Here is a 54,136-nt window from a genome sequence, read left to right on the forward strand (position 1 = left end):
CCTCGCGTGCGATGCGCATCGTGTTGTCGACATCGGCAAAAATTGTCGGCTTGACGAAATAGCCCGTCTCGAAGCCTTCGGGCTTGCCGACACCGCCGACGAGCAATTTGGCGCCTTCGGCAATGCCTGCCTCGATTAGCACCTGCACGTGGCCATACTGGATGTGGCTGACGAGCGGACCGATGTGCGAGCCCTCTTTCGTCGGATCGCCGACTTTGGCCTCGGCGCCCACGCGCCTCGCAATCTGCACGACCTTGTCGTAGACCTCGCGCTCCACCAGCATGCGTGTCGGCGCATCGCAGGACTGGCCGGAATTGTTGAAGCATTCGAGAATGCTGCCGGTGACGCGCTCCTCGAGATCGGCGTCGGCAAAGACGATGTTCGGCGATTTGCCGCCAAGTTCCAGCGTGACGCGCTTGACCGTCTCGGCCGCTTCCTTGCTGACGGCGATACCGGCGCGGGTCGAACCGGTGAACGACATCATGTCGATGTCCTTGTGCCTCGACAGCGCGGCGCCGGCGTTGATACCATCGCCGTTGACGAGATTGAAAACACCCGCCGGGAAGCCAGCCTCGTGGATCATCTCCGCGTAGAGCATGGCGTTGAGCGGCGTAAATTCGCTGGGCTTCAGGACGCAGGTGCAGCCCGTCGCAAGCGCCGGCACGACTTTCAGGGCGATCTGGTTGATCGGCCAATTCCAGGGCGTGATCAGCCCGCAAACACCGATCGGCTCGCGCAGCATGACATCACCGTTCGGAAGCCGGTCGCGCGTCTTCAAGCGTTTCAGCGCGTCGATGAAACACTGCAGGTGCCCGACGCCGACGTCGGCCTGTTGCTCGCGCGCCATCGTCGCCGGGGCGCCCAACTCCATGGTGATCGTTGCGGCCATCTCGTCATAGCGACGCTTGTAGATCGAAAGCAGCTTTTCGAGCAGCGCCAGGCGATCCTCGACACTGATCTGGCTGTAGGTTGCGAAGGCCTTCTTCGCCGCGGCAACGGCGCGATCGATGTCGGCGGCCGTGCCCATGGAAATCACGGCAATCGGCTGCTCGGTCGCCGGATTCAGGACCTCCAGATCCTTCGCCTCGATCGGATCGACCCATTCGCCGTTGATGTAGAGTTTTCTCTTGTCGAGCATTCACTCCTCCTTCCCGTCAAATAGTCTTTTGTTTCGCGGAGAGCCAGTCCTTGATTAGCTTCCGGTAGCGTTCACCGGAAAAGCTTGGGAAATGCCCACCGTGGACGATGCGCGCTGGTATTCTCAGCAGGCGCTCCATCGACGCCAGATAGTCGTCCGCGTCGGAATGGTAGGTGTCTTCAACCAGCGGGCCGTCATAGAGAATGTCGCCGCTGAACAGCACGCCGGTGCTCTCCTCCCAGAGCGCGATGCCGCCTGGGGAATGCCCAGGCGTGTGGATGACTTCGAAGATCCGGTCACCGAGATCGATTGTATCGCCGTCATCGAGAACGCGCGTCGCGGCGGCCGCTTTGACGCCATAGCATTGCGAGCAATAGGGCTCCGGCGGCAGCGCATCGAAGATGTCGTCGGTAACATAAGGATCGGCGAGCGTATTGGCCCGCGTCGGATGGGCAAGAAGATCGGCCTCGGCTGCGTGCACCGCCCGGCACTCGAACTCATGATGACAGCCGATATGGTCGAAATGCGTATGGCTTGCGACCGCAATGAGTTCGCGTTCGGTGACGAGCGGCACCCACTGCCTCAGCGATACGACGCCCATGCCGCTGTCGACCAGCATGTCGCGATCGCGGCCACGCACGTGCCAGACGTTGCAGCGGTAAAACGCCTGGATGAACGGCTCCGAAATGAAGGTGACGTCATCTTCGAGACGCCTCACCGCATACCAATTTTCCGGAGCAATCCGCCGCATATGTCACGCATTCCCGCTTGCCGAGGGTAAGGCTACGACGTCGGCGGCCTAGACCGCAAGCGTAACGATCTCATCGCCCGCGACATCGGCCGATTGCGCAGCTCTTCCACTCGGGCCGGTCGTTGCGCAGCCGAGCGAATACGAGACGGGATGGAACACAAGAGAAGGCCCGTGGTGGCCGCGCACGAGCATTTGTCGCGGCTGGGTTAGTCAGGCCAGGTCAGATCGCACCGATGATGAGCGCCGTGACGAAACTGAACGCTGCGGCAAAGGCAATAGTGTGGGGAATGAGATTGACCGACGAGCGGCGGGCCGGCGGTGCAGCGTAGATCGCATAGCGGGATCGAGCAGCCTTGGTCGCGTTCATCTTGCTTCTCCGCTGTTTCGCAGTAGTTATGTTCTCCTATATTCTCGATTGAGTTTATAGATATTATTTTCTGCCGACCGCGTCGGAAATGAAAAATCCGTTTACGGTGCCCACAGCGCCGTGCGTCTTTTCAGACGCACAAAGGTCGCTGTAGCACTTTGAATTGCTGCATGTTTTCATCCTTAAATCGGCTACGATTTAAGGAAACATGCAGGAAGCCACTTTCAGTGCCGGTTGCGGTCGCGCTCTTGAAGATGTCGCGACCAGGTTTCACTGAACCAGGGTGTCAGCAGCGAAACGTCGGCCGCGCGGTGCGACCGGGCGAGCGAGACATCGGTTTCGACCGAGGTCCACACGGTAAAGACCGTGAGTTCATGCTTCCCGAAGGTCTGGATCAACGGGATGTCCGCCGCGTCGCGGCCCCGCGCGACAGGAATGCGACCGATGCGCCGCGCATTGTTCTTGGCGTCGAACGTATACCAGCGATCACCGAGATAAGCCTCGAACCAGGCATTGAAGTCCATGGGGGCCGGGCTCTCGGGCACGCCGACGTTGGTCATGTAGCCGTTGACGTAACGCGCCGGCATGTTCATGCAGCGGCAAAAGGCAATAGCGAGATGAGCATAATCACGGCTGACCCCCAGGCGATCCTCATGCGCCTCGAGAGCCGTGCGCATTGCCTGCGCATAGCCATAGCTGAAAACCAGCCGATCATGGACATAGTCGCAGATCGCCTGAACGCGCTGCCATCCGGCGGGAACATCGCCGAAAAGCTTCCAGGCCAGTGCGGCGAGGCGGTCGGTCTCGCAATAGCGGCTGGCGGAAAGATAAGGCAGCCAGGCGGCCGGAAGCCTTTCTACCGCCACGGCTTCGGCCAGTGGATCCGAGGCATCGGGCCTGCCGTCGTCCTTGATCACGGCGTCATAGCTGAGTTTGGTTTCGCCCGCGTGCAAGACCATCCGCAGGCAGGCGTTTCCGTGGGGGTCAGTGATTTCCTCCATCGCCAGGATCGGTGATGCGACCGGACCGCGCTCACGGACGATGTTGCCACGCCGTTCTGGTACAACCGAAAGATAGGTCATCATCGGCGTCGGCTGCGTGCAGCGAACGCCGATCTCGTAGCCGAAGCGTATGAACATTTCTGACCTCCCTGATCGACCGCGGTCATCGGCCTCACGCCATGGCAGATGGTGACGGCCTTGGCCGCGGTGCCCTGCGAGGAGAAAGCCTCGCGGCGCACCGTTGTAGCACGCTGGATATCGCGCCCCGGTCCGGACGCGCCGGTCAGACGGTGCAGCCGAGAAATTCTAGCGCATCATCGGCCGGAGAGGAATCGATTTGGACGCGAAACTCCGGAAGGTCGGCCATTTACCAGCCGACGGCATCCTTGAAGGAATACCACCAGGAACCGATCGTCGAATATTGCGCGCGGAACATCCGTCCGCCCGGAAACGGATACCACGGCAGCTTCTCGAAGACGTCGAAGCGCGACGTGTCGCCGTCGATCGCCTCGGCAAGCGTGCGGCCGAAGAGGTGGGAACCGGTGACGCCGTGGCCGCTATAGCCATGCGCGAAATAAGTGTTGGCGCCGATGCGCCCCATCTGCGGCACGCGCGTGAACGAGAGCGCGAAATTCCCGCTCCAGGCATAGTCGATCTTCACGCCCTTGAGCCGCGGAAAGACCTTTTCGAGATTGGGCCTGAGCTTCGCGACGACGTCCGCCGGATCTGTGCCGCCATAGACGGTGCCGCCGCCGAAAATCATCCGCTTGTCGGTGGACAATCGGAAATAGTCGAGAATGTAGCGCACATCTTCCACACACATGTCGCTTGGGATCAGCGAATGGGCGAGTTCCTCGCCAAGCGGCGCTGTGGTGATCATCTGCGTCGAGACCGGCATGACACGCGAAACGAGCTTCGGCACCGCATCGCCGAGATAGGCGTTGCCGCAAAGAACGACGATGCGGGCGGAGACCTCGCCTTCTTGCGTGTAGACGGTTGGTCGCGCGGCCTCGTGGTCCACGCGGACGACCGGCGACATTTCGTATATCGTGCCGCCCAGGCTTTCGAGAGCGCGAGCCTCGCCGAGAACCAGATTGAGCGGATGCATGTGCCCGCCTGTCGTGTCGAGCATGCCTCCGCAATAAGCGTCGGAGTTGACGAGCTTCCTGAGCGCCTCGCGGTCGAGGAGCTGGTGGTCGTCCATTCCGTATTTGCGCCAGAGCGCCTGCTTGGCCTCCAGCTCCTTCATGTGCGCGGCGGTATAGGCGGCATAGATGTTGCCGGGCTTCAGGTCACAGTCGATCTGGTATTGGCTGACGAGCCGGCGGATGATCCGACCCCCCTCTTGCATCAGGCCGCCGATAAAACGGGCCGCATCCTCGCCGTAACGGCTCTGGATCGTCGACAGGCTGGCGTTCAGGCCGTTTACAACCTGACCGCCATTGCGCCCGGAGGCGCCCCACCCCACCTGTGCGCCCTCAATCACAGTGACCTTGTAGCCCTTTTCGGCGAGGTGGATTGCCGTCGACAGCCCGGAATAGCCGGCGCCGACAACGCAGATATCGGTTTCGATGCGCCCCTTGAGCTTGATCGGAGTGCGGACGATGTTGCGCGAGGCAGCGTAGTAGCTCGTCGGATAGCTGCCGTCGCCGGCATAGGATTTCTTTGCGCTTGCCATCATACGATTTCCAGATAGGCGCTGAACTCATAGTCCGTAACCTGCTCGGCAAAGCCGGCGATCTCCTGGCGCTTGCAGGCGATCAGCATGGAGCGAAGCACGGGATCGAAGATCTCGGCGGCAATCGGTCCGGCCTCGAAGGCATCGACCGCCTGCCCCCACTCGGCAGGAATCTTGGGCAGTTTCTCCGCGTCATAGGCCCGCCCCTCGACAGGCGCCGACGGCTTCCATTTGTTGCGGATGCCGACGAGCGCGGCACCGAGGATCGCTGCGATGACGAGATAGGGATTGGCGTCGGCACCGGCGACCCGATGTTCGATGCGTCGCGCCGCCGGATTGCCGCCGGGAATGCGGATGGCCGAGGTGCGGTTTTCATAGCCCCAGGAAATCGAGGTCGGCGCATGCGTGTCAGGCCTCAGCCGCCGGTAGGAATTGAAATGCGGCGCAAACATGAGCGTCGTCTCCGCCATGCCGCGCAAGAGTCCGGCGACCGCGTGCCTCAGGATTGGCGATCCCTCGTCGCTGCCGTCGTTGAAGACGTTGTTGCCCTCCTCGTCGAGCAGGCTGAAATGGATGTGCATGCCGTTGCCGGAGCGCGTACCGTAGGGCTTGGCCATGAACGTTGCAGCGAGCCCGTGCTTGCGTGCGACACCCTTGACGATGCGCTTGAAGAAAATCGCGTCGTCCGCCGCCTTCAGCGGATCGTCGGTGTGCAAGAGGTTGATCTCGAACTGGCCGATGCCGTTCTCGGCGATCGCTGCATCGGCCGGCACGTTCTGCCGTGCGCATTCCTTGTAGACGTCGGAGAAGAACTCGCCGAAATCATCGAGTTCGTCGATCGACAGGATCGCGTCGGAATCGAGCCGCTTGCCGGTATAGGGCGAGATCGGCGGCACGGCGCTGTCAGGCTCCGGGTCGATCAGGTAGAAATTCCAGCTCCGTCGCGACCACCGGGCGCAGGCCAAGTTCGCGGTATTCCCCGACGATTGCCGCAAGTGCCTGACGAGGATCGGCAAGAAACGGCTTGCCATCCTCGATGAAGAGCCAGAGCGGCACCAGCGCGCTCGGCCGAGACGTCCAATTTACCGGCAGCGCTCCCCGCCCCGTGACCCCACAGATTCCGTCGCGGTCGCCGGTCGCGAAAACCTGTTCGCTTCCGATGATGTCCTCTCCCCAGACATCGACGCCAACGATGGAAAGCGGCATGCGGATGCCGCCGCCAAGCACCTTGGAGGCCTGCTCGACCGGCACGCGCTTGCCGCGCATGATACCGTTCAGGTCACAAATGACCGCCTGGATGCTTTCGATCGGGCCGTTCTGTTCCAGCCAAGCTTTGAATGAATTTGAATCTTCCACCTCTAGAGACATATCTCAATTCTTCTTTTGTGATCACATTTTGGGAAAGTTGACATAATTCAGGATTTGAAGTCAAGCTTGGCTGATGCTATCAGCCGCACGAAACGACGTGAGGCAGGAGGAAACGCAATCTTGAAGAGCCTTGTTTTGCCGGCGTTGGAACGGCCGGAAGGCATGACCACGCACGACTACGCCTTTGCACGCCTCCGGCAGGCAATCATGGTCGGCGCGTTTCGTCCCGGAACGTCGGTCACGATCCGCGGTTTGGCCGAAGCGCTGGACAGCAGCCCGACGCCAGTGCGCGAGGCGCTGCGGCAGCTGACCTCAATCGGCGCCCTGCACTTCCTCGAAAACCGCCGCATCGTCGTGCCTCGCATCACGCCGGCACGCTTCGAGGAACTGATTTCACTACGGATCGTGCTCGAAAGCCACGCCGCGCGCAGGGCGGTCGCCCACCTCTCGGACCGGCAGATCGACCGCGTCGTCGCGATCGACGAAGCCATCGAGGCCGCGATCCTCGCTGGCCAGAAGGCTGCGGCACTGATCGCCAACCAGGCATTCCATCGGCAAATCTATATGGCCAATCCCGACCAGATCGCCATGCCGCTGATCGAGAGCGTGTGGCTGCAGCTTGGACCTATTCTCGGCATCGCCATGGAACATGTCGCCGAACTCTACGTCGTCGATCGTCATCGCGAGGCGATCGAAGCGCTGAGGCGACGCGACGAAGACGCGGTGGCCGAGGCGATCGGAGCCGATATCCGGGAGGGCATCGGCGGCTTTGACCAGCAAGCGATCGGCAGGCTCCTCAGCCTCGCCGGCTGATACCCATCCCAAGATAGCCGCAAGCCCGCCCTACCTCACGCACGAATGGATTTTTAGTGCCGCTAAAAAGCCGTTGACAGCGACTCGCGAATGCTCCAGTTTTGAAGAAATACTAAAAAGGCGGGAGGAGCCTTTGAAGACGGAGAACGCTTCAGAAGCGCGCGTTGGTGTGGGCGATCCACCGCTCGGCGAGCGGCTGCGCCGCCGTCGGAAGGAACTGAAGCTGACGCTCCAGACGGTCGCCGACCATTCGGGCTTTTCCGTCGGCTTCATTTCTCAGATAGAGCGCGGCATTACCGTGCCTTCGCTCACATCGCTGATCGCCGTCTGCCGCACGTTGAAAGTCGAAGTCGGCGCCGTCTTCACGCCGCCGAAGGTTGCCTCGCCCGTCACCCGCCGCGCGCACCGTCCGATCTATGCGCTTGGCGACGGCGACGGCAATGTCTCCTACGAACGCCTCTCCGCCGCCTTCCCCGGCAATGTCCTTCGAAGCACGATCATTCATGAACCGCCTGGACGGCGAAGCGAACCGATGTCGCACGAGGGCGAGGAAATCTACTTCATCCTCGAGGGTTCGCTGACCTTGGAGATCGATGGCGAGCGCATCGTTCTTGAGCCCGGCGACTCGGCCCATTTTCCCTCCACGCGCACACATGCCACCTGGAACCACACGAACAAGCCAACGACCATCCTGCACACCTGCACGATGGACGTCTTCGGCGATGGCGAGCCTTCCGGCGACCCGGACAACAGCTTGGCGGTAACTCGTGCCGCAAGCCGCAATGGCGTCGCGAAAAAACACAAGCCGCGCTGATGCGGGGGAACGGCACTATCTGACCTCACCTCGCAAGCAGCATTTCACCCACCATCAACACGAGGACGCGATCACATGAATGAACAGACGAAGATGCGGCTCGCCGCGCTGCGCGCGCGAATGAAGGAGACCGGCACGGGGCTCATCGCCATTGCACCTGGGTCGCACATGGATTGGGTGCTGGGCTTCCACCCGCATCCGGACGAACGTCCCTGCCTGCTTCTGATCGCGCCGGAACGGGAAGCCTTCCTGATGCCGGCGCTCAATGCCGAGGGCACGCGCGAGCACACCGACATTGACTTCTACAACTGGTCGGACGCGGAAGGTCCCGTTCTGGCGCTCAAGGCTGCCCTTGCCGGACTCGGTGCCGAAGAGCCCGGCCGCGTCGTTCTCGACGAGACGATGCGTGCGGATTTTGCGCTGCTGCTTCTCGACAATCTGCCGGAGGACACCGCACGTGATTTTACCCCTGGCACGCTTGGTGCCCTGCGCATGCGCAAGGACCGCAGCGAATACGAACTCCTGAAGATGAACGCGGCGATCGCCGACCGGGCGATGCAGGCCGCCTTTTCGAAGGTCCGTCCTGGCATGACCGAGAAGGAACTCGCGGCCGAGATCCGCGCGCATTTTTCCTCGGAAGGAGCAGCGCCGGCCTTCTGGATCGTCGGCTCCGGCGGCAACGGCGCCTTTCCGCATCATTCGGCCAGCGACCGCGTTATCGAAGAAGGCGATGCCGTGGTGATCGATATCGGCGGCCGCAAGCAGGGCTTTCCGAGCGATATCACCAGAATGGCGGTCGTGGGCCGCGCGCCGGAGGGCTATGGCCAGATCCACACGATCGTGGAAAAGGCCGTGCAGGCGGCGATGAAGGCCGCCCGCCCCGGCGTGCAGGCTAAGGAGGTCGACGCGGCCGCACGCAAGGTGATTACGGATGCCGGCTATGGCGAATATTTCGTGCATCGCACCGGTCACGGCATGGGGATTGACGGTCACGAGCCGCCCTACATCACCGCGACGTCGGAAACGATCCTCGAGGAAGGCATGGTCTTTTCCATCGAGCCCGGCATCTACCTGCCCGGCCGTTTCGGCATTCGGCTCGAGGATATCGTGATCCTGCGCGCCGACGGACCGGAGGTCCTCTCCTCGCTGCCGCGCGACGTCCATGTCGCCAAGGTCTGACGGCGAGCGCTTTCTGTAAGCTATGACGAAGGCGCCGGCACGGCGTCCTCCGCGTGTTTATTGCGCGGGATAGCTCCCGCCGCGCTTCGGCGGCTGCTTGCCGGCGCCTGCATTCTTCCTTGCCGGTGTACCGTAAGTAGCCGGGTTATCCTGGCCGGTGATCCAGTAAAAGAGATAACTCGGCCACGGCTTGCGTTGGATGCCGCTGTAATACTCGCCCTTCCCCGTTCGCATCTGGGCATTCGCATCGCCCGCCAACAGGCCGGATGCGATCAGAGCCACGACAAGGGCCAGAGCGGTACAGGCACGATATCTCATCTCAGAACTCCTCGCCCCGATATCGCTCCCAATCATGGCAACGGTCAAGAGATCGGTGCAGCGTGAGACCGAGAGCTTCACGCTCCGATGGAAGCCGCCACGCGGACCGAGGCTGCGCATACAGACCGACCACCCGAGTTTGCCGCTTGACCACCCGGCTGATCGCCTGCATATTGCTCAGATGTCAGACCAATTTGGCGCCGCGGGAGAACCGGATGCCTCAGCAAGACAAGGCGACGCTTGTGCCCCTGCCCCCGGTCGACCGGGTGCAACAGGTCATTGCCGCTCTTGCCGACTACATCCAGCATTCCGGCCTGAGGCCGGGCGATCGGCTGCCGGCCGAGCGTGAGCTGATGGCGGCGCTTGCCGTCGGCCGCTCCACGGTTCGCGAGGTCCTCAGCCATTTCCAGGCGCTCGGCGTCGTCGAGGCGCGCAAAGGCAGCGGCACGTACCTGCTGCGGGCCATTTCCGGCGCGACGATCCACATGCCGCTGGCGCTCGATACAGAGCACCTGCGCGACGCGCTTCTGCAGACGCTCGAAGTGCGGCGCGGCATCGAGGTCGAGGCCGGCATGGTGGCCGCGCGCCGCCGCACCGACGCGGACCTCGTCAACATCGAGACGAAGCTCGACGAGATGGAACGCGTGCATCTCGCCAAAGGCACCTCCGGTCCGGAAGACCTGGCCTTCCACCTGGCGATCTACGACGCCACGCACAACCCGCTCTTCCGCCAACTTCTCGAGCAGATGCGCGAGGCCTTCGAACGCTTCTGGGAAAAGCCCTTCGACCGCCCGGATTTCGCGCGGCGCTCCTTTCCGTTCCACCGCACGCTCTTCAACGCGATCGCCGCACAGGACACCCACGCTGCGCGCGAAGAAACACTGAAGATCCTCGCCATCGTCGAGGAAGACATCAAGGAAATGTCCAAATGAACAACGGCTTCGATCCGTTCGATACAGCCTCCCTCATCGTCGCGCATGACGACGGCAATGCCTTCGATGCCGTCGTGCCACCGATCGTCCAGACGTCGCTTTTCACCTTCAAGGACTATGACGACATGGTCGCCTCCTACCGGGGTGAGCGCGTGCGGCCGATCTACACCCGCGGCCTCAACCCGACCGTCAGGATGTTCGAGGAGATGCTGGCGAAACTCGAAGGCGCCGAGGATGCGATCGGATTCGCGAGCGGCATGTCGGCGATCTCGTCGACCGTTCTTTCCTTCGTCGAACCGGGCGACCGCATCGTCGCGGTCAAGCATGTCTATCCCGACGCCTTCCGGCTCTTCGGCACGCACCTGAAGCGCATGCGCGTCGAAGTGACCTATGTCGACGGCCGCGACGAGGAGGCGGTGGCAAAGGCGCTCCCCGGCGCCAAGCTCTTTTACATGGAAAGTCCGACGAGCTGGGTCATGGACACCCACGACGTTGCCACCCTTGCCGCACTCGCCAAGGCAGAGGGAATCGTCACCGTCATCGACAACAGCTGGGCGAGTCCGGTGTTCCAGCAGCCGATCGCGCTCGGCGTCGATCTCGTCATCCACTCTGCCTCGAAATATCTCGGCGGCCACAGCGATGTCGTCGCCGGGGTCGTTGCCGGCTCGAAGGATCTGATCGGCCGCATCCGCTCGGAAGCCTATCCCTATCTCGGTGGCAAGCTTTCACCGTTCGATGCCTGGCTCCTGATCCGCGGGCTTCGCACCCTGCCGATCCGGATGAAGGCGCACGAACGCTCGGCACGCACCGTCGCTGAGCGCCTGCAGGACCATCCGCTGGTCGAAACGGTTTGCCATCCCGGCCTCGGCAACCATCTGCCGCCAGGTCTTTCCGGCACGTCCGGCCTGTTCTCGTTCATTTTCCACGAGGGCATCGATGTGCGCCGCTTCGCCGATCATCTCGAGTTGTTCAAGCTCGGTGTCTCCTGGGGCGGCCACGAAAGCCTCATCGTGCCGGGCGAAGTCGTTCTGGCGCAGAAAGCCCAGCCCAATTCCGCGGTCGCCTTCGGCATTTCTCCGCGGTCGGTACGGCTCCATGTCGGCCTGGAGGGAACGGAGGCCCTCTGGAGCGATCTCGAAGCGGCGATCGCCGTCGCTTCACTAGGCTGACGATACAGTAACACCCGAACACCAAAGAAAAGGGGAACTGAAAATGAGGAAACTTATCACCGCAACCCTGCTTGCGACCCTGATGGCCGGCAGCGCGCTCGCCGATACAAAGCTGAAGCTCGTAGAGGTCATCACCAGCCCCGAGCGCACTGAAACGCTGAAGTCGATCGTCGCCAAGTTCGAGGCGGCAAACCCCGGCACCACCGTCGAGATCATCTCGCTGCCCTGGGGCGAGGCCTTCCAGAAATTCGCGACCATGGTCTCGGCCGGCGAAGTGCCCGATGTCATGGAAATGCCTGACACCTGGCTCTCGCTCTACGCCAATAACGGCATGCTCGAAAGCCTCGAGCCCTATCTCGAAAAGTGGGAGCACACGGGCGGCCTCACCGAGCGCGCGCTCGAACTCGGCCGCGACGTCAACGACACCGCCTATATGCTGCCCTACGGCTTCTATCTCCGGGCGATGTTCTATAACAAGAAGCTGCTCTCGGAGGCGGGCGTTGCCGAACCGCCGAAGACGATGGACGACTTCGTCAAGGCATCCGAGGCGGTCTCCAAGCTGCCTGGCAAATCCGGCTACTGCCTGCGCGGCGGGCCGGGCGGCCTGAACGGCTGGGTGATGTTCGGCGCCACCATGGCCGGCGACAACAAGTTCTTCAACGAAGACGGCACCTCGACGATGAACAGCGAAGGTTGGGTGAAGGGCCTGACCTGGGTCATCGACCTCTACAAGAACGGGCTCGCGCCGAAGGACAGCGTCAACTGGGGCTTCAACGAAATCGTCGCCGGTTTCTATAGCGGCACCTGCGCCTTCCTCGACCAGGACCCGGACGCGCTGATCGCGATTGCCCAGCGCATGAAGCCGGATGATTTCGGCGTCACCACCATGCCGAAGGGCCCGAGCGGCAAGGCGTTCACCACCATCGGCTTCGCTGGTTGGTCGATGCTCTCGGCGAGCCAGAACAAGGACCTTTCCTGGAAGCTCATCGAAACGCTCGAAGGTCCGGAAGGCAACATCGAGTGGAACAAGCGCACCGGCGCGCTGCCGGTCCACAAGTCGGCCGAGAAGGATCCCTTCTATGCAAGCGCGCAGTTCAAGGGCTGGTTCGATGAACTCGCCGACAAGGACGTCGTGCTGACCGTGATGCCGACCTATCTCGAAGAGTTTGCCTTCTTCAAGGATTCGCTGGCGATCAAGACGACGCAGGAAGCGCTGCTCGGAGACATCACGCCGGAAGAGCTCGCCAACCAGTGGGCCGATTATCTGACCAAGGCACAGCAGAAGTATCTGGCGAACAAGAAGTAACACGCAGGTGCACGGCGGCGGGCTCGTCCCGCCGCCGTGCGACGTAATCGACAAGAAACAGGGCGCGCCGGCAAGGGCGCGCCATGAAGGGGAATATTTGATCGATGGCCTATGCCGCACGCCATGACGGCCTGCATGCAATTCGTCCGCCGCTGATGAAACGCATCGCCGACGCCTCCGCGCCTTATCTCTACAGTGCGCCGGCGCTGATCCTGATCGTCGCGGTCATGCTCGTGCCGCTGGTCCTCGGCGTCTCCTATGCCTTCCGCGACATCCAACTGCTCAACCCCTTCTCCAGTGCCTTCGTCGGCCTCGATCACTTCAGGGCACTGTCGCAGGACCAGGCGTTTTTCCGCGCACTCCGCAACACGCTCTGGTGGACCGGCGCTTCCGTACTGTTGCAGTTCACCTTCGGACTGATCCTCGCCCTCCTGCTCGACAAACCGTTTAGCGGCCGCGCAATTGCCCAGGCTCTCGTTTTCCTGCCCTGGGCCGTCCCGAGCTTCCTCGCCGGTCTCAACTGGGCCTGGCTCTTCAACCCCGTCGTCGGTCCGTTGCCGCATTGGCTCTACGGGCTCGGGCTCATGAGCCAGCCGGCAAATATCCTGTCCGATCCGCAGCTTGCCATGTGGGGGCCGATCGTCGCCAATATCTGGTGGGGTATCCCCTTCTTCGCCATTACGCTGCTTGCCGCGCTGCAGGCGATCCCGCGCGATCTTTACGAGGCCGCCAGCATCGACGGAGCGGGGCCTGCCCAGCGCTTCCTCTCGATTACCCTTCCCTTCCTCGCCCCGACGATCGCGATCACCATTCTCCTGCGCACGGTCTGGATCTCAAATTTCGCCGACCTCATCATCGTCATGACCAATGGCGGACCGGCCGACCGCACGCAGATCGTCGCCAGCTACATCTTCACCCAGGCCTTCAAGCGGCTCGATTTCGGCTATGCCTCGGCGATCGCGCTCGTGCTCCTCGCGCTGCTGCTCGCCTATTCGCTGCTGATCGTCATCCTGAGACAGTGGCTGCTCAGCAAGGATTGAGACCGATGCGCGCCAAACCAGCCTTCCTCACCATCGCGCACCGCCTGGCGATCCTCGCCTACATCGCCTTTGCGCTCTTCCCGCTCTTCTGGCTGCTCAAGGTTGCGGTCACGCCGAACGATCTGCTCTACACCGAGGGTGTTCGCCTCTGGCCGTCGCGGGCGAGTTTCGAGCATTTCGACTTCGTGCTCCGGCACAGCGCTTTTCCGGTCTTCTTCCGCAACAGCCTGATCGTTTCGGGCTCAACCGCGGTGATCGTTACGGTCCTTTCTTCACTCTCCGGCTACGCGCTGTCGCGTTTCGGGTTCCGCGGCAAGTACTGGCTGGTGACCTTGATGCTGCTCACCCAGATGTTCCCGCTGGTGATGCTGGTCGCGCCGATCTTCAAGATCCTCTCGCCAATGGGGCTCACCAACAGCCTGACGGGCCTCGTCATCGTCTACACGGCGTTCAACGTGCCCTTCGCCACCTTCCTGATGGAGTCCTTCTTCGACGGCATTCCGAAGGATCTGGAAGAAGCGGCGATGATCGACGGTGCCACGCAGTTCGTCGCCTTCCGCCAGATCATCCTACCGCTGACGCTGCCCGGCATCGCCGCGACGCTCGGTTTCGTCTTCACCGCCGCCTGGAGCGAGCTGCTCTTTTCGCTGATGCTGATCTCCGGCAACGAGCAGGCGACCTTCCCGGTCGGGCTCCTGTCCTTCGTGTCGAAATTTTCGGTCGATTTCGGGCAGATGATGGCGGCCGGCGTGCTGGCTTTGATCCCGGCCTGCCTCTTCTTCCTGTTCATTCAACGTTATCTCGTCCAGGGCCTCACGGCCGGCGCGGTCAAAGGCTGATTACCCATGGCTTCCATCGATATCGCCAATATCCAGAAATCCTACGGCATCCATCCGGTGCTGCACGATGTCGACCTCAAGATCAAGGACGGTGAGTTCGTCGTGCTCGTCGGCCCGTCGGGCTGCGGCAAGTCCACCCTTCTGCGCATGATCGCCGGGCTCGAAAGCGTGACGGCCGGCGAGATTCGCATCGCCGGCAAGCGCGTCAACGAACTCGCGCCGAAGGACCGCGACATCGCCATGGTGTTCCAGTCCTATGCGCTCTATCCGCACATGTCGGTCGAGAAGAACATGAGCTACAGCCTGCGGCTGCGCAAGACGGCCAAGGACAGGATCACCACCGTCGTTTCCGGCGCCGCCACCAAGCTTGGTCTCGAACCCCTGCTGGAGCGCCGCCCGCGCGCTCTCTCCGGCGGCCAGCGCCAGCGCGTCGCCATGGGGCGAGCGATCGTCCGCCAGCCGAAGGCTTTTCTTTTCGACGAACCGCTCTCCAATCTCGATGCGCGCCTGCGCGAACAGATGCGCGCCGAGATCAAGAAACTGCACAAGGACCTCGGCGCCACGTCGATCTACGTGACGCACGACCAGATCGAAGCGATGACGCTGGCAGACCGCATCGTCGCGATGAACGGCGGCGTGGTCCAGCAGGTCGGAAGCCCGCTCGAGCTCTACGACCGCCCCGCCAACCTCTTTGTGGCGGGTTTCATAGGCTCTCCCGGCATGAATTTCTTCAAGGGCACCTATCGTGCCGGCGGCAGCCCAAGTTTCGAGACAGAGGGAGGCGTCAGCATTCCGCTCGATGCGTCCGCGTCGATCGCGGACAATGCCCACGCGACGCTCGGCATACGTCCGGAACATGTCGTCCTTGCAGGTCACGGGCCGGAGAGTCTCCTTGCAACCGTAGACCTCGTCGAGCCGACCGGATTCGGCATCATCCTGCATTTGTCGCTCGGCCGGACAAGCTTCAAGGCCTTCACCAACGACCGGTCCTTCCTCACAGCCTCAGGAACCGTTCCGGTCCGCCTTCCCGCACACTACCTGCATTTCTTCGACGCGGAGGGCAATCGCGTCTGATCGGCGCGTTGCCGCAGAAAGCCGCAGGAGTGACATATGCATGGCCGGCGCTTCGCAGCGCCGGACGCGCCCCGACATGGCAATTGACTTCTGCCAAGCGGGCCTTAGTTTTGTTCCTTGTCGCAAGCATCAACCGCCCTCGGCGCGCCACCATTGAGAGAAGCAAGCACCGCCAATACAGCGATTTGACGATAGTCCTCCTTGCCCCGCGCCCGGCGAAATTGAGGAAGTGTCATGCGAATTCCTGTTGTTGCCATCTCCTTTTCGGCACTCGTACTCTGTCCCGTGACGGCCTTCGCCCAAGAGGGCGATGCCGAGGCCGGCGCGGTCGTCTTCAAGAAATGCTCGGTCTGCCACGTCGCCGACAAAGACACCAACAAGGTCGGCCCCTCGCTCAATCACATCATGGGCAGGACAGCCGGCACGCATCCCAAATTCCGCTATTCGCCGGCAATGGTCGAGGCCGGCAAGGGAGGTCTCAAGTGGGACGAGGCGACACTGCGTGATTACCTCCAGGATCCGAAGGCAAAGGTGAAAGGAACCAAGATGGTCTTTCCCGGCCTGAAGGAGGAGGCGGATATTTCCAACGTGATCGCCTACCTCAAACAATATTCACAATAGCAAGAAACCCACGCGCGAAAGGGAGCCCCACAACAACCCTTTCGGGCGATTTGCGACTATTTTCCGTTCGTGCAATAATCGTGATCGGAACTCTACGGATTGCGTATTCATGCCCACAGCCGATTGCGGTAGGAGGGACAAGAAATGGCCGTGGTGGTGATTCTGGTTTTGTTGGCCGCCGGATCAGTGTTGTTCCATTTGTTGAGTCCCTGGTGGTGGACACCAATCGCCTCCAACTGGAATTACATAGACAATACTCTCATCATAACTTTCTGGATCACCGGCTTCGTCTTCGTCGCGGTTGTCCTGTTCACTGCTTATTGCGTTTTCCGGTTCCGCCATCGCCCCGGCAACCAGGCAGCCTATGAACCCGAAAACAAACGGCTCGAAGGCTGGCTCGCTGTAAGTACAACGGTTGGCGTCATCGCGATGCTGGCGCCGGGCCTTTTCGTCTGGAACCAGTTCATTACCGTCCCGGCGGCAGCGACCGAAGTCGAAGTCGTCGGCCAACAATGGCTGTGGAGTTTCCGGCTGCCGGGCAAGGACGGAAAGCTCGGAACGTCGGAAACCCGGGACGTCGCGCCCGAAAACTCGCTCGGCCTCAACCGCAACGACGCGGCTACCCTCGACGACCTGATCATCGAAGGTGGCGAGTTGCACCTGCCGGTCGGAAAACCCGTCAAGATTCTCCTACGTTCGGTCGACGTCCTGCATGATTTCTATGTGCCGGAGTTCCGCGCCAAGATGGATATGGTGCCCGGCATGGTGACCTATTTCTGGTTCACGCCGACGCGGACAGGCACGTTCGAGATCCTCTGTGCCGAGCTCTGCGGCACCGGCCATCCGCAGATGCGCGGCACGGTGGTGGTCGACAGCGAGGCCGATTACCAGACGTGGCTCGCCGAGCAGCAGACCTTTTCGCAATTGACCGCATCGTCCGGCGACAGCCCGAGGGCGGTCACGGCCGACGCCTCGTCGGCTCAATAGGAGCGCCACTGCATGCTTCCTTAAATCCTGGCCGATTTAAGGACAAAAACATGCAGCAATTCAAAGTGTTACAGCGCCCTTTGCGCGTCTGATAAGACGCGCGGCGCTCTAGGTAGAAAGCTGGGAGGAATATGATGGTCGACGTCCGGTCCGGTATTGGCGAAGCGGTCCCGCCCGCCGAAGTCGAGGATGTTGAACTTTATCATCCGCACAGCTGGTGGACCCGATACGTTTTCAGCCAGGACGCGAAAGTCATCGCCATCCAATACGCGACGACGGCGATCGCTATCGGCATGGTTGCGCTGGTCCTCTCGTGGCTGATGCGCCTGCAGCTCGGCTTCCCCGGCACGTTCGACTTCATTGACGCCGAGCGCTACTACCAGTTCATCACCATGCACGGGATGATCATGGTGATCTATCTGCTGACCGCGCTCTTCCTTGGCGGCTTCGGCAACTACCTCATTCCGCTGATGGTCGGCGCCCGCGACATGGTCTTTCCCTACGCGAACATGCTGAGCTACTGGATCTACCTCATCGCGGTGCTGGTGCTGGTCGCAAGCTTCTTCGCTCCCGGCGGACCGACCGGGGCCGGCTGGACGCTTTACCCGCCCCAGGCAATTTTGTCCAATACGCCCGGCGGCAAGGATTGGGGCATCATCCTGATGCTCTCTTCGCTGATCATCTTCATCATCGGCTTCACGATGGGTGGCCTCAACTACGTCGTCACGGTTCTGCAGGGCCGGGCGCGCGGCATGACGCTGATGCGCATGCCGCTGACCGTCTGGGGCATCGTCACCGCCACGGTCATGGCCCTGCTCGCCTTCCCGGCACTATTCGTCGCCTGCGTCATGATGCTCTTCGATCGATTGCTCGGCACGAGCTTCTTCATGCCGGCGATCTCCGAGATGGGCGAGCAACTGCAATATGGCGGTGGCAGCCCGATCCTGTTCCAGCATCTCTTCTGGTTCTTCGGTCACCCGGAGGTCTACATCGTCGCGCTGCCGGCCTTCGGCATCGTTTCGGACCTCATCAGCACGCATGCACGGAAGAACATCTTCGGCTATCGCATGATGGTTTGGGCGATCGTCATCATCGGCGCGCTGTCCATGGTCGTCTGGGCGCACCACATGTACGTCAGCGGCATGAACCCCTATTTCGGCTTCTTCTTTGCCACCACGACGCTGATCATCGCAGTACCGACGGCAATCAAGGTCTACAATTGGGTACTGACGCTTTGGCGGGGCAACATCCACCTGAGCTTGCCGATGCTCTTCGCACTCGCCTTCATCGTCACCTTCGTCAACGGCGGACTTACCGGGCTTTTCCTCGGCAATGTCGTGGTGGACGTACCGCTCTCCGATACGATGTTCGTCGTCGCGCATTTCCACATGGTGATGGGCGTCGCGCCGATTCTGGTCATCTTCGGTGCGATCTATCACTGGTATCCGAAGATGACGGGGCGCATGCTCAACGAGGCGCTCGGCCAGTTGCATTTCTGGATCACCTTCCTCGGCTCCTATGCGATCTTCTTCCCGATGCACTATGTCGGCCTCGTCGGCGTCCCGCGCCGCTACTACGAACTCGGCGAAGCGACGTTCGTGCCGGAGTCGGTGCACAGCCTCAATGCTTTCATCAGCGTCGCAGCACTCGTCGTCGGCGCCGCCCAGATCGTCTTTCTTTTCAACCTCGTCTGGAGCCTGCGCCACGGCAGGGAAGCCGGCGGCAACCCCTGGCGCGCGACGACGCTTGAATGGCAAACGCCTGTGACACCCCCTCCGCACGGCAACTGGGGCAAGGAACTGCCGGTCGTCTATCGCTGGGCTTACGACTACAGCGTGCCCGGCGCGCCCGAGGACTTCATTCCGCAAAACCAGCCTGGGCCGGGACGCGTGACCCACGAGGCCGCCTCATGACGGTCGTGTTGGTCTTCCTGGCGGTCATCGCCGTCATCATCGCCTGGTGGCTGGCACAACAGCGACTGGCCTCGAAGCCGTGGCTGGAAGTGGGTCACGGGCACGACCGTCGCGGCATCGAGCCCGTGCCAGCTGCAAAGGTCGGTCTCGGTGTCTTTCTCGCCGTGGTCGGCGCGCTCTTCACGCTTTTCATCAGTGCCTATTTCATGCGCATGGCGTCTTCCGACTGGTCGCCGCTGCCGCTGCCGCGCTTTCTCTGGATCAACACCGCTATTCTTGCCTTGAGCAGCGCAACCCTGCATTGGGCAAAGCTCGAAGCCGAACGGCGGAACGACGAGGCGGCACGGACCAGCCTGCTCGTCGCGTTCGCGGCAGGCCTCGCCTTCCTCGTCGGACAGCTTTTCGCCTGGCGCGCGCTTTCTTCCGCCGGGTATTTTCTGACCAGCAACCCGGCCAACAGCTTTTTCTACATGCTCACCGCGATGCATGGCCTGCACATCGTCGGCGGGCTCGCGGCGCTGGGACGCGTCACCCTGCGCACTTGGGATGCGCCGATCGACCGCCGGGCGCACCTCTCCATCGGGCTTTGCGCCACCTACTGGCATTTCATGCTGGCCGTCTGGCTGGTTCTATTCGCCCTCTTTTCCGGTTGGGCCAACGACGTCGTCGATCTCTGCCGTCAATTGCTGACATAGGAACGCTGACATGTCCGCTCCACTAAAGCCATCCTCCTTGGAAACGCTCCCCCGCCCATCCGGTCTCGCCGGCTTGGCGGCCGACTGGGCTTCGGACCAGCGGGCCTTCAAGAATGTCTCCTGGGGAAAGGCCATGATGTGGATCTTCCTCCTGAGCGACACGTTCATTTTCGGCTGCTTCCTGATCGCCTACATGTCGGCGCGTATGGCGACGACCGTGCCCTGGCCGAACCCGAGCGAGGTCTTCGCACTGGAGATCGGCGGGGTCCACGTGCCGCTGATCCTGATCGCCATCATGACGTTCGTCCTGATCTCCAGCAGCGGCACCATGGCGATGGCCGTCAACTGCGGTTACCGCCGCGACCGGCGCAAGACCGCCGCGCTTATGCTCCTGACCGCGCTGTTCGGGGCCACATTCGTCGGCATGCAGGCCTTCGAATGGTCGAAGCTGATCGCCGAGGGCGTGCGGCCCTGGGGCAATCCCTGGGGGGCGGCGCAGTTCGGCTCGACCTTCTTCATGATCACCGGCTTTCACGGCACCCACGTCACGATCGGCGTGATTTTCCTTTTGATCATCGCCCGCAAGGTCTGGCGCGGCGACTTCGACACGGAGCGGCGCGGCTTCTTCACGAGCCGCAAGGGTCATTACGAGATCGTCGAGATCACCGGCCTCTACTGGCACTTCGTCGATCTGGTCTGGGTCTTCATCTTTGCATTCTTCTATCTTTGGTGAGGAGGGGATCATGGCTCATGCCGAGGCACATGCCACGCAACATGTGGCCCACACGGAACATCAGCAGCACCCGATCAAGCTCTATCTCCTGGTCTGGGGACTGCTTTTCGTCCTCAGCACCTTTTCCTACCTCGTCGACTATTTCGGACTGCAGGGATATCTTCGCTGGTCGCTGATCATCATCTTCATGATGCTCAAGGCCGGCCTCATCGTCGCCGTGTTCATGCACATGGCCTGGGAACGCCTCGCGCTGATCTACGCGATTTTGCTGCCACCCCTCCTCGTCCTGGTTTTCGTGGGGATGATGGTCTCGGAGTCGACCTACGTGCTCTTGACGCGGCTCCTGTTCTTCGGCGCGGCGCCCTGAACGCGATCCGCAGTGCGCCACGCGGCCACTTCCGCCCGTGGGCATGCGACGTTCAGGATGCTCGGACCGTTTTTACGATCTCGGCCATGACGCCATGCAGCGCGTCGCGATAGCCGTTGCGCGCCGAAGGCCCGCTCTCCTGCGAGGTCATCACGACGGTCAGTTGCAGCGACGGGACGATATAGAGCATCTGACCGCCGTAGCCCCAGGCGAAATGCACGTCCTCGCCGCCGATCTGCCGTGCGAACCAGCCATAGCCATAGGCGTCGCCCGAGAAAACCGAATTGGTGCGCGCCTGCCATGAGAGCGCGATCCAATCTTCCGGAATGATCTGCCGGCCTTCGGCCGTCCTGCCGCGGTTGCGGTAAAGCTCTCCGAAGGCAAGCAGCGAGCGGGCGCTCATCGCCATCTGGTTGCCGCCGAGATAAATACCCTGCGGATCGCGCTCCCAGGCGCCGATCCGAAAACCGTCGACCGGACCGAGCCACTCACGCGCAAGCGCCAGGGTCGACTTGCCGCTGACTTTCGTCAGGATCGCCGAAAGAAGATGGGTGGAGGCCGTCGAATAAAGCATCCGCCCTCCGGGCTCATCGTCGAAAGGCTGGGAGAGTGCAAATCGAACCCAGTTGCGGCTGGAGACCCAACGGCCGTAATTTGGCCCGGACATCCGCCCGAGTCCCGCCTGCATCGAAAGCAGGTTGCCGATCGTGATGTCGTTGATCCGGGGATCCGGCGATGCCGGCAGGTCGCTTTTCAAGATCGGCGCGATTTTCTGGTCCGGGCCTTCGAGCAGGCCCTTATCGATCGCAATGCCGACAAGCGCCGAAACGATGGACTTCGACGCCGACTTGATGTTGGTCGATTCCCCGGGCGTATGGCCGCGATAGCCGCGTTCCGCGACGACCTTACCGTCGCGGGCAATCACGACCGTCTTCAGCGAAGTCAGATCCTGGCGGTCCGCAAGGTCATCGAGCAACGACGGGACGGAAGGGATCTCCTGCGCGATCGCAGCCGGCAGGAACGCGAAGAACGACAGGAAGACGGCAATCAGCTTGATCATGCGCCTCACCCTAGGGTGGATCCGCGACGAAATCATCACGCGGATACCAAGACTCACGCCGATTTGAAGCCGGTTTATTACGAAGCCGCGCTACAGCGCCGCGCGTCTCAATAGACCCGCGAAGACCGTCACCCCGCCCGCTTCGCCTCCAGCACGTCCCACACTTTTGCGGCCACGTCCGGACCACCAAGCTTCCTTACCGCGCGGATGCCGGTCGGCGCCGTCACGTTTATTTCGGTGAGCTTGTCGTCGATGACGTCGATGCCGACGAGAATGAGCCCCTTCTCGCGGAGCGACGGACCCAAACGCTCGCAGATTTCCCGCTCCTTCTTCGTCAGGTCAGCGACGGTCGGCGCGCCGCCGCGCACCATGTTGGAGCGCAGATCGCCAGCCGCCGGCACCCGGTTCACCGCGCCCGCGAACTCGCCGTCAACGAGAAGAATGCGCTTGTCTCCGTGCTTCACGTTCGGCAGGAACTGCTGAATGACCCAGGGCTCACGGAAGGTCGTCGCGAAGATATCGTAGAGCGAGCCGTAGTTGAGATCGTCCTTGGTGAGGCGCACCACGGCTGCGCCGCCATGGCCGAAAAGCGGTTTCATGACGATGTCGCCATATTCCGCGCGGAACAGGTCAATTTCTGCCTTGTCGCGCGTGATGAGGGTCGGCGGCATCAGGTCCGAGAACTCGGTGACGAAGAGTTTCTCCGGCGCGTTGCGCACTTGGGCCGGATCGTTGACCACGAGGGCCTTGGGATGGATTTTTTCCAGGATATGGGTCGCCGCGATGTAGGACAGGTCGAATGGCGGATCCTGGCGCATGAGCACCACGTCGACGTCAGCCAGGTTCGCACGCTGCCTCTCGCCGAGCACGAAATGGTTGCCTTTCTCGTCGCGCACTTCGACCGGTTCCAGCGCACAAAAGACATTGTCGCCGATCATCGCCAGGCGATCGGGAGTGTAGTGATAAAGCTCGTGTCCGCGCGCCTGCGCCTCCAGCATCAAGGCAAAGGCGCTATCGCCTGCGATGTTGATTGAGGAAATATGGTCCATCTGGACCGCAACTTTGAGTGCCATGGAGAGTCTCTCGGGCGAACCGCCGCCAATATGGAATTCGGGCCGGCTGGTGGTCTCGCCGGCCTCATCGAAGAAACATGCATCCGGGCCGGCACTGCCAAGGCCATTCCGCATGTCGGTGACGTGTCATCTTGAAGCACGACTTCGACCTCCGTGCAACGGTCGCAGAAGCCTTGGTGCTTGCCGGAGTATTCGCGGAGACCTGTCGATCTCACGCAATCCCGAGCGGAATAGAAGCCGGGCGGTCGGGGCTAAGCAGCGGCTCGATGCGTCAGCCGGTGCGGCCGTGCCAGGGATCGGGCCCCGGCTCACGTCCGGCCGCGACCTCGGCCAGGCGGTCGAGGTAGTGGGCCCAGCCTTCCGCATGGCCTGCGCACTGCTCGGCATTGGGCAGGCCGCTGTGGGTGAGCCGCAGCAGCGTTCCGTCCGGCTGCTCGATGAGGTCGATCTCGACAAGACTCGACGCAGGCGGCACGATCTCGCTGTCGTCCCAGCCGAAGCTGTACACTAGGCGATGTACCGGCACGACCTCGCGGAAGGAGCCGCGGGCGAAGCGGGCCCCGGTGACATTGACGAGATAGAGGCCACCGGGCTCCGGCTCGACGTCTGCCTCCGTTCCCATCCAGCGCAGGATCTTTTCAGGATCGGTCAGCAGGGCGAACACCGCGGCGGGTGGCGCTGAAATGTGTGTTTCGCGACGTACAACGAGGGCCTCGGGCATCGGTCTCCCCCAATGGTTGCGATATGCTGCCCGGCCCTGGTGCATGGATAAGCGTCGGGTCGGGGCCGGCCGATGATAGACCGGCGTGGCCGACCGCGCCACACCTATAGCGCCGTGCGTCATTTCAGGCACGCAAAGATCGCTGTAGCACTTTGAATTTGCTGTAGCTTTTACCCTGAAATAGTTCCGATTCAAGGAAACGTGCAGTCGCGCGGATGACAGGTAAGCGAACGTGACGCTATGATCGCGACATGGATCTGCCCTCACCCCTTGCCTGGCTGGTCGACGAGGCCGCCGCGTCGCCCGACCCGGAGAATTTTTTGGCCGAGCTCGGCCGCCGGCTGTTGGCAGACGGTCTTCCGTTGGCCGGTGGCGCCCTGACACTGGCGGTGCCGCATCCGATCGTCGCCCGCCGCACCTGGCTGTGGCGGGCGGAGACCGGGACGGTGATCGAGGCGCTGGCTTTTGCGGCCGGTCCGTCCAGCCAGGCCGGACACGACTGGCTTGCCGGGCTTGGTCCGGTTGAGGAGAATATGGTCGGCCCGGCGCTGGACAGATTGGTGCTGGGCTGGGCCGGCAGTCGGGCGTTTAGTCCAGCCGAGATCGACCGTCTGCGCCAGGCCGCACGCTTTGCCGCCGCGCCCTTGGCTGCCTTGGCCGAACGGGCGGCACTTGCGACGCTGCTCGAGGCCTATCTCGGTCGCCGTAGCGCCGCCCGGGTTCAGGCCGGCGCGCTCAGTCGCGGCACCGGAGAGACCATCCGTGCCGTGCTGCTTTGTACCGATCTGCGCAACTTCACCGCCCTGTCCGAGGCGACTGAGCCCCAGGCGATGATCGCAACCCTTGACGCCTGGTTCGACCGCGTCGCCGGGGCAATACACGCCTTCGGGGGCGAAGTGCTGAAATTCATGGGCGATGGCCTGCTGGCGATCTTTCCCGTTTCCAGCACACCGGCCGAGGCCTGTGGAGCGGCATTGCGCGCGGTCGTCGCCGCCCGCGCCGGCATGGCCCATCTCGATGCCACGCGTGAGGCGCAGGGGTTGGCGCCGCTGCCCTTCGGCGTGGCGCTGCATCTCGGCGAGATATTGTGGGGCAATATCGGCGCGGCCGACCGACTGGATTTCACCGCCATCGGCCCCGCGGTCAACCTGGTCAGCCGGTTGGAAGGGCTGTGCCGGCCGCTTGGCAAGTCGGTGCTGATCTCGGGTGCGGTCGCCGGCGAGACCACCACACCGCTGGTGCCGCTTGGCGAACACGTGTTGCGCGGCATCGCGACACCCTGCGCTGTCTTCACGCTGCCGGATGCTTGAGCGGTCATCGCGGTACATCGTCCGATCGTTCGCCTTGGCGACGAATGGTATGCCTGTATCCCGAGCCGGATTTGTGCCACGAAGCAATGGCTGCAACATCACACCTTTACAGCGCCGCGCGTCCAATCGGACGCGCGGCGCTGTAGCACTTTGAAGTGCTGCATGATTTTGTCCTTAAACCGATTCCGATTTAAGGAATCATGCAGTAGGCTGCACAACCATGAAGAAGATCGGCTTTCTCTCGTTCGGGCACTGGGCGCCCTCGCCGCACTCGCAGACGCGATCGGCGTCTGACGCGCTGCTGCAGTCCATCGACCTCGCCGTCGCGGCGGAGGAACTCGGCGCGGACGGGGCGTATTTTCGCGTGCATCACTTCGCCCGCCAACTGGGCTCGCCATTCCCGCTGCTTTCGGCCATTGGCGCAAAGACCAGCCGTATCGAGATCGGCACCGCGGTCATCGACATGCGCTACGAGAACCCGATGTACATGGCCGAGGATGCGGGTGCGGCCGACATCATCGCCGGCGGGCGCCTGCAGCTCGGCGTCAGCCGCGGCTCGCCCGAGCAGGTGATCGACGGGTGGCGTTACTTCGGCTACCAGCCGCCCGAGGACGGTACCGACGCCGACATGGCGCGGCGCCATGCGGAGGTCCTGCTCGATGTGCTGCGTGGCGAAGGCTTTGCTCAGCCCAACCCGCGGCCGATGTTTCCCAATCCCCCCGGCCTGCTGCGCATCGAGCCGCACTCGGAGGGTCTGCGCGAACGGATCTGGTGGGGCGCCAGCTCGAATGCGACCGCCGTTTGGGCAGCCAAGCTGGGCATGAATTTGCAGAGTTCCACACTGAAGGATGACGAGACCGGCCTTCCCTTCCATGTGCAGCAGGCCGACCAGATCCGCGCGTTTCGCGAGGCATGGAAGGCGGCAGGCCATGAGCGCGAGCCGCGCGTGTCGGTCAGCCGCAGCGTCTTCGCACTGGTGGATGACCGCGACCGCGCCTACTTCGGACGAGGTGGCCGGGATGAGGACAAGATCGGTTTCATTGACGAGAAGACCCGGGCGATTTTCGGTCGGAGCTACGCCGCCGAGCCGGACGTCCTCGTTGAGCAGTTGGCAGAGGACGAGGCGATCGCCGAGGCCGACACGCTGCTCCTGACGGTCCCCAACCAGCTTGGCGTCGACTATAACGCGCATGTCATCGAGGCGATCCTGACGCACGTTGCCCCAGCTCTTGGCTGGCGCTGACGCCCGTACCGCGGGAGCCGCTTCGCCCGACCCGCAGCGGGTTCGAGACAAGCCTACCGGATCTCGCGCGCCAGCGACTGAAGCTTCTTGAAGGCGTCGTATCTCAGCGCATGAAGCGCTGCGATTTCGCCACCGGCAGGTGCGTAAGTGCGATCCGTGCCGGAAAGCCTTGCCATCGCCGAGCGAACGTCCGGGAATTGGTCCGCCGCGACGCTTCCGAGGATGGCCGCACCGAGAAGCACAGGCTCCTCGGAGCGCGTCGCCAGAACGGGCTTTCCGGTCGCGTCCGCCAGGAGCTGTCGGACGAGATCAAGCTGGCCGGCGCCTCCGCTGATGACGATCTGGTCGATCAGAGCGCCGGACGACGCTTGCGTATCGATGATCTGCCGCAGCCCGTAGCCGATGCCGCATAATCCGGCCACGTAGAGCGACACGAGATTGTCGAGATCCCTCTCCATGCCGAGCCCTGCGACCACCGCGCGGGCATGCGGATCGGCAAAAGGCGCGCGGTTGCCGAGAAATTCCGGAACGACATGGAGCCCGCCGGCCACCTCGACCGCTCCCGAGAGCGTCTGGGCCTTCTGCGCGGCAAGCTCAGCCAGAAGGACGGGCAGCGAGACACCGCGACGCTCTGCCAGCTCCAGTGCCTCGCCAGTCGCTGGGTGGAACGACAGAAGCTGCTCGATCGCAGCGCCTGCCGCGGACTGGCCGCCCTCGTTCAGCCACATCCCCGGCACCATCGCCGAATAGTAAGGTCCCCACACGCCGGGCACGAAAACCGGCTCCGACGTAGACGTCATCGTGCAGGAGGAGGTTCCGAAGACATAAGCCAGGTTGCTCTCCGGGGGGCCGTCAACACCGACTGTTCCGATGCCGCCGGCATGGGCGTCGATCATGCCGGCTCCGACCGGCGTGCCGGGTGCGAGACCCAGTTCCTCGGCGGCGCGGTCCGTCAGCCCGTTTCCAACCGGCGTACCTGGCTCCACGACATGCTGGCCTATGCGCAAAAAGTCTTCATCCGCGAGCTGACCAAGGCCGATAGCGCGGAAATAGTCCGGATCCCAGCGCCTCTCGTGCGCGAGATAGGTCCACTTGCACGTCACCGTGCATGTGGAACGGGCAAGGTCGCCCGTTGCCCGCCAGGTCAGGAAATCCGCAAGGTCGAAGAATTGCCAGGCGGCATCAAAGACATGGGGACGGTTTTCGCTGAGCCAGAGAAGCTTCGGCGTCTCCATCTCGGGCGATATGCGCCCACCGACATAGCGCAGCACATCGTGCCCCTTGGCGTTGATGCGCTCCGCCTGGTCGACGGCGCGGTGGTCCATCCAGACGATGATATCGCGCTGAGGGTCCTCCGACGGTCCGACCGGAAGTGACCGCCCGTCGTCGCCAAGGACGACGAGCGAGCAGGTCGCGTCGAAACCGATGCTTGCCACTTTTGCGGGATCGACGCCTGCTGCGGAAACCGCCTCGCGAACGGCTGCGCAGACGGCAGACCAGATCTCTGCGCTCGACTGCTCGACGATGGAACCGGCCTCGCGAAACAGCGTGATGTCGCGCTTGCCCGACGCCAGCAGCCGACCGGTCAGGTCGAAAAGGCCAGCTCTGGCGCTTCCGGTCCCGACGTCAACGCCGATGAGATATCGTTCGCCGCCCGCAGGGCGTGCGGAAGAAGTGTTGGTCATGGTCTACCGCCTGCAATCAGGAACGTGGATCGGCGGAGGCCTGAGCCTCGCGCCGTCGGAGGTAATCAGAGATCGACGCTGTTGGGCAGGATCACCAGATCGCGGATCGTGACGTTGCGCGGACGCGTCAGCATGAAAAGCACCGCATCCGCCACTTCCTTCGGCTGCATGAGGCTGCCGTTGGCGAGTGCCTCTTCCATCTTCGCCTTGGGCCAGTCGTCGAGCAGTGCCGTCACCACGGGCCCAGGCAACACGGCCCCGACGCGTACGCCATGTGGCGCCACCTGCCGCCGGGTGCTGTGCACGAAGGCCTGCACGGCAAATTTCGATGCCGTGTAGATCGGCTCCCAGACGACAGGGACGACGCCCGCAATCGAACTCGTGAAGAGGATGTCGCCCGATTTCTGCTCGATCATGTAGGGCAGCACCGCGTGGACCGAGCGGAACGCCGCATTGATGTTGAGGTTGAGCATCCGGTCCCATGCGTCCGGATCGCCTTCGGCCACCGGACCGCCGATATAGGCACCGGCATTTGCGTGGAAGACGTCGAGCTTCCCGGCGATATCGAGGATTCTCGGAAGCATGCCGGAGACTTCGGCAGGCTTCAGAAGATCTACGACCAGCGGCAGAGCGTTCTCCCCGAGCTCGGCACAGAGCTGTTCCAGCTTGTCCCGCGCGCGATCGACGAGGACGACTTTCGCCCCTTCCGCAAGGAGTGTGCGGGCGCATTCCAGCCCGATGCCCGATGCCGCGCCTGTGATGGCGGCAACCTTGCCTTTCATGAGGTCAGCCATATTGAGAACTCCATTCCAATAGATTGGGATCACGCGCGTCCGTGGCTGACACGCGAACGACGGGCCAACGAGTCGACGATGACAGCGATTGCCAGAACGCCGCCGGTGATCATGTAGCGGAGCGACGAGCTTAGATTGAGCAGCGTCAGACCGTTCGAGATCGCCTGGATGACGATGATGCCAAGCAGAGCCGAATAGGCACTGCCACGCCCGCCGAAGAGGCTGGTGCCGCCGATGACGGCCGCCGCGATTGCGTTGAGATTGACATCGCCCGTGCCGGCCTGCTGGCTCGAGGAGGCAAGACGTGATGCCGACAGGATGCCACCCAGAGTGGCGAGTGTGGAGCAGAGAACGAAGGCGCTCATGTAGATCCGGCGGACGTTGATGCCGGACCGGCGCGCGGCCTCCCGGTTGCCGCCGACCGCGAACATCGACCGGCCCCACTTCGTACGCGTCAACGCGTAATTGAGGATCACGGCAAGAGCGACGAACAGGCCAAACATCCACGGCACGCCGCGGCCGAGATTGAGATAGAAGACTGCCACTTCAAGCGCGACCGTAAGCACGACCGCCTTGATGATCAGCGCACCGAGTGGCTGTGCGGAGAGGTTCGCCGCCTGCCGCTGGCGCATCGTGCGCATACCCTTGCCGATCATCACCAGGCCCGGCACTAGCGCCAGCGTGTGGGAGAGCCAGTCGGGCATAATCATTATCTGTCCGAAGCGGACGAGCGAGGAAGCGTATGGCAGGTTGATCGAACCGGTTGGGCCGAGGATATAGAGCTGCATGCCCAGCAGCGCGAGAAGACCAGCGAGCGTGGCGATGAAGCTCGGCATACCGAGCCGGTTGTAGAGGGTTGCATAGATTAGTCCGACTGCGGCGCCGACCAGAAGCGCCGCGAATATTGCTGCGGCGATCGGCCAGCCGGAATTCACCCACAACACCCCGATCATCGCCGAGGCCAGGCCGCTCATGGAGCCCACCGAAAGATCGATTTCGCCTAGCACAAGCACGCAAATGATCCCCAGCGAGATCACGCCCACAGTGGCGCAATCGAAGAGCAGGTTCACCAGGTTGTTGGGAGCAAGAAAGACCGGATTGAGTGCTGAAAAGATGATCGATATGACAATGAGGCCTACCGCGACCGGCAGCATGCCGAGGTCGCCCGACCGGACGCGATCAATGAAGCCCCATACCATGTCGAGGATTCCCTCGTCGTGGCGCACACGTTCATCGCTGCGGTCAAGCCTCTGCTGGGTCTGGACAGCGGTGTTCGAAGGATTCTGGCTCATGCGGCTCCTCCGCTCTGCTCGTTGGCGAGGCCGGTCTTGCGGTCGAGACGACGAGAAACGGCGTTCTCCGTGGCACCGGTGATCGCGGTGACGAGGTCATGGTTGGACGCGTCCGGCAGGAAGACGCCGTTGTTCCGGCCAAGCCGTAGTACGACGATGCGATCCGCCACGGCGCGCACGTCTTCCATGTTGTGGCTGATGATGATTACGCCGAGCCCGCGGTCGCGGACGCGTTCGATCAGGTTGAGGACTTCGGCGGTCTGGGCGACGCCGAGCGCCGCCGTCGGCTCATCGAGCATGATGAGCTTGGGATCCAGAAGCAGCGAGCGCGCGATCGCCACGGTCTGGCGCTGGCCGCCGGAGAGCGACGCGATCGGCTGGCGCACGGACGGGATGCGCGCGGCCAGCTCCCGCAGAAGCGTCCAGGCGCGCACTTCCATCGCGACTTCGTCGAGTTGCCAGGGGGCCAGCTCGTGGCCGAGGAACAGGTTCGCCACGACATCGAGATTTTCGCACAGCGCCAGGTCCTGGAAGACCGTCGCAATCCCGAGGCCAAGCGCCTTTGCGGGATTGTCGAGCGTCACGCCTTCCCCGCAGAACTCGATCGAGCCCGCGGATGGTTGATGCACGCCGGCGAGGATTTTGACGAGCGTCGACTTGCCGGCGCCGTTGTCTCCGACCAACGCGACGACTTCGCCCGCGTTGACGTCGAGCTCGATGTCGGTGAGCGCGGATACGGCGCCAAAATTCTTGGATATGCCGCGAAGACGCAGCACAGGCTCACCTTTCGCGAGAGCATTCTGGATATCGCGTGTCATCGCCTTTCGACCTTTCGACTACGGCGCCGCGCATCAGGCGCGGAAAAACGCTGTAGCGCTTTGAATTGCTGCATGTTTCTACCCTTAAATCGGATGCGATTTAGGGAAACAGGCAGTGGAGCGGGATCAAGGAAACGTACGAGCGATTCCGCCAGGCATCCCGTTCCAAGTTGTTAGAATCCATCACGGCCATGATTATGGGTCGACCAAAAATCATCGCGATCTCGGAGACGTGCTCGGCCGCATCCTGCGGCCGAACACAACAACAGTCAGAGTCTCAGTTCATGATGCCGAGTTTGCGGCAGCCCTCAACATATTCGCCGGTGCAGATCTCTTCCGGCGTGTTGATCTTCTTGTCGAAGATCTCGGCCTTGATGTTTTCGGCCGTGACGACCGCAGGAATGAAGAGCTGCGAAGGCGTTTCGTACAGCTTGTGGGGCGCTTCCGGCGTTTCGCCCTTGATCAGCTTCACGGCGACATTGGCGGCAGCCGCCGCCACGATCTCGGAAGGCTTGGAGATCGTATTGTACTGATCACCGGAGATGATCAACTGCAGGGCCGCAATCGTCGCATCATTGCCGGTGACGGGCGGCACAGGCTTGACGCCTGCCGCCTTGAGCGCCGCGATGGCGCCGCCGCCGGTTCCATCGTTAGCCGCGACAATCCCCGTAATCTGATCGCCGAAACGGGTGATCTGGCCCGCGGCCCATTCCTGCGCCTTCGGCGGCGCCCAGTCCGGCGTGTCGAATTCGGCGAGCGTCTTGTAGCCGGATGCATCGAGGGCGGAGTCGATGCCGTCGCGAATGAGGCCGGCCGCCGCATCGGTCGGCGAACCGTTGATTTGCAGCACGCCGGAACCATCGGGAACCCCGGCCGCCTTCAAATGCTCGACCAGCGACTGCGCGATCGCGCGGCCGATGCCTTCATTGTCGAACGAAACGTAATAGTCCGCCGGCTTGTCCGGGATCGGACGGTCATAGGCGATCACCTTGACGTCCTGGGAATGGGCGATTTCGACGAGCGCGGCGGCTGCGGCGGAGTCAACCGGATCGAGCACCACGACCTTGGCGCCCTGAGCGATCACGGAGTTGAACTGCTGCTGCTGAAGCGCCACGTCCGCATTGGCGTTCTGATAGATGACGGTGCAGCTGGGGCAGAGCTTCTCCATCTCCGCCTTGAAACCTGGATAATCATGCTCTTCGTAGCGGGTCGAGGCCTGGTCCGGCATCAGGAAGGCAACGGTGGCCGCTTCCTGCGCTACGGCCGAGCTGTTGAGCGACACGGCAAGGCCGGTCGAGGCAAGCAAGTAATAGATCGTCTTCATAAGTTTCCTCCACGGTTGATTTTCGCCGGCGTCCTGAAGCTTTTGAAGGGCGACCCCCTCAAGATATCGCGGTGTCGTCTGGCGACAAATTCCGGACGGCATCTACAGTCCATCAGGGCGCAGCCGGTCGCTCGCCGCAGCTAACGCTGCAGCGCTTGGTTTTATGATTCCTGTCTGACTCCCTCCCTGCCCAGCTTCTGTTGAAACTGGCGGCTTCATCGATTGTGCTCGCTTGCTCAATCGATGAAGCAGAATTGCCACTGAACTTCTTTGGTGTCAAGGTGGCGTTCGAAAATGGAGATCAAAATTCGTGAAGCGCAGCATTCCGACGAAAAGGACAACGATCTACGACCTGGCCGAATTGGCCGGCACCTCGGCGAGCGCGGTGAGTGCCGTGCTCAGCGGGAACTGGAAGAAGCGCCGCATCAGTGTCCAGCTTGCGGAGAAGATCACCCGGCTCGCCGAGGAACAGGGTTATGCGCTGAACATGCAGGCGAGCGTACTGCGGCGAGAGCGATCGAAAATCATCGGCATGATCGTGCCGAAGTACGACAACCGCTACTTCGGCTCGATCGTCGAACAGTTTGAGGCCATGGCCCGCGAGAGAGGCCTCTTCCCGATCATCACCTGCACGCGCCGCGATCCCGCACTGGAAATCGAAGCGGCCCGCGCAATGCTCTCGTACCAGGTGGACTGCCTGATCGCGACCGGCGCGACCGATCCGGATCGCATCGCCGACATCTGTTCCGCTGCCGGCGTCCGCGCCGTAAATCTCGACCTGCCGGGTTCGCGCGTGCCGTCGGTCATCTCGGACAATTTCGCCGGCGCGCTCGAACTCACGCGTCGCGTGCTGGCGAACTGCGAGAGGGAGTTCGGTGAAAAGGCGCCGCTGCTTTTCGTCGGCGGGCGCGGCACCGACCACAACACAGCGGAGCGTGTGAGAGGATTCCGCGCCGCCCACGCCGAAACGGGGGTGGCGGTCGACGAGACGCTCGTCCTGACATGCGGCTATGCGCCGGAGAAGGCGGAGAACGCCATGAGGGCGATGGCGGAAAAGGTGGGAACACTGCCGCGCGGCATGTTTGTCAACTCGACCATTTCGCTTGAAGGCGTCATGCGATGGATCCGTCGCTCCGGCCATTATGCCGATCGGATGCCGCACCTCGGCTGCTTCGACTGGGATCCTTTCGTAGCCATGCTTGGCGACCACATCGAAATGGTTCGCCAGGACGTTCCGAAAATGCTTGACGCGGTCTTCGAGATCATCGACTCCGGCGCGTCGGACCTGAAAGTGATCCAGATTCCGCCGATCGTCGAGCAGACGGGGTAAACACGGGCGGTTGCCGCCGACCCGTTAGATCATTTCATTGTTTCTTTGAAACAGCGAAATGATCTAACTATTTGAAATTGCGCAATTCCGGACGGAAAACCGTTACACACTTTTCCTGGAATTGCTCTAATCGAGCTCGAACTGTTCCTTGTAATCCTTGCGTAGACGTTCGGGCTGGTCTTCCTTCTTCAGCATGCAGTTGCCGACCACGAGGCGTTCGATCTCGGTGCCCATGAAGCATCGTAATGCATCTTCCGGCGTGCAGACGATAGGCTCTCCGCGCACATTGAAGCTGGTGTTGACAAGGACCGGACAGCCGGTGCGAGCTTTGAAGGCCGTCAAGAGATCCCAATAACGCGGGTTGGTCTCGCGATGCACCGTCTGGATGCGCGCGGAGTAATCGACGTGGGTGACAGCCGGAATCTCTGATCTCGGCACATTCAGCAAGTCGATGCCGAACAACTGCTCCTGCGGATGGTTGGCATATAGCCTCCGGCTCTCCAACACGTCGGCGACAAGCAACATATAGGGGCTGTCGGCATCGAGATCGAACCAGTCGGCCACGTCCTCACGGCGAACCGAGGGCGCAAAGGGGCGGAAGCTCTCCCTGTATTTGACTTTGAGATTGAGCGTCTTCTGCATCGTCGGCGAGCGCGGATCACCGAGTATCGAGCGTCCTCCGAGCGCGCGCGGCCCGAACTCCATGCGGCCCTGCATCCAGCCAACGGCCTTTTCCTCCACAAGGGCCTCGACCGTGTCTGCCGTGATTTCGGCGTCGGACAGAACCCGGTAGGTCGCGCCGGCCGCAGTAAGGCGTTGTTCGATTTCACCTTGTGCGTAGCTCGGGCCGAGATAGGCCCCGGCCATGCTGTCTCCACCGTTTGTGGCGCGAGGCTTGTTCAGATAGTCATGCCATACGGCGAGTGCCGCACCCAAGGCGCCGCCTGCATCGCCGGCCGCGGGCTGTATCCAGATGTCCTCGAAGAGGCCTTCCTTGAGGAGCTTGCCGTTGGCAACGCAGTTGAGCGCGACGCCGCCCGCCAGGCAAAGGTTTCTTTCATTGGTTTCCCGCTTCGCGAACCGTGCGAGCCGCAACACGACCTCTTCCGTGACGCTCTGGATCGACGCCGCCAGATCCATCTCGCGCTGGGTGAGCGGGGATTCCGGCTTGCGCGGCTCGCCGCCGAACAAGCGATGAAAGGCCGGCGACGTCATCGTGAGACCGGTGCAATAGTCGAAATAGCGCTGATCAAGCCGAAACGAGCCATCCTCCTTGAGGTCGATAAGATGGTCGAGGATGGTCTGGACAAAGCGCGGCCGGCCATACGGCGCGAGCCCCATCAGCTTGTACTCGCCGGAGTTCACCTTGAAGCCAGTGTAGTAGGTGAAGGCGGAATAAAGCAGGCCCAGGGAATGGGGGAAATGGATTTCCTTCAATATTTCAAGGTGATTGTCGCGGCCATGGCCAAGGGATGTCGTGCACCATTCGCCGACGCCGTCCATGGTCAATACCGCCGCCCTTGGGAAGGGAGAAGGAAAGTACGCGCTCGCCGCGTGCGCCAGATGATGCTCGGTAAAGAGCAGCGACCCCGGCCATTCCTTCACCCCCGCAAGCCTGCCTAGGTCCCTGCGAAGGAGCTTCTTTTGAAAAAGCTTCTCCTTGATCCATACCGGCATCGCAATCTTGAAGGAACGAAACCCCCTCGGGCTCGTCGCAAGATAGGTCTCGAGAAGACGCTCGAATTTCAAGAACGGCTTGTCATAAAACACGACATGATCGATATCGCTTATGCCACAGCGCGCTTCCGCCAGGCAGTATTCTATTGCCCGCGCGGGAAAACTCGGGTCGTGCTTCTTTCGAGTGAAGCGTTCCTCCTGCGCGGCCGCGATGACGCGGCCGTCTTCGACCAGAGCCGCCGCGCTGTCGTGATAAAAGGCGGAAATGCCCAGAACGCGCACGACGGCCCCCGCATCAGAACAGAGTGTAGATGAACGGTGCGACGGCGGTGCCCTGTGTGAGGACCACCAGCGTTCCGAAAACCGTCACCACGATCAGGATCGGAAGCAACCAGAACTTCTTTCGGTTGCCCATGTAGGCGAAAAGCTCCTGGACGAATTCCATCTCTTCTTCCCTCTGTGGACGTTTAGAACTGGTTGCGCATCGTCGCGGGCACTGGCTCGTGTGCGGGCCTCGTTTTCCAGTATGTGCTCGCGCTACGGTCCAGTGCCGGCGCCAAGGGGTCGTGGCCTCGCAGCCGCAAAACAAGCCCGATCGGAATGAACGTGGTGACGTAAATCAACAGCATCACGACGGGATTGATCACCTTGAACAGGAGTAGACCGAGTTTGGTCCAGAGCCGGTTCGCGACGGTCAAAGTATCGGGGGCTAGGTATGCCAAGGCGACAAGCGCAATACCGACGGAACCAAACGCAATAGTCAGGGGCGTGGCTTGCTCGGCTTGCCACCACCTCAAAACTGCGATGCAAGAAAGAATTCCGCCGACGGTATAGCCGAAACTACGGTTGGACGGACCTTCCGGGATGGTTTCTATGATCGGCTCATGCGACGCGCTCATTGCTACCCATCTCAAATCAAGCGGCCGGCGTCAAACGCTGGTAAATTAAAATCGAGGGCGATAGTCCCTCACAATCGCATTAAATTCATGACCGACTACAGCAACAGCAGGGAGGCCTGGTCAATATGCCGATGGATATAGAAACGGCTTGTGAGCAGCAAATCCGCATCAATTCAATGCTCTACAGCCGCATATCTGCGGCCGATGACAGCATAGAAAGAAATGGATTTCGAATATTAGCCAACGTTACGATGGCCCTCCGGGTTTTGGCATCTGCAATAGAGCTATTTCGGCTGAAACTACTGAATATCATTCTGTCTACCTATCGGGTTGCTGCCCGGTGAAAAATTCGATCGCATGAGAGTGAACCGGATCGACGGATCCATATATCCAGCTGTATATTAGCGGTCATTCTGATTAAGCTTATCCCAGCGCATATGCATGCTCGCGCCATTGGGAGACAGAGGGGCGTATTAAAAGGCTAGATTTGGTCGCCGCAGCCGTCAGATAGTTTTTGACAGTAGATACTTGGGTCAGTTCATACTCGGGTGGCCGCTTTCATGCGGAACAGTTCGGCCAACATAAGCGCTTCAATTGAGGCGGCTCTCAGGGGATGGACAACGGCCATCCTCAGGACATTCAATCTGTCAGATCGACTGCGCGTTGGATATGGTCGCGCAGACGAAAGGTCGCCGAGCGTGTCGCAGCGCGATCGCCACGCGTACGAGCCGGATCTTCTTTCAGGCCGCATGGTTTGGACGAACACCTTCCGTGCCCGATCGGACAAGGTGATCGCAATCGGCCGCATCATGCTTGCGGCTGGCAGCATCTGGATCGCATGGCTGGACTCGGTGCACATGCCGCTGCCGCCCGAACCGATATACGTGCTGCTTGTCGTTTATTTCTGCTACGCCGTCATCGTTGCCATCCTGGCCTGGCAAACGGAAGCTTCGAGAGTACGCGGAACGTTTGCACGCCACGTGATCGATATCGTCGCATTCGCCGCGTTCATGTCGATGACCGACGGCACGTCGAGTCCCTTTTTCGTACTCATGCCCTTCACGCTGTTGTCTGCCACTTTGCACTGGAGATGGCGGGGGGCGTTCTGGAGCAGTCTCATCTGTCTGCTGATCCTGCTGTATCTCGGATACTTCGACACACGCGACCTGTTCGATCCGGGCGCTGATACCACGACGAATGTTTCGCGGCTTTTGTTCATCTTTGTGGCACCGGTACTGCTCATCTGGCTTGGAGCCCACCAGGAGGCGGTGCGCGCCGAGCTGTTGAGGCTGGTGCAAAGAACGCCTGCCTTGCCTCAAGGCCGCGAGTGGCCCGCCGCTGCTGCGCTGGAGTATGCCGCGCATGTGATGCTCGTTAAGCGCGCGCTGCTCATCTGGAGCGATGGCGAAGAGCCGTGGACATATGTGGCGTTATGGGAAAATGGCGTCTGCAAGGTCACGCAGATGCCCCCGGACGCTTTTGGAGCATGGACCGACAAGACCCTGCATCAACGAAGTCTTTTGATTTCCGACGCCGCGCGCAACCGCCTTCTGATTCACAAAGGTGGCGGTCGATTTGACTCCTGGACCGATGAGCGGCCGCCCCTCTCCCCTGCGCTTGTCGACGCGTTTTCGTTGACTTCCGCGGTTTCCGTACATTTCGAGGTTGATGACCTGCAGGCTCGTCTCTTTCTCATCGAGCCGCCGGCGCTGACACTTGACGAGGTCGCGATCACCGAAATCATAGCCGATCGCATCAAGGCGCTCTTTGAACAGGCAATGCTGGTTCGTCGGCTTAGCGACGAGGCGGCCGTCGAGGAACGCATTCGAATCGGCCGCGATCTTCATGATGGTGTTCTTCAAACCCTGGCGGGCACTGCCTTGCAGCTCCAGTCTCTGCGGCCGATGGGACATCAACCGCCGGACGACTTGGAGGAACGGCTGACGGCAATCCAGTCGATGCTACTCGACGAACAGCGGGAACTGCGCACCTTCATCCGGGCGCTTGAACCCGGGCGCGAACATGGAGACGCTGCGGAAGCACAATTGGAGCACCAATTCGCAGCCTTAGCCGATCGCCTCATGCTGCAATGGCAGATCGATGTCGATGTCGCACTCGATCCTGCCAAGGTCAGGCTTCCGATGGGTCTCATTTACGAGTTGGCGCGCATGACATCAGAGGCGACGGCCAACGCGGTGCGCCATGGGCACGCGCAGAAGGTCAGGATCAAACTGCGAACCGACAAGGAAGCGATCGAACTGACCGTGGACGACGATGGGGTCGGCTTTGGCTTCGGCGATCGTGTCGAGCATGCCGAGCTGGAACACAAGAAAATGGGTCCAAGAAGCTTGCGCGAGCGAACAGCCGCCCGCGGCGGCAAACTTGCAATTGATAGGATTGCGGAATGGACACGAGTGGTGATCATGCTTCCGATGCCTCGATAAATCTCCGCGTTATAGTCGTCGATGATCATTTGATCGTTCTCGACGGGCTGCGACGTTTGATCGAGACCGTGCCGGGGTGGCGGGTCGTGGCGACATGTCAAAACGCCGTGCAGGCGCTTGATGTCCTGAATTCCGATGCTGTTGATCTCGTTGTTCTCGATTTACGAATGCCGGAGATGAGCGGCCTCGAGTTTGTTCGTCGCGCACGCGGCTGCTGCCGCGCAGCGATCGTGATCCTTACTGCGGACATCGGCGACGACCAACTCGAAGAAGCGATGCAACTGGGCGTTAGCGGCATCGTGCTGAAGGAACAAGCGCCTGTCGCGCTGCTGGATTGCATCAGAGAGGTCATGGCGGGAGGCACTTATTTTCACGATCCGGCGCTGAAGGGCGCGCTCGATCGAATTCGTAAACAAGAGACCGAGCGCGACCGGGTTCTTGAGGTGTTGACACAGCGCGAAATAGAGGTGTCACGCCTTGCTGCAGCGGGAATGCGGAGTAGAGAGATTGGCATGCAGCTCGGGATATCACCCGGCACCGTGAAGCTCCACCTTCACAGCATCTATAGCAAGCTCGACATTTCCACGCGCGTGGAGCTTGCCAACCTGTCAAAAAGATTGCAACTCAGCATTGAATGATCTCTGAGTTAATGCGGAGTGGTGTCGTGAAGGGGATTTTGCGACCATGAAACGTGAAAAAAGACGCGGTGAGTATATCGATGGGAATATATTCGAGAAACCGGCAATAGGTTAGAGTTGGCTGTTTGGCATCGGTTCTCGAAATAATGCGAATTTAAAATTAGGCGGTCAGCGCCGTCATTTTTTGACCCATACCCGTGAAGCGTTCTTCTTTTTTCGGAGAGCGACCATGCATGTACAAAACGTTATCGAGATTACGCAGACCGACGGCCTGCTGCCAGCGGCTGTGATCATTACCGCTTATCGGTCGAGCCGATACGGGCTTGTGGTCTTCGTTCTGAACAACGTCGCTCCGGCGGCAATCGACGTGATCCTGGACCCTGTCGTCGGTACCATGCCATTGTCTATCCCCGGCGTCCTCTATGTTCAGATTTCCGATGAGGCACAAGTCAGCCAAGCCGTGTCTTCCGCGGAGACCGTTTATGTCGCGACGGAGGCGTTCCACAATCTAGCAGTCGGCTACGGGGCCTCCCCCGGCAATATTCGTCCCGTCGGGTCTTCCCAATTTTGGCCAAGGAAACGAGTGTGGCTTACCAGCTCTGGTGCCGCACGCGGACTCCCAAAAATGAGACGGGCACCAACGAGAGCCGTTCTTTATCAAGCCCGTCGAACGCAATTACGCGACAGCGAACCCCAGCACGCGTGACATACCGGGCGAGACGGCGCGGCGGAATCCGGTCATCGGAAGAGTCCTCGTCGTGATGCGGGAAGGCACTCGTCGCAACAAGCCAAATAGATGATGTACGAGGCAGCGCGGGCGGGCGTAGCGACCGAAATCGTGCAATAGGGAAAGCTGCGCAAAACACGAACGCCCCTGCGGGGGACAGGGGCGAGCGCTTGGTGGGTTACGGGACCTGAACCCGCAGAAGGTCTTACCCTTCCGCCGGACCGTAGAGACCGAGCTGATCGAGCAGCGCGCGCTGCCGGTCAACACTTTCGACGAGCAGGCCGGTGTGCCGATCGATGATCCGGCCGCGATGATCCGGATCGCAAACGGCGGAGAGCGCACCCAGGATCGCCGCGACCTTTTCCGACGTCTGCCGCAGCTCCTCCAGGAGCTCTGCCTTGCCGGCAACCTCGGTAACCATCTGCTTGGTCACCCGGCCAATGCCGGCCGGCGTGCGGCTGCCGGCCAACACGAAGCCCGCCGGCAGATCGCCCTTGAGATTGGTGACCGACTTGAAGCGGATGACGTCGAAGATCTGGTCCACCGCCTGCTTCGCGCCGGTCACGCGCGAGGGATGGTCGGTGTCGGCAGCGGCATGCGGCAGCAGTTCCAGCTTGCCCTTATGGCGTTCTTCGAGCGACAGATAAGGAAGCATCGGCCCGCTGAGCTTGCCGGTCGCGGCGTCCTTGAAGAGGTCGGCGTCGATCGCCGCGTGTGCGATCTTGCCGGACGACAGCGCCTCGTCAAGCGCGGCGGCATCGACGACCTCGCCCCGGTCGTAATTAACCAGTACCGCGCCGTCGTACATGGCGCCAAGCACCTTGGCATCGACGGTTCCGGCGTTGGAATAGACGCCGGTCGTCGCGTCCAGGCGCCCGAGACCGATATGGACGGAGAGCGCGTCGGCACCGGTCGCCGCTGCGACCGGGCTTGCGGCATATTCGAAGCCTTCCGCCTCGATCCAGCGCTTGTGATGCTCGCGGGCGTAGATCGCCACCTTCATGCCGAAGGCCTTGGCAAGCTTGGCGACTTCGCGGCCGATATTACCGTAGCCGAGAATCGCGATCTTCCGGCCCTCGAGCTTGGCGGTCGGAAAATCCTTGAGCTGCCGGCCGGTATCGAAGTCACCCTCGGCGACCATCCGGTGCAGCCTGTCGACAGGCAGGTCGGGAACGACCCTCAGGATCGCCTTCATCGCCATCTGGGCAGTCGCCCGGCTGTTGATGCCCGGCGTGTTCATCAGCGGAGCGTCGCCGCCCTCGCCGTTGCCGCCGCCCCAGGAGGCTGAGCCCATGTTGCCGGTGCCCGCGCCGATGCGCACGCCGCCGAGCGGAAACACGGAGGCCTTCGGGATGAAGGTCGCCGCCGCGATCAGTGCGTCGTATTGACCCTTGTCGGTCTGCGGCAGGATCTCCGCCTCAGTGCTGAGATTCGGCTGGTAGAAGAAATGGATGCGGCCCTTTTCGAGTGTCGACCGTTCGCCGAGCGGCCCAAGATGGAAGACCCCGCCCTTTTCTTCGATATAGGCCTTGGTGTCGCTGTGATCCGGCTGGCCATCAGCGCCGAAGCGCAGGCCGACCAGATCGGCGATCAGCACAATATAGGCGCGGGAGGGGTCGTCCTTGCGGACGGCGCCATCGGCCTCGGCCGGGGCCTCGAAAGTGACGCCGCTCTTCGCCAGTTCCTCTTCGAGCACGACGATCTTGGCGCGCAGATAGGCGTATTGCAGGTTCTCCAGCAGAGCGACGACGTCTTCCGGCTCGCGGATGCCGCCGACCCAGGCGCGATAGTCGCCGGGCGTGCCCGGGAAAGCATTGACGTAGCGGGCTGCATCGAGGCCGGGCTCGTACTCGCCGTTCGGATGAGTAATGCCCTCATAGCCGAGCAGTTGCTTCGAGCGGGCGATGATGCGGGCGTGGACGGCGGGATCGGTGATGCCGTCGTCCTCGACCGCGAGGAGCGTCACCGCCGCACCGCGCCGCTCGGAATCCGTGACCGTCAGCGACAGAATCGGATGCGACTTGACCCATTCGTCGATCACCTTGCGATTGGCGGCAGAGCGGCGGTTGAGGTCGACGACCGATCCGACGCGCGCCTCCGACTGCAAAAGGCCGAAGGTGGTCTCGGCAAAGGCGAGCGCGCTGTAGGTGTTGATGACGCCGCCGAGCATGCGGTCTTCGGCGGCATCGTAGAACGGTCCGGCATCGACCGAGCGTTTGGCCGAGAACGGCTGCCTGGGGTCGACCGGCGGCGCGATCTTCAGCTGGCGGGGGATCGCCCAGGCCGGATCTTGCTGGTTCTGCTCGATCAGGACCAGCGCATGCGGCGTGAAGGAGGCGACAAAATAACCCGAAACCCCGCCGATCGCCTTCTGGAACGGCATGAACAGGCAGCACTTCGCCATTACGGCGCTAACCAGTTCGGGTTCCCATGGCATGGCGCCGAGCATCGAGGTGGCATCGAACACCGCATGGCGGTTTGCCGGATCACCGTCGATCCAGCTCAAAAGTTCGCGGATCTCGCGGCTGGTATAGGCGTTGGCCCCGGTCGTCTCGTGGCCGACACCCACGAAGATCGAAACGCCGAGTTCGGAGAGCTCGGCTGCCGTCGGGATCACACCTTCGGAGACGGCGAAATGGATGCGGCTCTCGCAGCCTTTTTCGGCGAAGCGCTGCATCTCGATCAGCTGGGTCGCCCAGGACTGGCGGAAGAAGCCCGCGGCCCTCGACGGATCGCTCTCCGGCCGCGGCGTATCGACATAGATACGTTGGGAGGCGTCGTTGGCGTTCATCAGGTGCTGGACGCAGACGGTGAAGCCGCTGTGGCCGCCGCCGAGCCCCACGGCCATGCGGTTCGTCTTCGGAAAGCCGAAATAGCGATGGATCGCCCGCATCATGTCGGTCAGAATTTTGTCTGCCGGGTAGCCGCGGTGCATGCTGCGCGAAATCTCGGCGGTGGTGAAGCCGCCGATGTCGTTGCCCCGGTCGTCGAACTTGCGATAGGTCTTCTCGATCCAGGTGTCGAAGGCGAGGCGCCGCAGACGGCTGTCCACTTCGTCGGTGGTCGCATCGGTGATCGGGCCGACGCCGAAGAATGGGTTGGACGGCAGCCTCGGCGCGCCGGACCTCGTCAGTTCGAGTGCCTTCAGTCGCTGTTCCTGCATCTGCGCGATGTTCATCATGATCTGCCTATCTGTTTTCGAGGCGGGGGGATGGCGCTGATAGTGGATCGAACACGTCGGAAAAAAGACCTCATATGCGCCGAACAGCACGCGGAATGCGTCATGGTTGCGCCGGCGGTGAGGGATTGCCGCCGCGCTGGCGCCGGCAGCGCATCGACGACCTCCACGGGGAACTCTTTGCGGAACAACGGCGTATTCGACGGCTGCACCGAAACGCTGACGGGCGAGCTGGAAATGCCTGTCCTCAACCATATGTTTGGTCGTATAACTGATCGGCACTGCACTCGTCTCTCTTTCAGACCCTTTCTGACCTCCGGAGAGTTCAATGGCACAATCCCAGGACAATATCGTCAAGCTTCAGGTCGCCAACACCCGTCCCGAAGACTCCGGAGGACCATTCGCGAGAATTACGCCGAAGATCATGTCCGCGCTCGGGGTCGAAGAAGGCGACATAATCGAAATTGTCGGGAAACGTCACACAGGGGCGATCGCGTTCCGCGGCTACGGTGAAGACGAGGGGCTCAACATCATCAGACTGGACGGCCTGCAGCGCGTGAACGCTGGCGCAACCAGCGGTGATTATGTGGAAGTCCACAAGGTGGATGCGAAACCGGCCCAGCGGGTCGTTCTCGCCCCGGCCCAAAAAAACCTTCGGCTGCAGGGATCGGGCGAAGCGCTTCAGCGCACGTTCTTTCGCCGCCCGATGGCTGCCGGGGATGTAATCTCGACGTCCGTGCAGCAGCGCATCAGTCGCAACGTCCGCACCGAGCATGACATTATGCGCGGCTTGGTCGAGCTTCCGGCCTATGGTCTTCAGGAGATCCGTCTGGTCGTCGTGTCGACCCAGCCGCGCGGCGTCGTCACGATGGGAGAGAACACCGTCGTCGAACTGCGGCCGGAATTCGAAGAGCCCAAGGAGGCCAGACGAGCCGACGTCACCTATGATGACATTGGCGGCCTCGGAAACGCAGTCGATCAAGTGCGGGAAATGGTGGAGTTGCCGCTTCGTCATCCGGAGCTGTTCCAGCGCCTTGGCATCGATCCGCCGAAAGGCGTGCTGCTTCACGGCCCTCCGGGAACCGGCAAGACCCTTCTGGCGCGGGCGGTTGCAAACGAAACTGAAGCCCATTTCTATCATATCGCCGGGCCGGAAATCATGGGGAGCCAATATGGCGAATCCGAACAACGGTTGCGCCAGGTGTTCGAGGAGGCGGCCAAGAACGCTCCTTCCATCATCTTTCTCGACGAGATCGACTCGATCGCGCCGAAACGGGAGAAAGTGACCGGCGAAGTGGAACGCCGGATTGTCGCGCAGCTCCTGACTTTGATGGACGGTCTCGAACCCAGGCAGAACATCGTCGTCATCGGTGCCACCAATCGTCGTGACTCGATCGACGAAGCCCTGAGACGTCCAGGCCGCTTCGATCGCGAGATCGTCATCGGCGTGCCGGATCAGAAAGGCAGGCGCGAGGTCCTTGCCATCCACACGCGAGGCATGCCTCTGGCGGAAGATGTCGACCTCGACGAAATCGCAAGAACCACCTACGGTTTTGTCGGTGCGGATGTCGGCGCGCTTGCGCGCGAGGCAGCGATGGATTCGCTGCGCAGGATCTTGCCCGACATCAATCTCAGGGAGGGTATCCCGAGCGAGTGCCTCGAGAAGCTGAGCGTCAACCAGGCTGACTTCTTGAGCGCCATGAAGCGGATACAGCCTTCAGCACTGCGCGAAATCATGATTCAAGCCCCCGACGTTCGATGGGATGACATCGGTGGACTGGACGAGGCACAGATGCGGCTTCGCGAAGGCGTCGAGTTGCCGTTGCGGTCTCCGCAATCATTCAAGCGAATGGGCATTCGTCCGGCCAAGGGATTCCTGCTGTTCGGTCCGCCGGGAACCGGGAAGACCTTGCTGGCGAAGGCCGTCGCGCGGGAAGCGGAGGCGAATTTCGTGGCGACCAAGTCGTCCGACCTGCTTTCGAAATGGTACGGAGAGTCCGAGCAGCAGGTATCGCAGCTCTTCGAACGGGCAAGGCAGGTCGCGCCGACGGTGATCTTTATCGACGAAATCGATTCCCTTGCCCCGGCTCGGGGCGGCGGCATCGGCGAGCCCGCCGTGACCGAACGCGTGGTAAACACCTTGCTGGCGGAAATGGACGGACTGGAAGATATGCAAGGCGTGGTCGTCATGGCGGCGACCAATCGGCCGAACCTCCTCGACCCCGCTCTGCTTCGACCTGGCCGTTTTGACGAGCTTGTCTATGTGCCGGTTCCGGATCAAAAGGGCCGGCGCAAGATTCTCGGCATTCACACGCGCAAGATGCCGCTGGCCAAGGACGTTGACCTCGACGATCTCGCGCAAAGGACCGAGCGGTTCACGGGCGCCGACCTTGAAGACCTCACAAGGCGCGCGGGCCTTATCGCACTCAGAGAAAATCTCGACGCAGAGGACGTCACGTCAGAGCATTTCAACAAAGCGTTCGATGAAATCCGCCCGTCCGTGACGCCCCAGGTCGAGCGGGAATACGAGCAGATGCTCCGCACGCTGAAACAAGAGGACCCGCAGCGACAGCAGATCGGGTTCGTGCCCAGGAAGGACGGCTGAACCTGCATGTTTCCTTAGGTCGATCTAAGGATAAAGAGATGTAGCGGGCCCAGCGATTAGGCGCGCGGAGGGGCATGGGTGAGCGCCGTGATCTTCTTGATATGCGCCACCGCCGCCGCTCCTCCGGCAGTCTTGGTAAAGAGTTCGAGCGTCTCCTCGTCGTCTGCTCCGACCGGCGCCAGCGCCTGATCCATGTAGGTCTTCGAAGCCGGATCGCGGGAGATCCTGTAGGCGGCGGCAGTCAACCGGACAATCGCGCCTGCGAGCGTCCCGTGCCTGCGCACTGTCTCCAATATGAACTGCGGCCAGAATATCAACGGATGCACGCGCTTCATTCCCGGCCGCCGCTCCGACGGCCGCTTTAGGCGCAGAAAGCCGCTTTGCAGCGGATGGATGTTTTCGAGCGGCACCATCGTCGCGAAGGAAACGAGCAGTTTGACAAGGCTTCCAAGCGGCACGCCCGTCGCGCCCGCGCGGCGCAGCAGTACCACCATGTGCTCCGGCGAATAATAGCGCCGCCACGCCTCCTGGTAGATGTCCTCCCACGCCTCCCGGTTCATCCTCGGATGCGCCGTGCACACATGCTCGACATCATAGGCGTTGAGATCCGCCTCCATCTCGACGCCGCTCCTCCAGAGCTTCTGGTGGTCCTCGGAGCCCGGCAGTGGTGTGAGGATGAAGAACTCGACGATGTCGACTGGCAGTTCGTGTTGAATGATGGCGATGTCGCGCCGGATGGTCTCGGGCGTATCCGCCGGAAAGCCGAGGATATAGCCGGCGAGCGTCATGATGCCTTGCGCCTTCCAGGCAAGCAGCATCTTGCGATATTCGGTGATCTTGTTCTGGCTCTTCCTTGCGGCGGTCAGATTTTCCGGGTTGACGTTCTCAAGACCGATGAAAACGCGGGTGACGCCAGCGCGCTTGGCCTTCTCGATGAAGTTCGGGATCCTGTGGCAGAGCGTATCGACCTGGATCATCAGCCCGAGCGGAATTCGGTCCTTCTCTTTGAGTTCGATCAGCCGATCGAAGATTGCCTCCCAATTCCTGTTGCGGGCAAAATTATCGTCGGTGATGAAGAATTTGTGGACGCCCTGCGCCCAGTTCATCCGCACGAGCTTCTCGACGTCGTCGGCCGAGCGGAAGCGTGACCTGCGCCCCTGCACGTTGATGATCGTGCAGAAGGAGCATTGATAGGGGCAGCCGCGCCCGGCATCGAAGCTCGTGCTGAAGCCGAGCGTGTGGGCGATTTTTTCCTTCGGCAGGAACGGCGCCGGCGTGTCGGCAATGGCCGGCAGGTCATCCATGAAGTTGTAGATCGGCTCAAGCTTGCCGGTAGCCGCATCGCGCAGCACGGTTTCAAGACGGCCCTCCGCCTCGCCGGCAAACATGGAAATGCCCATCTCGCGGCAGGCATCGAGTTCCACAGCCTTGCCGTCAAGCATGGCAAGACAGCCCGACACATGAAACCCGCCGATGGCAACGGGTATGCCAGCCTCACGGAACGGCCGTGCAATATCGAGCGCGCGCGGATATTGGTTGGATTGGACTCCAACAAGCGCCACCATGCCGAAATTGTCGTGTCGGCCCACCAAACGGAGCAGGCGCGGGAAATCGACCCTCGTGTTTGTCTCGTCGACCACCGTGATATCGATGGCAATGTCCGGGCCGAGCACCTTGCGTTCGGCGCAGTCAGCGGTAATGCCATAAAGCGCGGCGAGCGAGTTCGAGGGGATCATGGCACGCCACCACCGGATCACGTAGCCTTCGTCATCATAGTGCGACGGCTTGATCAGGATGAGCTGGAAACGCCTCCCGCTAGCTTCCGAAGAATCCACCGACTTGTCTCTTTCGTTTTGGAAGCAATAGGGGAGCGTAGCAGAGCCCCGCCACAAGAGACAAGGGCACGGCGGCCGTCGGTTCGAGCAGATGCCCGGCGCGATCCCGTGCAGATCCGCGAGCGTTTCAAAGTGGTACAGCGATCTTTGCGCATCCGACAAGATGCGCGGCGCTGTAAAATCAGCGCGATGTTTGGAGCGCCATGTCGCAGACATAATCGGCAAGGGCCAGCGATGATGTCAGTCCGGGCGATTCAATCCCGAAGAGATTGATCAGTCCCGGCACGCCGTGGCTGTGCGGCCCCTGGATGTGGAAATCCTGGCCGGCGATCTCCGGCGGCACGATCTTTGGCCGAATTCCGGAATAGGCCGGCGCGAGCGCCCCGTCCTTCAGGTCTGGATAATATCGGCGAATCCGTTGGTAAAAGAGCGCCGCCCTTTCCGGGTCCACCTCGTAGTCCACCCGGTCGATCCACTCGATATCAGGCCCGAAACGGGCACGGCCGGCCATATCGAGCGTCAGGTGAATGCCAAGACCGCCCTTGACCGGAACCGGATAGATGAGGCGCGAGAATGGTGTCCTGCCGGTCAGCGCGAAATAGCTGCCCTTGGCATAATAAGCCGCCGGCACCAGATGCCGAGGCACGCCCTCGATCGCATTGGCAAGCGCCGGCGCATGCAGGCCCGCCGCATTGACGAAGAGCCTGCAGCGAAACGTGAGCGGATCGTCGCCACCGGTTTCGATCTCGAAACCGGTGGCGACGGCCTTGGCGCGGACGACAGGGCTTTTCAGCGCAAGAACTGCGCCGGCGCTCTCGGCATCGCCGAGCAGCGAGAGCATGTAGGCGTGGCCGTCGATGATCCCGGTGGACGGAGACAGCAAGGCGCCGGTGGTAGAAAGTGAAGGTTCCAGTTCCTTCGCCTCGGCTGCGGATATCTGGCGGATGTCGGCAACGCCATTTGCCGCAGCCCTAGCCGCAATCTCCGGCAGGCGCTTCAGTTCCTCCGCTGACGTGGCGACGATCAGTTTTCCGCAGTTTCGGTGCGGCAACCCGCGTTCCCGGCAATAGCCATAGAGCGCCTTGCGGCCGGCGACGCAGAAACGGGCCATGAGGCTGCCGGCCGAATAATAGATGCCGGCATGAATGACCTCACTGTTACGAGACGAGGTCTCTGTGCCGATCGCATCAGCCGCCTCGAGGATCAAGACCTCGCGGCCGGCGAGCGCCAGGGCGCGCCCCACCGCAAGACCGACCACACCCGCACCGGCGACCACACAATCGAGTTCGTCCAAGATCCTCTCCGCATCAGAAGTCGATGGTCTGTAAAGGAACACAGACCTGCAGCTTGTCGCAAGACGCGCTGTCGCCCATCCGAACACGCGTGTAATTGACCGGCGCTGTCCGCTCACGCGATCTGCGACACCGAAGGTTCTCCGACGAAAAGGGCCTTGGGATTATTGAAGATGCGGCCCATGGCTTCGGAGACAGATTCAGGCGAGCGGCCCGCCATATGCAGCGTGATGAAGAGCCGGTGGTGTGAAACGTAAGCGGTGACGTGAGGCCGTTACTTCTTGAAGTTCCAGGGCATCAGAGCGTCGAGATCGCTTGATGGCCAACCTGCGGCGATACGCTCAAGCGTCTGCGTCAGCCAGGCCAGCGGATCAACTTCGTTCATCTTGGCGGACTGGATGAGCGTAGAGAGTGTGGCCCAAGTCCTTCCGCCCCCTGCATTTCCGGCAAATAGGCTGTTCTTCCGAACAATTGCCTGGGGTCTGATTGCACGCTCAACAATGTTGGAGTCTATTTCGATGCGCCCGTCATGGAGGAACTGTTCGAAGGCTTCCCGTCGATGAAGGGCATAGCGAATGGCTTCGGCGAGCTTTGATTTTCCAGAGATGCGGGGCAGCGTGTCCTGCCAGAGTTTGTAGAGATCGGCAACGACTGCAGCGGAGGCCTCCTGGCGGGCGGCTGCGCGAACATCGGGGCTTTGTCCGCGCACCTTTTCCTCAATCGACCAAAGTGCGCCCATCTTTTCGATTGTCGCCGTTGCCACCTTGGAACTGTCGTTCGCGTGCAGTTCGTAAAACCGACGGCGACCATGCGCCCAGCATCCTGCCAATAGAGCGCCGTCGTTTCCGCGGTCGGGGCGGGCAACACGGTTATAGGCAGTGTATCCGTCGATTTGCAGGATACCGCGATAGCCTTCGAGATGCCGCGCGACACAATCGCCGGATCGACTGTCTTCAAAACGATAGGCCACCATCGGCGGACCACTGCCGCCGAACGGTCGATCGTCCCGCGCGTACGCCCATAAATACGCTGTCTTTGCCGACCCCGATCCGGGAACAAGTGTCGGTAATGTCGTCTCGTCGGCGAATATTCGTTCACCTCGTTTGATCTGGCTGAAGGTGTAGTCCGCGAGGATCTCGAGTTCGAACCCGAGCTTACCCATCCACCGCGCCATGATACCGCGCTCGACCTCGACATGGTCGCGCAGGAAGATCGCCTCCTGTCGATAGAGCGGCAACCCGTCGCCATATTTGGAGACCGCGATATAGGCGAGCAGCGCTTCCGTCGGAATGCCGCTTTCGACGATATGCGCCGGGGCTGAGGCCTGGATGACGCCGTCTTCGTTCTTGAAGGCATACTTCGGGCGATGGGTGACGATCACCCGGAACTTCGGCGGAATGACATCAAGCCGCTCGGAGGTATCTTCCCCGATCAGGACCTTCTGTTTGCCAGCGTGTTCGGGCAGTTCGTCCGGCTCGATGACTACATGGACCCGCTCCAGGTGCGGCGGGAAGCCCTTGCGCGGGCGCGGCGCACGCTTTGCAGCGCCTGGATTGCGGCCCTTGGAAACCAGCGCCTCAATCGCGGCAATGCCAATGTCGATTTCTTCGAAGACAAACGCGCCCTGTTCGTCCAGGTCTGCCTCGATGGACTTGCCCTGCTTTTCCGAACGGCGGCCATACCTGTATCGATTGAAAGCTTTGAGGATCAGCTTCAACTTGGCGATCTGTTCGTCCGCGTCCGTATTGCGGGCCTTCAGATCAGCGACTTCGTCTTCCAGAACATCGGCGCGCGCAGCCTTTGCTGCCATCGCCATGACCATGGCTTTCAGCGCATCAACGTCATCAGGAAGCTCGAGATCGGCTGGTTTCATGCCCTTATGTAGAGCATGTTTCGGCGAGATTTACCCTCAGTTTCAGCCGCCTGATTCACTCTGCCGCAGGGCTTTTACCCAACAAATTCCGGTCGTTTCACCGTAGCCGAGCGGACCCGTTTCCAGTCCATGCCGTCAACGAGTGCAAGCAGTTGCGCGTGATTGAGCTGCACGCGGGCCGGTCCGATCTTCGGCCAGACGAACTGATTTTTTTCGAGCCGCTTCGAATATAGGCAGACGCCTGAGCCATCCCACCAGGCGATCTTTATTCTGTCTGCTCTTTTGGCGCGGAAAACGTAGAGCGAGCCATTGAAGGGATCACTTCCAGCATCACGCACCAGCGCCAAAAGACTGTCTGGACCTTTGCGGAAGTCAACGGGATGACTGGCCAAGAACACCTTCGTACCAGCCGGTATCATGCAGAGCGTACCGCGCGGATCAGCCTGACGAGATGTGGCTCGTCGATCGCGACATTCACCCGGATCACAGCGTCGCCGATCATGATGTCCGCGGTGGAGCTTTCGCCCCGAGCCGTATCAACAACAGCCTCCGCTTTCAGTCGGGCATTGCGCCGCCACGTGAACAATTGCGATGGGTCGATCCCTATGCGCCTCGCTATCGCAGAAACGCTCGCACCTGGCTCCATGCTTTCGGCTACCGCCTGAGCCTTCAACTCATTTGACCAACGTCGAACCTCTCGCGGCGCGCCCTCCAGGCGACCCGCAACGGCTTCGATCATATGGAACGTTCTATGTTCGGACATAGGTTCAGACATAGCAATTCATACCAAGCTCATTCCCTGAGCTCACACGAATAAACCCGATCCACCGCTATCGCCAGACGGGGTCAATGCACCGCTTACGGTCAATGCACCGCTTACTGTGAAACAATCACATCGGGAGCTCCTTATTGCGCCAGCCTCACGACCGCTTTTGCCAGATATAGAAGTCGGAAGGTCGTATCACACCGGGTTGGAAGAGCTGTTCAGGGCTGGGGGAGTTGGACACGGAGGCCAAAAAACAAAAGCTCCTCGACACTTATGTGGAGGAGCGTCTCTGAGAGACGACTTGTGTGGCAGCCTTTTTAGGAATTGGTTGCGGGGGCAGGATTTGAACCTGCGGCCTTCAGGTTATGAGCCTGACGAGCTACCGGGCTGCTCCACCCCGCGTTATCCTGGGTATTGGTTCGGTGTTGTTATGCCGGTTGCCGGCGTATGTGCGAGAAGATGTTTGTTTGGTTTAATCTTGCGTTTTGCAGACCTGGCAGCGACCTACTCTCCCGCGTCTTAAGACGAAGTACCATCGGCGCTGGGGCGTTTCACGGCCGTGTTCGGAATGGGAACGGGTGCAGCCACCCCGCCAGAACCACCAGGTCGGCAAAGCGCAAGCATTTGCTCCCCGACGGGGAGCAAACTTTAATCGAGAAGCTGGTGAAGTTTTCACTTCGTTTTGAACACGTCTTTGTCTGTGCCTTCGGCCGAAGGCCGCAAGCGCAGAGCGCGTCGCGCCTTTTGGCGCGCGCCGTCCGCAGCGAAGGCCGAAGGCCGACAGCGTGAGGACAAAAAGCTCATCTTCGATGAGCATGAGCAATGGGAACGATCAAGCCGATCGAACGATTAGTACCGGTAAGCTTCATGCGTTGCCGCACTTCCACACCCGGCCTATCAACGTGGTCGTCTTCCACGGTTCTCAAGGGAATACTCGTTTTCAGGTGGGTTTCCCGCTTAGATGCCTTCAGCGGTTATCCCTTCCATATATAGCTACCCTGCTATGCCCTTGGCAGGACAACAGGTCCACCAGAGATATGTCCATCCCGGTCCTCTCGTACTAGGGACAGATCCTGTCAATATTCCTACACCCACGGCAGATAGGGACCGAACTGTCTCACGACGTTCTGAACCCAGCTCACGTACCGCTTTAATTGGCGAACAGCCAAACCCTTGGGACCTGCTCCAGCCCCAGGATGCGATGAGCCGACATCGAGGTGCCAAACAACCCCGTCGATATGGACTCTTGGGGGTCATCAGCCTGTTATCCCCGGCGTACCTTTTATCCGTTGAGCGATGGCCCTTCCACGCGGGACCACCGGATCACTATGACCGACTTTCGTCTCTGCTCGACTTGTCAGTCTCGCAGTCAGGCGGGCTTATGCCATTGCACTCGACGAGCGATTTCCGACCGCTCTGAGCCCACCATCGCGCGCCTCCGTTACTCTTTCGGAGGCGACCGCCCCAGTCAAACTACCCACCATACACTGTCCCGGATCCGGATGACGGACCGCGGTTAGACATCCATGACGATAAGGGTGGTATTTCAAGGATGGCTCCACAAGAACTGGCGTCCCTGCTTCAAAGCCTACCACCTATCCTACACATGCCGACACGAATGCCAGTGTAAAGCTATAGTAAAGGTGCACGGGGTCTTTCCGTCTGACCGCAGGAACCCCGCATCTTCACGGGGAATTCAATTTCACTGAGTCTGCGTTGGAGACAGCGGGGAAGTCGTTACGCCATTCGTGCAGGTCGGAACTTACCCGACAAGGAATTTCGCTACCTTAGGACCGTTATAGTTACGGCCGCCGTTTACTGGGGCTTCGATTCAGAGCTTGCACCCCTCCTCTTAACCTTCCAGCACCGGGCAGGCGTCAGACCCTATACGTCGTCTTGCGACTTCGCAGAGCCCTGTGTTTTTGATAAACAGTCGCTACCCCCTGGTCTGTGCCACCCCATCATGGTTGCCCACAATGAGGTCACGCTTCTTCCGAAGTTACGCGTGCAATTTGCCGAGTTCCTTCAACGCAGTTCTCTCAAGCGCCTTGGTATACTCTACCTGACCACCTGTGTCGGTTTCGGGTACGGTCTATAAGGTGGAGCTATTTCCCGGGACCGCGTCCAGGCCTGGACAATCCAATAAGTCCAGACAAGTTAAGCGATCCGTCACTACCACCAGGCCCACGAATATTAACGTGGTTCCCATCGACTACGCGTGTCCGCCTCGTCTTAGGGGCCGGCTAACCCTGCTCAGATTAACTTTAAGCAGGAACCCTTGGTCTTTCGGCGAGAGGGTCTCTCACCCTCTTTATCGTTACTCATGTCAACATTCGCACTTCCGATACCTCCAGGACCCCTCACGGGTATCCCTTCACAGGCTTACGGAACGCTCCGCTACCACTTGATCTTGCGATCAAATCCTCAGCTTCGGTGCATGGCTTTAGCC

45 protein-coding genes, 1 tRNA gene, 2 rRNA genes and 1 pseudogene (2 of these 49 running past the window's edge) are annotated in these 54,136 nt (G+C 61.3%); 22 read left to right on the forward strand and 27 right to left on the reverse strand.

From position 1 onward, the window contains the following. The 6 genes and pseudogenes from RB548_RS14530 to RB548_RS14555 form a co-directional block, all read right to left on the reverse strand. A protein-coding gene (locus RB548_RS14530; protein WP_331371991.1) for an aldehyde dehydrogenase family protein crosses the window boundary here: on the reverse strand, positions 1 to 1,138 show its 5' portion. It extends 296 nt beyond the left edge of the window; 1,138 of the gene's 1,434 nt are visible here — the first part of the coding sequence; it begins with the start codon at positions 1,136 to 1,138; its stop codon lies beyond the left edge, outside the window. Between the two features lie 16 nt (positions 1,139 to 1,154). After that, positions 1,155 to 1,889 carry an MBL fold metallo-hydrolase gene (locus RB548_RS14535; protein WP_331371992.1) on the reverse strand — a complete coding sequence of 245 codons (735 nt, stop codon included), beginning with the start codon at positions 1,887 to 1,889 and terminating at the stop codon, positions 1,155 to 1,157. Positions 1,890 to 2,109: 220 nt separating this feature from the next. Then, on the reverse strand, positions 2,110 to 2,256 hold the full coding sequence (locus tag RB548_RS14540; protein WP_331371993.1) for a hypothetical protein: 147 nt from the start codon (positions 2,254 to 2,256) through the stop codon (positions 2,110 to 2,112). 224 nt (positions 2,257 to 2,480) lie between these two features. Beyond that, positions 2,481 to 3,395, reverse strand: a complete 915-nt coding sequence (locus tag RB548_RS14545) for a transglutaminase-like domain-containing protein (RefSeq protein ID WP_331371994.1) — start codon at positions 3,393 to 3,395, stop codon at positions 2,481 to 2,483. A gap of 229 nt (positions 3,396 to 3,624) precedes the next feature. After that, positions 3,625 to 4,938: an NAD(P)/FAD-dependent oxidoreductase gene (locus RB548_RS14550; protein ID WP_331371995.1), complete on the reverse strand. Its 1,314-nt coding sequence runs from the start codon at positions 4,936 to 4,938 to the stop codon at positions 3,625 to 3,627. Further along, positions 4,935 to 6,303 (reverse strand): annotated as a pseudogene (locus RB548_RS14555) (glutamine synthetase family protein). The gene RB548_RS14550 and the pseudogene RB548_RS14555 overlap by 4 nt, the downstream one beginning before the upstream one ends. Before the next feature lie 120 nt (positions 6,304 to 6,423). Here RB548_RS14555 and RB548_RS14560 point away from each other — a divergent pair. The 3 genes from RB548_RS14560 to RB548_RS14570 all read left to right on the forward strand — a co-directional run bounded on the left by RB548_RS14560 (position 6,424) and on the right by RB548_RS14570 (position 9,109). Further along, complete coding sequence (locus RB548_RS14560) at positions 6,424 to 7,116, forward strand: GntR family transcriptional regulator (RefSeq protein ID WP_331371996.1); 693 nt, start codon at positions 6,424 to 6,426, stop codon at positions 7,114 to 7,116. Between the two features lie 133 nt (positions 7,117 to 7,249). Continuing rightward, positions 7,250 to 7,930 (forward strand): helix-turn-helix domain-containing protein, encoded by a 681-nt coding sequence (locus RB548_RS14565; RefSeq protein WP_331371997.1) that lies wholly within the window; start codon positions 7,250 to 7,252, stop codon positions 7,928 to 7,930. Between the two features lie 75 nt (positions 7,931 to 8,005). Further along, on the forward strand, positions 8,006 to 9,109 hold the full coding sequence (locus tag RB548_RS14570) for a M24 family metallopeptidase (protein WP_331371998.1): 1,104 nt from the start codon (positions 8,006 to 8,008) through the stop codon (positions 9,107 to 9,109). 57 nt (positions 9,110 to 9,166) lie between these two features. Here RB548_RS14570 and RB548_RS14575 read toward each other — a convergent pair whose 3' ends face one another. Next, complete coding sequence (locus RB548_RS14575) at positions 9,167 to 9,427, reverse strand: hypothetical protein (RefSeq protein WP_331371999.1); 261 nt, start codon at positions 9,425 to 9,427, stop codon at positions 9,167 to 9,169. A gap of 215 nt (positions 9,428 to 9,642) precedes the next feature. On the opposite strand from RB548_RS14575, the gene RB548_RS14580 reads away from it, so the two are divergent. The 12 genes from RB548_RS14580 (at position 9,643) to RB548_RS14635 (ending at position 21,103) form a co-directional block, all read left to right on the forward strand. Beyond that, positions 9,643 to 10,359: a FadR/GntR family transcriptional regulator gene (locus tag RB548_RS14580; protein WP_331372000.1), complete on the forward strand. Its 717-nt coding sequence runs from the start codon at positions 9,643 to 9,645 to the stop codon at positions 10,357 to 10,359. After that, positions 10,356 to 11,528 carry a PLP-dependent transferase gene (locus RB548_RS14585; protein WP_331372001.1) on the forward strand — a complete coding sequence of 391 codons (1,173 nt, stop codon included), beginning with the start codon at positions 10,356 to 10,358 and terminating at the stop codon, positions 11,526 to 11,528. Before RB548_RS14580 ends, RB548_RS14585 begins: the two co-directional genes overlap by 4 nt. Positions 11,529 to 11,571: 43 nt before the next feature. After that, complete coding sequence (locus RB548_RS14590; protein WP_331372002.1) at positions 11,572 to 12,834, forward strand: ABC transporter substrate-binding protein; 1,263 nt, start codon at positions 11,572 to 11,574, stop codon at positions 12,832 to 12,834. Between the two features lie 104 nt (positions 12,835 to 12,938). Next, complete coding sequence (locus RB548_RS14595; protein WP_331372003.1) at positions 12,939 to 13,874, forward strand: carbohydrate ABC transporter permease; 936 nt, start codon at positions 12,939 to 12,941, stop codon at positions 13,872 to 13,874. A 5-nt stretch (positions 13,875 to 13,879) separates the two neighbouring features. Next, entirely contained in the window at positions 13,880 to 14,713 is an 834-nt protein-coding gene (locus RB548_RS14600) for a carbohydrate ABC transporter permease (RefSeq protein WP_331372004.1), read from the forward strand. A 6-nt stretch (positions 14,714 to 14,719) separates the two neighbouring features. After that, positions 14,720 to 15,787 carry an ABC transporter ATP-binding protein gene (locus tag RB548_RS14605; protein ID WP_331372005.1) on the forward strand — a complete coding sequence of 356 codons (1,068 nt, stop codon included), beginning with the start codon at positions 14,720 to 14,722 and terminating at the stop codon, positions 15,785 to 15,787. A gap of 234 nt (positions 15,788 to 16,021) precedes the next feature. Continuing rightward, complete coding sequence (locus tag RB548_RS14610; RefSeq protein ID WP_331372006.1) at positions 16,022 to 16,408, forward strand: c-type cytochrome; 387 nt, start codon at positions 16,022 to 16,024, stop codon at positions 16,406 to 16,408. Between the two features lie 144 nt (positions 16,409 to 16,552). After that, on the forward strand, positions 16,553 to 17,395 hold the full coding sequence (locus RB548_RS14615; protein WP_331372007.1) for a cytochrome c oxidase subunit II: 843 nt from the start codon (positions 16,553 to 16,555) through the stop codon (positions 17,393 to 17,395). 131 nt (positions 17,396 to 17,526) lie between these two features. Next, positions 17,527 to 19,308 (forward strand): cytochrome c oxidase subunit I, encoded by a 1,782-nt coding sequence (gene ctaD, locus RB548_RS14620; RefSeq protein WP_331372008.1) that lies wholly within the window; start codon positions 17,527 to 17,529, stop codon positions 19,306 to 19,308. After that, positions 19,305 to 20,003, forward strand: a complete 699-nt coding sequence (locus tag RB548_RS14625; protein ID WP_331372009.1) for a cytochrome c oxidase subunit 3 — start codon at positions 19,305 to 19,307, stop codon at positions 20,001 to 20,003. The genes ctaD and RB548_RS14625 overlap by 4 nt, the downstream gene beginning before the upstream one ends. Before the next feature lie 10 nt (positions 20,004 to 20,013). Continuing rightward, on the forward strand, positions 20,014 to 20,736 hold the full coding sequence (locus RB548_RS14630; RefSeq protein WP_331372010.1) for a heme-copper oxidase subunit III family protein: 723 nt from the start codon (positions 20,014 to 20,016) through the stop codon (positions 20,734 to 20,736). Between the two features lie 10 nt (positions 20,737 to 20,746). Further along, the gene (locus RB548_RS14635) at positions 20,747 to 21,103 is read left to right on the forward strand and encodes a cytochrome C oxidase subunit IV family protein (protein ID WP_331372011.1); all 357 of its coding nucleotides are present in this window, start codon (positions 20,747 to 20,749) and stop codon (positions 21,101 to 21,103) included. 52 nt (positions 21,104 to 21,155) lie between these two features. Here RB548_RS14635 and RB548_RS14640 read toward each other — a convergent pair whose 3' ends face one another. From RB548_RS14640 to RB548_RS14650, 3 genes are all read right to left on the reverse strand, one after another. Beyond that, on the reverse strand, positions 21,156 to 22,163 hold the full coding sequence (locus tag RB548_RS14640) for a serine hydrolase domain-containing protein (RefSeq protein ID WP_331372012.1): 1,008 nt from the start codon (positions 22,161 to 22,163) through the stop codon (positions 21,156 to 21,158). A gap of 128 nt (positions 22,164 to 22,291) precedes the next feature. Next, complete coding sequence (gshB, locus tag RB548_RS14645) at positions 22,292 to 23,236, reverse strand: glutathione synthase (RefSeq protein WP_331372013.1); 945 nt, start codon at positions 23,234 to 23,236, stop codon at positions 22,292 to 22,294. 271 nt (positions 23,237 to 23,507) lie between these two features. Next, complete coding sequence (locus RB548_RS14650) at positions 23,508 to 23,957, reverse strand: SRPBCC family protein (RefSeq protein WP_331372014.1); 450 nt, start codon at positions 23,955 to 23,957, stop codon at positions 23,508 to 23,510. Between the two features lie 251 nt (positions 23,958 to 24,208). Between RB548_RS14650 and RB548_RS14655 the strand changes: the two genes are divergently transcribed. Together RB548_RS14655 and RB548_RS14660 are read left to right on the forward strand one after the other, a co-directional pair. Next, positions 24,209 to 25,267 carry an adenylate/guanylate cyclase domain-containing protein gene (locus RB548_RS14655; protein WP_331372015.1) on the forward strand — a complete coding sequence of 353 codons (1,059 nt, stop codon included), beginning with the start codon at positions 24,209 to 24,211 and terminating at the stop codon, positions 25,265 to 25,267. A gap of 220 nt (positions 25,268 to 25,487) precedes the next feature. Beyond that, positions 25,488 to 26,510, forward strand: coding sequence for an LLM class flavin-dependent oxidoreductase (locus RB548_RS14660; protein WP_331372016.1), 1,023 nt, complete (start codon positions 25,488 to 25,490; stop codon positions 26,508 to 26,510). A 53-nt stretch (positions 26,511 to 26,563) separates the two neighbouring features. Here the strand turns inward: RB548_RS14660 and RB548_RS14665 are convergent, their stop codons facing one another. From RB548_RS14665 to RB548_RS14685, 5 genes are all read right to left on the reverse strand, one after another. Beyond that, on the reverse strand, positions 26,564 to 28,195 hold the full coding sequence (locus RB548_RS14665) for an FGGY-family carbohydrate kinase (protein WP_331372017.1): 1,632 nt from the start codon (positions 28,193 to 28,195) through the stop codon (positions 26,564 to 26,566). Positions 28,196 to 28,260: 65 nt separating this feature from the next. Continuing rightward, complete coding sequence (locus RB548_RS14670) at positions 28,261 to 28,989, reverse strand: SDR family oxidoreductase (protein WP_331372018.1); 729 nt, start codon at positions 28,987 to 28,989, stop codon at positions 28,261 to 28,263. Between the two features lie 29 nt (positions 28,990 to 29,018). Next, a complete protein-coding gene (locus RB548_RS14675; protein ID WP_331372019.1) occupies positions 29,019 to 30,281 on the reverse strand; it encodes a sugar ABC transporter permease in 1,263 nt (420 codons plus the stop codon). Beyond that, on the reverse strand, positions 30,278 to 31,099 hold the full coding sequence (locus RB548_RS14680; RefSeq protein WP_331372020.1) for an ATP-binding cassette domain-containing protein: 822 nt from the start codon (positions 31,097 to 31,099) through the stop codon (positions 30,278 to 30,280). The genes RB548_RS14675 and RB548_RS14680 overlap by 4 nt, the downstream gene beginning before the upstream one ends. A 277-nt stretch (positions 31,100 to 31,376) precedes the next feature. After that, complete coding sequence (locus RB548_RS14685) at positions 31,377 to 32,423, reverse strand: ABC transporter substrate-binding protein (RefSeq protein ID WP_331372021.1); 1,047 nt, start codon at positions 32,421 to 32,423, stop codon at positions 31,377 to 31,379. A gap of 310 nt (positions 32,424 to 32,733) precedes the next feature. Between RB548_RS14685 and RB548_RS14690 the strand changes: the two genes are divergently transcribed. Continuing rightward, complete coding sequence (locus RB548_RS14690) at positions 32,734 to 33,753, forward strand: LacI family DNA-binding transcriptional regulator (protein WP_331372022.1); 1,020 nt, start codon at positions 32,734 to 32,736, stop codon at positions 33,751 to 33,753. A gap of 126 nt (positions 33,754 to 33,879) precedes the next feature. Here RB548_RS14690 and RB548_RS14695 read toward each other — a convergent pair whose 3' ends face one another. Genes RB548_RS14695 through RB548_RS14705 form a run of 3 tightly spaced genes read right to left on the reverse strand, consistent with a single transcriptional unit; the run spans position 33,880 to position 36,329 of the window. Next, on the reverse strand, positions 33,880 to 35,712 hold the full coding sequence (locus RB548_RS14695; RefSeq protein ID WP_331372023.1) for a carbamoyltransferase family protein: 1,833 nt from the start codon (positions 35,710 to 35,712) through the stop codon (positions 33,880 to 33,882). A 13-nt stretch (positions 35,713 to 35,725) separates the two neighbouring features. After that, a complete protein-coding gene (locus RB548_RS14700; RefSeq protein ID WP_331372024.1) occupies positions 35,726 to 35,875 on the reverse strand; it encodes a DUF5989 family protein in 150 nt (49 codons plus the stop codon). Positions 35,876 to 35,897: 22 nt separating this feature from the next. Further along, the gene (locus RB548_RS14705; RefSeq protein WP_331372025.1) at positions 35,898 to 36,329 is read right to left on the reverse strand and encodes an SxtJ family membrane protein; all 432 of its coding nucleotides are present in this window, start codon (positions 36,327 to 36,329) and stop codon (positions 35,898 to 35,900) included. 788 nt (positions 36,330 to 37,117) lie between these two features. Between RB548_RS14705 and RB548_RS14710 the strand changes: the two genes are divergently transcribed. From RB548_RS14710 to RB548_RS14720, 3 genes are all read left to right on the forward strand, one after another. Beyond that, positions 37,118 to 38,773, forward strand: a complete 1,656-nt coding sequence (locus RB548_RS14710; RefSeq protein WP_331372026.1) for a sensor histidine kinase — start codon at positions 37,118 to 37,120, stop codon at positions 38,771 to 38,773. Next, entirely contained in the window at positions 38,734 to 39,411 is a 678-nt protein-coding gene (locus RB548_RS14715; protein ID WP_331372027.1) for a response regulator transcription factor, read from the forward strand. Before RB548_RS14710 ends, RB548_RS14715 begins: the two co-directional genes overlap by 40 nt. Positions 39,412 to 39,640: 229 nt before the next feature. Further along, on the forward strand, positions 39,641 to 40,117 hold the full coding sequence (locus RB548_RS14720; RefSeq protein ID WP_331372028.1) for a hypothetical protein: 477 nt from the start codon (positions 39,641 to 39,643) through the stop codon (positions 40,115 to 40,117). 226 nt (positions 40,118 to 40,343) lie between these two features. Here the strand turns inward: RB548_RS14720 and RB548_RS14725 are convergent, their stop codons facing one another. Continuing rightward, positions 40,344 to 43,319, reverse strand: coding sequence for an NAD(P)-dependent oxidoreductase (locus tag RB548_RS14725; protein ID WP_331372029.1), 2,976 nt, complete (start codon positions 43,317 to 43,319; stop codon positions 40,344 to 40,346). Between the two features lie 325 nt (positions 43,320 to 43,644). Here RB548_RS14725 and RB548_RS14730 point away from each other — a divergent pair, with 325 nt between their 5' ends. Beyond that, positions 43,645 to 45,921 carry a CDC48 family AAA ATPase gene (locus tag RB548_RS14730; protein WP_331372030.1) on the forward strand — a complete coding sequence of 759 codons (2,277 nt, stop codon included), beginning with the start codon at positions 43,645 to 43,647 and terminating at the stop codon, positions 45,919 to 45,921. Between the two features lie 56 nt (positions 45,922 to 45,977). Here the strand turns inward: RB548_RS14730 and RB548_RS14735 are convergent, their stop codons facing one another. From RB548_RS14735 to RB548_RS14770, 8 genes are all read right to left on the reverse strand, one after another. Beyond that, positions 45,978 to 47,756, reverse strand: coding sequence for a B12-binding domain-containing radical SAM protein (locus RB548_RS14735; protein WP_331372031.1), 1,779 nt, complete (start codon positions 47,754 to 47,756; stop codon positions 45,978 to 45,980). A 181-nt stretch (positions 47,757 to 47,937) separates the two neighbouring features. Next, on the reverse strand, positions 47,938 to 49,050 hold the full coding sequence (locus RB548_RS14740) for an NAD(P)/FAD-dependent oxidoreductase (RefSeq protein WP_331372032.1): 1,113 nt from the start codon (positions 49,048 to 49,050) through the stop codon (positions 47,938 to 47,940). 272 nt (positions 49,051 to 49,322) lie between these two features. Then, entirely contained in the window at positions 49,323 to 50,921 is a 1,599-nt protein-coding gene (gene tnpC / locus RB548_RS14745) for an IS66 family transposase (protein WP_331371316.1), read from the reverse strand. Between the two features lie 74 nt (positions 50,922 to 50,995). Further along, positions 50,996 to 51,313, reverse strand: a complete 318-nt coding sequence (tnpB, locus tag RB548_RS14750) for an IS66 family insertion sequence element accessory protein TnpB (protein WP_158539472.1) — start codon at positions 51,311 to 51,313, stop codon at positions 50,996 to 50,998. 23 nt (positions 51,314 to 51,336) lie between these two features. Then, complete coding sequence (locus RB548_RS14755; protein ID WP_040669324.1) at positions 51,337 to 51,660, reverse strand: transposase; 324 nt, start codon at positions 51,658 to 51,660, stop codon at positions 51,337 to 51,339. A 352-nt stretch (positions 51,661 to 52,012) separates the two neighbouring features. Further along, a tRNA-Met gene (locus tag RB548_RS14760) sits at positions 52,013 to 52,089 on the reverse strand. An 89-nt stretch (positions 52,090 to 52,178) separates the two neighbouring features. Next, a 5S ribosomal RNA gene (gene rrf / locus RB548_RS14765) occupies positions 52,179 to 52,293 on the reverse strand. A gap of 222 nt (positions 52,294 to 52,515) precedes the next feature. Then, positions 52,516 to 54,136: ribosomal RNA gene (locus RB548_RS14770) — 23S ribosomal RNA — on the reverse strand; it runs 1,280 nt beyond the window's last position.

This window comes from Sinorhizobium chiapasense (genome assembly GCF_036488675.1).
Classification (GTDB): Bacteria; Pseudomonadota; Alphaproteobacteria; order Rhizobiales; family Rhizobiaceae; genus Sinorhizobium; species Sinorhizobium chiapasense.

Coding starts and splice junctions, on each gene's coding strand:
- RB548_RS14535 (WP_331371992.1), bottom strand. CDS start 1,889: ATGCGGCGGATTGCTCCGGAAAATTGGTATGCGGTGAGGCGTCTCGAA.
- RB548_RS14540 (WP_331371993.1), bottom strand. CDS start 2,256: ATGAACGCGACCAAGGCTGCTCGATCCCGCTATGCGATCTACGCTGCA.
- RB548_RS14545 (WP_331371994.1), bottom strand. CDS start 3,395: ATGTTCATACGCTTCGGCTACGAGATCGGCGTTCGCTGCACGCAGCCG.
- RB548_RS14550 (WP_331371995.1), bottom strand. CDS start 4,938: ATGATGGCAAGCGCAAAGAAATCCTATGCCGGCGACGGCAGCTATCCG.
- RB548_RS14570 (WP_331371998.1), top strand. CDS start 8,006: ATGAATGAACAGACGAAGATGCGGCTCGCCGCGCTGCGCGCGCGAATG.
- RB548_RS14575 (WP_331371999.1), bottom strand. CDS start 9,427: ATGAGATATCGTGCCTGTACCGCTCTGGCCCTTGTCGTGGCTCTGATC.
- RB548_RS14580 (WP_331372000.1), top strand. CDS start 9,643: ATGCCTCAGCAAGACAAGGCGACGCTTGTGCCCCTGCCCCCGGTCGAC.
- RB548_RS14585 (WP_331372001.1), top strand. CDS start 10,356: ATGAACAACGGCTTCGATCCGTTCGATACAGCCTCCCTCATCGTCGCG.
- RB548_RS14590 (WP_331372002.1), top strand. CDS start 11,572: ATGAGGAAACTTATCACCGCAACCCTGCTTGCGACCCTGATGGCCGGC.
- RB548_RS14595 (WP_331372003.1), top strand. CDS start 12,939: ATGGCCTATGCCGCACGCCATGACGGCCTGCATGCAATTCGTCCGCCG.
- RB548_RS14600 (WP_331372004.1), top strand. CDS start 13,880: ATGCGCGCCAAACCAGCCTTCCTCACCATCGCGCACCGCCTGGCGATC.
- RB548_RS14605 (WP_331372005.1), top strand. CDS start 14,720: ATGGCTTCCATCGATATCGCCAATATCCAGAAATCCTACGGCATCCAT.
- RB548_RS14610 (WP_331372006.1), top strand. CDS start 16,022: ATGCGAATTCCTGTTGTTGCCATCTCCTTTTCGGCACTCGTACTCTGT.
- RB548_RS14615 (WP_331372007.1), top strand. CDS start 16,553: ATGGCCGTGGTGGTGATTCTGGTTTTGTTGGCCGCCGGATCAGTGTTG.
- ctaD (WP_331372008.1), top strand. CDS start 17,527: ATGATGGTCGACGTCCGGTCCGGTATTGGCGAAGCGGTCCCGCCCGCC.
- RB548_RS14625 (WP_331372009.1), top strand. CDS start 19,305: ATGACGGTCGTGTTGGTCTTCCTGGCGGTCATCGCCGTCATCATCGCC.
- RB548_RS14630 (WP_331372010.1), top strand. CDS start 20,014: ATGTCCGCTCCACTAAAGCCATCCTCCTTGGAAACGCTCCCCCGCCCA.
- RB548_RS14635 (WP_331372011.1), top strand. CDS start 20,747: ATGGCTCATGCCGAGGCACATGCCACGCAACATGTGGCCCACACGGAA.
- RB548_RS14640 (WP_331372012.1), bottom strand. CDS start 22,163: ATGATCAAGCTGATTGCCGTCTTCCTGTCGTTCTTCGCGTTCCTGCCG.
- gshB (WP_331372013.1), bottom strand. CDS start 23,236: ATGGCACTCAAAGTTGCGGTCCAGATGGACCATATTTCCTCAATCAAC.
- RB548_RS14650 (WP_331372014.1), bottom strand. CDS start 23,957: ATGCCCGAGGCCCTCGTTGTACGTCGCGAAACACACATTTCAGCGCCA.
- RB548_RS14655 (WP_331372015.1), top strand. CDS start 24,209: ATGGATCTGCCCTCACCCCTTGCCTGGCTGGTCGACGAGGCCGCCGCG.
- RB548_RS14660 (WP_331372016.1), top strand. CDS start 25,488: ATGAAGAAGATCGGCTTTCTCTCGTTCGGGCACTGGGCGCCCTCGCCG.
- RB548_RS14665 (WP_331372017.1), bottom strand. CDS start 28,195: ATGACCAACACTTCTTCCGCACGCCCTGCGGGCGGCGAACGATATCTC.
- RB548_RS14670 (WP_331372018.1), bottom strand. CDS start 28,989: ATGGCTGACCTCATGAAAGGCAAGGTTGCCGCCATCACAGGCGCGGCA.
- RB548_RS14675 (WP_331372019.1), bottom strand. CDS start 30,281: ATGAGCCAGAATCCTTCGAACACCGCTGTCCAGACCCAGCAGAGGCTT.
- RB548_RS14680 (WP_331372020.1), bottom strand. CDS start 31,099: ATGACACGCGATATCCAGAATGCTCTCGCGAAAGGTGAGCCTGTGCTG.
- RB548_RS14685 (WP_331372021.1), bottom strand. CDS start 32,423: ATGAAGACGATCTATTACTTGCTTGCCTCGACCGGCCTTGCCGTGTCG.
- RB548_RS14700 (WP_331372024.1), bottom strand. CDS start 35,875: ATGGAATTCGTCCAGGAGCTTTTCGCCTACATGGGCAACCGAAAGAAG.
- RB548_RS14705 (WP_331372025.1), bottom strand. CDS start 36,329: ATGAGCGCGTCGCATGAGCCGATCATAGAAACCATCCCGGAAGGTCCG.
- RB548_RS14715 (WP_331372027.1), top strand. CDS start 38,734: ATGGACACGAGTGGTGATCATGCTTCCGATGCCTCGATAAATCTCCGC.
- RB548_RS14720 (WP_331372028.1), top strand. CDS start 39,641: ATGCATGTACAAAACGTTATCGAGATTACGCAGACCGACGGCCTGCTG.
- RB548_RS14725 (WP_331372029.1), bottom strand. CDS start 43,319: ATGATGAACATCGCGCAGATGCAGGAACAGCGACTGAAGGCACTCGAA.
- RB548_RS14730 (WP_331372030.1), top strand. CDS start 43,645: ATGGCACAATCCCAGGACAATATCGTCAAGCTTCAGGTCGCCAACACC.
- tnpC (WP_331371316.1), bottom strand. CDS start 50,921: ATGAAACCAGCCGATCTCGAGCTTCCTGATGACGTTGATGCGCTGAAA.
- RB548_RS14755 (WP_040669324.1), bottom strand. CDS start 51,660: ATGATCGAAGCCGTTGCGGGTCGCCTGGAGGGCGCGCCGCGAGAGGTT.